The organism is Enterobacter cloacae complex sp. IR53041 (assembly GCF_049238285.1).
Taxonomy (GTDB): Bacteria; Pseudomonadota; Gammaproteobacteria; order Enterobacterales; family Enterobacteriaceae; genus Enterobacter; species Enterobacter roggenkampii.
This window is the reverse complement of the sequence record NZ_JBMKHB010000002.1, coordinates 110,730-166,567: the sequence shown is the minus strand read 5'-3', so window position 1 is coordinate 166,567 and position 55,838 is coordinate 110,730. Positions and strand designations below refer to the sequence as shown.

The 55,838-nt window shown below is 57.3% G+C and carries 56 protein-coding genes and 1 pseudogene (2 of these 57 cut by a window edge); 28 read left to right on the top strand and 29 right to left on the bottom strand.

Annotated elements, in window-relative coordinates; all coding sequences use genetic code 11:
- A protein-coding gene (locus ACOTXF_RS02280) for a DUF481 domain-containing protein (protein ID WP_021241081.1) crosses the window boundary here: on the bottom strand, positions 1–661 show its 5' portion. Its footprint begins 98 nt before the window's first position; the window shows 661 of its 759 coding nt (coding positions 1–661); its start codon is at positions 659–661; the stop codon falls past the left edge of the window.
- Between the two features lie 295 nt (positions 662–956).
- Here ACOTXF_RS02280 and pfkB point away from each other — a divergent pair, with 295 nt between their 5' ends.
- The 3 genes from pfkB (at position 957) to ACOTXF_RS02265 (ending at position 3,252) form a co-directional block, all read left to right on the top strand.
- Positions 957–1,889 (top strand): 6-phosphofructokinase II, encoded by a 933-nt coding sequence (gene pfkB, locus ACOTXF_RS02275; RefSeq protein WP_008500660.1) that lies wholly within the window; start codon positions 957–959, stop codon positions 1,887–1,889.
- A gap of 106 nt (positions 1,890–1,995) precedes the next feature.
- Positions 1,996–2,286 (top strand): type V toxin-antitoxin system endoribonuclease antitoxin GhoS, encoded by a 291-nt coding sequence (gene ghoS / locus ACOTXF_RS02270; RefSeq protein WP_008500661.1) that lies wholly within the window; start codon positions 1,996–1,998, stop codon positions 2,284–2,286.
- Between the two features lie 105 nt (positions 2,287–2,391).
- Positions 2,392–3,252 (top strand): fructosamine kinase family protein, encoded by an 861-nt coding sequence (locus ACOTXF_RS02265; protein WP_008500662.1) that lies wholly within the window; start codon positions 2,392–2,394, stop codon positions 3,250–3,252.
- A gap of 36 nt (positions 3,253–3,288) precedes the next feature.
- Here the strand turns inward: ACOTXF_RS02265 and ACOTXF_RS02260 are convergent, their stop codons facing one another.
- The gene (locus tag ACOTXF_RS02260) at positions 3,289–3,825 is read right to left on the bottom strand and encodes a YniB family protein (protein ID WP_008500663.1); all 537 of its coding nucleotides are present in this window, start codon (positions 3,823–3,825) and stop codon (positions 3,289–3,291) included.
- Positions 3,826–3,973: 148 nt separating this feature from the next.
- On the opposite strand from ACOTXF_RS02260, the gene hxpB reads away from it, so the two are divergent.
- From hxpB to ACOTXF_RS02245, 3 genes are all read left to right on the top strand, one after another.
- Positions 3,974–4,645 carry a hexitol phosphatase HxpB gene (gene hxpB, locus ACOTXF_RS02255; protein WP_048963058.1) on the top strand — a complete coding sequence of 224 codons (672 nt, stop codon included), beginning with the start codon at positions 3,974–3,976 and terminating at the stop codon, positions 4,643–4,645.
- Positions 4,646–4,746: 101 nt separating this feature from the next.
- Entirely contained in the window at positions 4,747–5,337 is a 591-nt protein-coding gene (locus ACOTXF_RS02250) for a metal-dependent hydrolase (RefSeq protein ID WP_014883483.1), read from the top strand.
- Positions 5,338–5,464: 127 nt separating this feature from the next.
- On the top strand, positions 5,465–6,856 hold the full coding sequence (locus ACOTXF_RS02245; RefSeq protein ID WP_232926546.1) for an L-cystine transporter: 1,392 nt from the start codon (positions 5,465–5,467) through the stop codon (positions 6,854–6,856).
- Between the two features lie 48 nt (positions 6,857–6,904).
- On the opposite strand, the gene cedA is transcribed toward ACOTXF_RS02245, so the two are convergent.
- Positions 6,905–7,180, bottom strand: coding sequence for a cell division activator CedA (gene cedA, locus ACOTXF_RS02240; RefSeq protein WP_263312679.1), 276 nt, complete (start codon positions 7,178–7,180; stop codon positions 6,905–6,907).
- Positions 7,181–7,347: 167 nt separating this feature from the next.
- On the opposite strand from cedA, the gene katE reads away from it, so the two are divergent.
- Entirely contained in the window at positions 7,348–9,597 is a 2,250-nt protein-coding gene (katE, locus tag ACOTXF_RS02235) for a catalase HPII (RefSeq protein ID WP_047745191.1), read from the top strand.
- A gap of 93 nt (positions 9,598–9,690) precedes the next feature.
- Here the strand turns inward: katE and chbG are convergent, their stop codons facing one another.
- The 7 genes and pseudogenes from chbG to osmE form a co-directional block, all read right to left on the bottom strand.
- Positions 9,691–10,440 carry a chitin disaccharide deacetylase gene (gene chbG / locus ACOTXF_RS02230; protein WP_047745192.1) on the bottom strand — a complete coding sequence of 250 codons (750 nt, stop codon included), beginning with the start codon at positions 10,438–10,440 and terminating at the stop codon, positions 9,691–9,693.
- Between the two features lie 11 nt (positions 10,441–10,451).
- Positions 10,452–11,807 carry a 6-phospho-beta-glucosidase gene (locus ACOTXF_RS02225; protein WP_023292678.1) on the bottom strand — a complete coding sequence of 452 codons (1,356 nt, stop codon included), beginning with the start codon at positions 11,805–11,807 and terminating at the stop codon, positions 10,452–10,454.
- A gap of 109 nt (positions 11,808–11,916) precedes the next feature.
- A pseudogene (gene chbR, locus ACOTXF_RS02220) lies at positions 11,917–12,753 on the bottom strand (transcriptional regulator ChbR); the annotation flags it as partial.
- Positions 12,754–12,764: 11 nt separating this feature from the next.
- Positions 12,765–13,112: a PTS N,N'-diacetylchitobiose transporter subunit IIA gene (chbA, locus tag ACOTXF_RS02215; RefSeq protein WP_021241072.1), complete on the bottom strand. Its 348-nt coding sequence runs from the start codon at positions 13,110–13,112 to the stop codon at positions 12,765–12,767.
- Between the two features lie 46 nt (positions 13,113–13,158).
- Entirely contained in the window at positions 13,159–14,517 is a 1,359-nt protein-coding gene (chbC, locus tag ACOTXF_RS02210; RefSeq protein ID WP_008500675.1) for a PTS N,N'-diacetylchitobiose transporter subunit IIC, read from the bottom strand.
- 79 nt (positions 14,518–14,596) lie between these two features.
- Positions 14,597–14,914 (bottom strand): PTS N,N'-diacetylchitobiose transporter subunit IIB, encoded by a 318-nt coding sequence (gene chbB / locus ACOTXF_RS02205; RefSeq protein WP_008500676.1) that lies wholly within the window; start codon positions 14,912–14,914, stop codon positions 14,597–14,599.
- 284 nt (positions 14,915–15,198) lie between these two features.
- Positions 15,199–15,540, bottom strand: a complete 342-nt coding sequence (gene osmE, locus ACOTXF_RS02200) for an osmotically-inducible lipoprotein OsmE (RefSeq protein WP_008500677.1) — start codon at positions 15,538–15,540, stop codon at positions 15,199–15,201.
- Between the two features lie 221 nt (positions 15,541–15,761).
- Between osmE and nadE the strand changes: the two genes are divergently transcribed.
- Together nadE and cho are read left to right on the top strand one after the other, a co-directional pair.
- Positions 15,762–16,586: an ammonia-dependent NAD(+) synthetase gene (gene nadE, locus ACOTXF_RS02195; RefSeq protein ID WP_045415113.1), complete on the top strand. Its 825-nt coding sequence runs from the start codon at positions 15,762–15,764 to the stop codon at positions 16,584–16,586.
- A gap of 115 nt (positions 16,587–16,701) precedes the next feature.
- A complete protein-coding gene (cho, locus tag ACOTXF_RS02190; RefSeq protein ID WP_025911692.1) occupies positions 16,702–17,580 on the top strand; it encodes an excinuclease Cho in 879 nt (292 codons plus the stop codon).
- Here the strand turns inward: cho and ves are convergent.
- From ves to astC, 7 genes are all read right to left on the bottom strand, one after another.
- Positions 17,558–18,115: an environmental stress-induced protein Ves gene (gene ves / locus ACOTXF_RS02185; protein WP_021241069.1), complete on the bottom strand. Its 558-nt coding sequence runs from the start codon at positions 18,113–18,115 to the stop codon at positions 17,558–17,560. The genes cho and ves overlap by 23 nt on opposite strands.
- 296 nt (positions 18,116–18,411) lie before the next feature.
- A complete protein-coding gene (gene spy, locus ACOTXF_RS02180; protein WP_008500682.1) occupies positions 18,412–18,906 on the bottom strand; it encodes an ATP-independent periplasmic protein-refolding chaperone Spy in 495 nt (164 codons plus the stop codon).
- 338 nt (positions 18,907–19,244) lie between these two features.
- On the bottom strand, positions 19,245–20,210 hold the full coding sequence (astE, locus tag ACOTXF_RS02175) for a succinylglutamate desuccinylase (RefSeq protein WP_045415115.1): 966 nt from the start codon (positions 20,208–20,210) through the stop codon (positions 19,245–19,247).
- 10 nt (positions 20,211–20,220) lie between these two features.
- Positions 20,221–21,546 (bottom strand): N-succinylarginine dihydrolase, encoded by a 1,326-nt coding sequence (astB, locus tag ACOTXF_RS02170; protein ID WP_047745196.1) that lies wholly within the window; start codon positions 21,544–21,546, stop codon positions 20,221–20,223.
- Positions 21,533–23,020, bottom strand: a complete 1,488-nt coding sequence (gene astD, locus ACOTXF_RS02165) for a succinylglutamate-semialdehyde dehydrogenase (RefSeq protein WP_047745197.1) — start codon at positions 23,018–23,020, stop codon at positions 21,533–21,535. The genes astB and astD overlap by 14 nt, the downstream gene beginning before the upstream one ends.
- A complete protein-coding gene (gene astA, locus ACOTXF_RS02160) occupies positions 23,017–24,051 on the bottom strand; it encodes an arginine N-succinyltransferase (RefSeq protein WP_032674582.1) in 1,035 nt (344 codons plus the stop codon). Before astA ends, astD begins: the two co-directional genes overlap by 4 nt.
- Positions 24,048–25,268, bottom strand: coding sequence for a succinylornithine/acetylornithine transaminase (astC, locus tag ACOTXF_RS02155; RefSeq protein ID WP_045415119.1), 1,221 nt, complete (start codon positions 25,266–25,268; stop codon positions 24,048–24,050). Before astC ends, astA begins: the two co-directional genes overlap by 4 nt.
- 433 nt (positions 25,269–25,701) lie before the next feature.
- On the opposite strand from astC, the gene xthA reads away from it, so the two are divergent.
- From xthA to ACOTXF_RS02125, 6 genes are all read left to right on the top strand, one after another.
- A complete protein-coding gene (gene xthA / locus ACOTXF_RS02150) occupies positions 25,702–26,508 on the top strand; it encodes an exodeoxyribonuclease III (RefSeq protein ID WP_232926544.1) in 807 nt (268 codons plus the stop codon).
- Positions 26,509–26,514: 6 nt separating this feature from the next.
- Positions 26,515–27,198: a TVP38/TMEM64 family protein gene (locus ACOTXF_RS02145; protein ID WP_045415123.1), complete on the top strand. Its 684-nt coding sequence runs from the start codon at positions 26,515–26,517 to the stop codon at positions 27,196–27,198.
- A gap of 15 nt (positions 27,199–27,213) precedes the next feature.
- Entirely contained in the window at positions 27,214–28,374 is a 1,161-nt protein-coding gene (locus ACOTXF_RS02140) for an ABC transporter substrate-binding protein (protein WP_048961994.1), read from the top strand.
- Positions 28,347–29,876 carry a thiamine ABC transporter permease gene (locus ACOTXF_RS02135; RefSeq protein ID WP_196343453.1) on the top strand — a complete coding sequence of 510 codons (1,530 nt, stop codon included), beginning with the start codon at positions 28,347–28,349 and terminating at the stop codon, positions 29,874–29,876. The genes ACOTXF_RS02140 and ACOTXF_RS02135 overlap by 28 nt, the downstream gene beginning before the upstream one ends.
- On the top strand, positions 29,876–30,496 hold the full coding sequence (locus ACOTXF_RS02130) for an ATP-binding cassette domain-containing protein (protein WP_008500693.1): 621 nt from the start codon (positions 29,876–29,878) through the stop codon (positions 30,494–30,496). Before ACOTXF_RS02135 ends, ACOTXF_RS02130 begins: the two co-directional genes overlap by 1 nt.
- A gap of 73 nt (positions 30,497–30,569) precedes the next feature.
- Entirely contained in the window at positions 30,570–31,877 is a 1,308-nt protein-coding gene (locus tag ACOTXF_RS02125; RefSeq protein ID WP_421635252.1) for a sulfurtransferase, read from the top strand.
- On the opposite strand, the gene ACOTXF_RS02120 is transcribed toward ACOTXF_RS02125, so the two are convergent.
- Both ACOTXF_RS02120 and ACOTXF_RS02115 read right to left on the bottom strand, forming a co-directional pair.
- On the bottom strand, positions 31,874–32,491 hold the full coding sequence (locus ACOTXF_RS02120; protein WP_045415130.1) for a CDP-alcohol phosphatidyltransferase family protein: 618 nt from the start codon (positions 32,489–32,491) through the stop codon (positions 31,874–31,876). The genes ACOTXF_RS02125 and ACOTXF_RS02120 overlap by 4 nt on opposite strands.
- The gene (locus ACOTXF_RS02115) at positions 32,484–33,053 is read right to left on the bottom strand and encodes a carboxymuconolactone decarboxylase family protein (protein WP_045415131.1); all 570 of its coding nucleotides are present in this window, start codon (positions 33,051–33,053) and stop codon (positions 32,484–32,486) included. Before ACOTXF_RS02115 ends, ACOTXF_RS02120 begins: the two co-directional genes overlap by 8 nt.
- 75 nt (positions 33,054–33,128) lie before the next feature.
- Here ACOTXF_RS02115 and ACOTXF_RS02110 point away from each other — a divergent pair, with 75 nt between their 5' ends.
- Complete coding sequence (locus ACOTXF_RS02110; protein ID WP_028015711.1) at positions 33,129–33,545, top strand: pyrimidine (deoxy)nucleoside triphosphate diphosphatase; 417 nt, start codon at positions 33,129–33,131, stop codon at positions 33,543–33,545.
- Here ACOTXF_RS02110 and ACOTXF_RS02105 read toward each other — a convergent pair.
- Entirely contained in the window at positions 33,505–33,777 is a 273-nt protein-coding gene (locus ACOTXF_RS02105; RefSeq protein WP_045415133.1) for a YnjH family protein, read from the bottom strand. The two genes, ACOTXF_RS02110 and ACOTXF_RS02105, sit on opposite strands and share 41 nt — an antisense overlap.
- 229 nt (positions 33,778–34,006) lie before the next feature.
- Between ACOTXF_RS02105 and gdhA the strand changes: the two genes are divergently transcribed.
- The gene (gene gdhA / locus ACOTXF_RS02100) at positions 34,007–35,350 is read left to right on the top strand and encodes an NADP-specific glutamate dehydrogenase (RefSeq protein WP_008500700.1); all 1,344 of its coding nucleotides are present in this window, start codon (positions 34,007–34,009) and stop codon (positions 35,348–35,350) included.
- A gap of 114 nt (positions 35,351–35,464) precedes the next feature.
- Here the strand turns inward: gdhA and ACOTXF_RS02095 are convergent, their stop codons facing one another.
- The 3 genes from ACOTXF_RS02095 to ACOTXF_RS02085 all read right to left on the bottom strand — a co-directional run bounded on the left by ACOTXF_RS02095 (position 35,465) and on the right by ACOTXF_RS02085 (position 39,094).
- Positions 35,465–37,378 carry a DNA topoisomerase III gene (locus tag ACOTXF_RS02095; protein WP_048961989.1) on the bottom strand — a complete coding sequence of 638 codons (1,914 nt, stop codon included), beginning with the start codon at positions 37,376–37,378 and terminating at the stop codon, positions 35,465–35,467.
- 4 nt (positions 37,379–37,382) lie between these two features.
- Complete coding sequence (selD, locus tag ACOTXF_RS02090) at positions 37,383–38,426, bottom strand: selenide, water dikinase SelD (protein ID WP_023292697.1); 1,044 nt, start codon at positions 38,424–38,426, stop codon at positions 37,383–37,385.
- A gap of 116 nt (positions 38,427–38,542) precedes the next feature.
- A complete protein-coding gene (locus tag ACOTXF_RS02085) occupies positions 38,543–39,094 on the bottom strand; it encodes an NAD(P)H nitroreductase (RefSeq protein WP_048961990.1) in 552 nt (183 codons plus the stop codon).
- Positions 39,095–39,261: 167 nt separating this feature from the next.
- On the opposite strand from ACOTXF_RS02085, the gene sppA reads away from it, so the two are divergent.
- From sppA to ACOTXF_RS02065, 4 genes are all read left to right on the top strand, one after another.
- Positions 39,262–41,118, top strand: coding sequence for a signal peptide peptidase SppA (gene sppA / locus ACOTXF_RS02080; protein ID WP_032674570.1), 1,857 nt, complete (start codon positions 39,262–39,264; stop codon positions 41,116–41,118).
- A 63-nt stretch (positions 41,119–41,181) separates the two neighbouring features.
- The gene (ansA, locus tag ACOTXF_RS02075; protein ID WP_008500705.1) at positions 41,182–42,198 is read left to right on the top strand and encodes an asparaginase; all 1,017 of its coding nucleotides are present in this window, start codon (positions 41,182–41,184) and stop codon (positions 42,196–42,198) included.
- 9 nt (positions 42,199–42,207) lie between these two features.
- Positions 42,208–42,849, top strand: coding sequence for a bifunctional nicotinamidase/pyrazinamidase (pncA, locus tag ACOTXF_RS02070; protein WP_021241052.1), 642 nt, complete (start codon positions 42,208–42,210; stop codon positions 42,847–42,849).
- A 222-nt stretch (positions 42,850–43,071) separates the two neighbouring features.
- Positions 43,072–44,325, top strand: a complete 1,254-nt coding sequence (locus ACOTXF_RS02065; protein ID WP_047745202.1) for a glycoside hydrolase family 18 protein — start codon at positions 43,072–43,074, stop codon at positions 44,323–44,325.
- 50 nt (positions 44,326–44,375) lie between these two features.
- Here ACOTXF_RS02065 and ACOTXF_RS02060 read toward each other — a convergent pair whose 3' ends face one another.
- Together ACOTXF_RS02060 and msrB are read right to left on the bottom strand one after the other, a co-directional pair.
- A complete protein-coding gene (locus tag ACOTXF_RS02060; protein ID WP_023327144.1) occupies positions 44,376–44,648 on the bottom strand; it encodes a YeaC family protein in 273 nt (90 codons plus the stop codon).
- A 41-nt stretch (positions 44,649–44,689) separates the two neighbouring features.
- Positions 44,690–45,103 (bottom strand): peptide-methionine (R)-S-oxide reductase MsrB, encoded by a 414-nt coding sequence (msrB, locus tag ACOTXF_RS02055; RefSeq protein WP_008500710.1) that lies wholly within the window; start codon positions 45,101–45,103, stop codon positions 44,690–44,692.
- Between the two features lie 341 nt (positions 45,104–45,444).
- Between msrB and gapA the strand changes: the two genes are divergently transcribed.
- A complete protein-coding gene (gene gapA, locus ACOTXF_RS02050; RefSeq protein WP_006809136.1) occupies positions 45,445–46,440 on the top strand; it encodes a glyceraldehyde-3-phosphate dehydrogenase in 996 nt (331 codons plus the stop codon).
- A 72-nt stretch (positions 46,441–46,512) separates the two neighbouring features.
- Positions 46,513–47,397: a D-hexose-6-phosphate mutarotase gene (locus ACOTXF_RS02045; protein WP_023327142.1), complete on the top strand. Its 885-nt coding sequence runs from the start codon at positions 46,513–46,515 to the stop codon at positions 47,395–47,397.
- 78 nt (positions 47,398–47,475) lie between these two features.
- Here ACOTXF_RS02045 and ACOTXF_RS02040 read toward each other — a convergent pair whose 3' ends face one another.
- Positions 47,476–48,222 (bottom strand): MipA/OmpV family protein, encoded by a 747-nt coding sequence (locus tag ACOTXF_RS02040; RefSeq protein WP_021241048.1) that lies wholly within the window; start codon positions 48,220–48,222, stop codon positions 47,476–47,478.
- 430 nt (positions 48,223–48,652) lie between these two features.
- Between ACOTXF_RS02040 and yeaG the strand changes: the two genes are divergently transcribed.
- The 3 genes from yeaG to ACOTXF_RS02025 all read left to right on the top strand — a co-directional run bounded on the left by yeaG (position 48,653) and on the right by ACOTXF_RS02025 (position 52,545).
- Positions 48,653–50,587, top strand: a complete 1,935-nt coding sequence (gene yeaG, locus ACOTXF_RS02035; protein ID WP_008500713.1) for a protein kinase YeaG — start codon at positions 48,653–48,655, stop codon at positions 50,585–50,587.
- Positions 50,588–50,661: 74 nt separating this feature from the next.
- Positions 50,662–51,945, top strand: coding sequence for a YeaH/YhbH family protein (locus tag ACOTXF_RS02030; protein ID WP_181518866.1), 1,284 nt, complete (start codon positions 50,662–50,664; stop codon positions 51,943–51,945).
- A 99-nt stretch (positions 51,946–52,044) separates the two neighbouring features.
- On the top strand, positions 52,045–52,545 hold the full coding sequence (locus ACOTXF_RS02025) for a YbaK/prolyl-tRNA synthetase associated domain-containing protein (RefSeq protein WP_047744939.1): 501 nt from the start codon (positions 52,045–52,047) through the stop codon (positions 52,543–52,545).
- 20 nt (positions 52,546–52,565) lie between these two features.
- Here the strand turns inward: ACOTXF_RS02025 and yoaI are convergent, their stop codons facing one another.
- Positions 52,566–52,670: a small membrane protein YoaI gene (gene yoaI / locus ACOTXF_RS02020; protein ID WP_010430055.1), complete on the bottom strand. Its 105-nt coding sequence runs from the start codon at positions 52,668–52,670 to the stop codon at positions 52,566–52,568.
- A gap of 145 nt (positions 52,671–52,815) precedes the next feature.
- Between yoaI and ACOTXF_RS02015 the strand changes: the two genes are divergently transcribed.
- Positions 52,816–53,262 (top strand): DUF441 domain-containing protein, encoded by a 447-nt coding sequence (locus ACOTXF_RS02015; protein WP_008500737.1) that lies wholly within the window; start codon positions 52,816–52,818, stop codon positions 53,260–53,262.
- Here the strand turns inward: ACOTXF_RS02015 and ACOTXF_RS02010 are convergent.
- The gene (locus ACOTXF_RS02010; RefSeq protein ID WP_045418205.1) at positions 53,246–54,037 is read right to left on the bottom strand and encodes an AraC family transcriptional regulator; all 792 of its coding nucleotides are present in this window, start codon (positions 54,035–54,037) and stop codon (positions 53,246–53,248) included. The two genes, ACOTXF_RS02015 and ACOTXF_RS02010, sit on opposite strands and share 17 nt — an antisense overlap.
- 99 nt (positions 54,038–54,136) lie before the next feature.
- On the opposite strand from ACOTXF_RS02010, the gene ACOTXF_RS02005 reads away from it, so the two are divergent.
- On the top strand, positions 54,137–55,324 hold the full coding sequence (locus ACOTXF_RS02005; RefSeq protein WP_021241045.1) for a CynX/NimT family MFS transporter: 1,188 nt from the start codon (positions 54,137–54,139) through the stop codon (positions 55,322–55,324).
- Positions 55,325–55,355: 31 nt separating this feature from the next.
- Here the strand turns inward: ACOTXF_RS02005 and ACOTXF_RS02000 are convergent, their stop codons facing one another.
- On the bottom strand, positions 55,356–55,838 hold the 3' portion of the coding sequence (locus tag ACOTXF_RS02000; protein ID WP_023292704.1) for a CTP synthase C-terminal region-related (seleno)protein. Its footprint extends 225 nt past the window's final position; only the last 483 of its 708 coding nucleotides appear in the window; its start codon lies beyond the right edge, outside the window; it ends in the stop codon at positions 55,356–55,358.

Sequence of the window (55,838 nt, the reverse complement as noted above, 5' to 3'; positions counted from 1 at the left end):
TCAGACCAAAGTGTTCGTTGATGGCCACGTTGAGCGCCGTCTCAGAGTTCAGCGTCGTGTCGTCGGCACCAAATACAGAAACACCCTGTGTAAATTTGGTGTTATCAGTCATCTGCCAGGCATAGGTACCAGAAGCGTAACCGAGCGGTTGGGTTTTGGTATCGCCATTGGTGTACTCGTCATAACGCACACCTGGACCGAATTCAAAACGGAGGCTGTGTACCGGACCGTTCAGGAACTGACGACCATAACCCGCCGTGAACACGTCACGCTGGCGATAACCGTTGTAACGGTCGGTTAACCAGCTTGCCTGACCAAACAGGTAGTCATAGTCGGTCATGTTGTAACGGCTACGTCCGCCTACCGCATATTTCTCGGAAGAGCGTTCGTCATTAGCGGACGTATTGCTGGCATTACCCCACAGAGACCAGGCGGTGGTATTACCGTACCAGGTAAGCGTACTGTCCGCCGTCAGAGAAGAGCTTTTGGTGTTACCGGATTGTGCCAGGTACCCCGCGTTCAGGTTACCTTCAAACGGTTTTTTCGCGGTGGAGGGATCGTCCATGACAGTAAAAACGGAATCATCGGCGGTCGCGTTCATAGCCGCAAACACGCCACCCGCCAGCATCAGTGCAGCGGGCACTGTCTTTAAAAGCTTCATTTTATTAAGGAGTCCGTACAACAAAAAAAGAGACCACACGGTCCCGGAATCTTTCTTGAGGATCAATGACAAGGCGTCCAGAGAAAGGTAACAAATTATAAAAAGCCGCAAATAACATAGCAATGTTTTCTTATTTCATTTTTTGAATAAGAACGATCCCAAAAAGCGTTTTATTTTATATGTCTCCGGCCTCACTTTTATTCACTATTCATATTTAAAATCATACTGTTATTTACATTGCCTTCCTGACAAATGGTGCCAGACTAAAAGGAACCCATGCTAAAAGGAGGTAATGATGGTTCCTATCTACACCCTGACGCTCTCCCCTTCCCTTGATTCCGCCACCCTGACGCCGCAGATTTATCCGGAAGGTAAATTGCGCTGTAGCGCCCCGGTCTTTGAGCCCGGCGGTGGCGGTATCAACGTGGCGCGCGCCATTACCCACCTCGGCGGCAAAGCCACGGCCATTTTCCCCGCAGGCGGTGCTACCGGTGAACACCTGGTCTCCCTGCTGGCAGATGAACAGGTGGCCGTAGAGACCGTCGAGGCGAAAGACTGGACGCGGCAAAACCTGCATGTCCACGTGGAATCCAGCGGCGAGCAGTACCGGTTTGTCATGCCGGGCGCGAAACTCACCGATGACGAGTTTCGTCAGCTTGAAGAGAAAGTGCTGACGATAGAAAGCGGCGCGCTGCTGGTGGTCAGCGGCAGCCTGCCGCCCGGCGTAAGTACGGAAAAATTAACCGCGCTGATTCAGGCGGCGCAGCAACGCGGTATTCGCTGCATCGTCGACAGCAGCGGCGAGGCCCTGCAAGCGGCCTTAGTGCCGGGCAATCTTGAGCTGGTCAAACCCAACCAGAAAGAGTTAAGCGCGCTGGTCAACCGAGACTTGACGCAGCCTGACGATGTGCGCACCGCCGCGCAGGAGCTGGTACGCAGCGGCAAAGCGCGACGCGTGGTGGTTTCCCTCGGTCCGCAGGGGGCACTGGCCGTCGATGAAACGTCGTCCGTTCAGGTTGTTCCACCGCCGATGAAGAGCCAGAGCACGGTTGGCGCGGGTGACAGCATGGTGGGTGCGATGACGCTTAAACTTGCGCAGGGTGCGTCACTGCTGGAGATGACGCGCTACGGCGTGGCGGCGGGTAGCGCCGCCACCATCAACCAGGGCACGCGCCTCTGTTCGCTGGCCGATACGCAAAAAATCGTCGATTACCTGTCCCGAAATTAACGTCTGTTCCCCTTCATCTGCATGAAGGGGAACGTCATCCCCGAGTCGCCAAACGCAAACTATCGACTATGCTAAGAAAACTTCCATGATAACAATGAGGTGAATTATGAGCAGTGGTGACATCACTCGTTATGTCGTAACCGTCAACCTTCATGAGGCATCGCTTACCGAGCTAAATGAGCTCAACAATGCCTTTACCCGGGCTAATTTTCTCCTCACCCTGACGGATGACGAAGGCAATATTCATGATTTAGGCACCCTGGCATTTGGTCTGATCGGTGCCCTGAATAAAGAAGAGGTCCATGCGCTGGCCGCCAGCCTGGTGGAAAGTGTGACCGACAAGCCAGCCGAAATTGACGTCGACACCTGGGAAAGCTGGCAGAAAAAAGAACAATAAGTGCCCTGTATGAAATTAAACCGCTCAGGTGTGCGTTAGTTCGTATTTTTTTACCGCAATAATGCGCTAACTTTATGATCTGGCAGACAACATGGGAGAGTCAACATGTGGCAGGCTATCAGTCATCTTTTAAGTGAGCAGCTGGGTGAAGGTGAAATTGAACTGCGTAACGAACTGCCAGGCGGAGAGATCCACGCCGCGTGGCATTTACGCTACGCAGGGCGCGATCTCTTCGTAAAATGCGATGAACGCGAGCTGCTTCCGATATTTACCGCCGAAGCCGATCAGCTGGAGCTGTTGTCGCGCAGTAAAACGGTGACGGTCCCGCAGGTTCTGGCCGTCGGTAGCGACCGCGATTACAGTTTTCTGGTCATGGAATATCTCCCCGCCCGTCCGCTGGATGCCCATAACGCTTTCATTCTTGGCCAGCAGCTAGCGCGCCTCCATCAGTGGAGCGACCAGCCGCAGTTTGGCCTTGATTTTGACAACGATCTCTCCACCACGCCACAGCCCAATGCCTGGCAGCGCCGCTGGTCGACGTTTTTTGCCGAGCAGCGCATTGGCTGGCAGTTAGAGCTTGCCGCCGAGAAAGGGCTGGAATTTGGCAATATTGATGCCATCGTCGAACACGTGCAGCAGCGTCTGGCCTCCCACCAGCCTCAGGCGTCTCTGCTCCACGGTGATTTGTGGTCCGATAACTGCGCGCTGGGGCCCAACGGCCCCTATATCTTCGACCCGGCCTGCTACTGGGGCGACCGTGAGTGCGATCTTGCCATGCTGCCGCTGCATCCTGAACAACCGCCGCAAATATACGACGGATATCAGTCGGTTTCTCCCCTGCCGCCCGGCTTCCTCGATCGTCAACCGGTGTATCAGCTTTATACGCTGATGAACCGCGCCATACTTTTTGGTGGGGAACACCTGGTTAACGCCCAGCGGGCGCTTGAGCGCATGCTTGCCGCCTGAGACGCGGACGGGTGGCTTTGCCGCCACCCGTATCGGTTACAGAAAACCGAGCAGTGAGAAGAAGAAGTATCCTGCCACAATGATAATCACGGGAAGGATATAGAGCGGGAAAATTTGCAGGAAAATGGTGTGGCGCGGCACAACAATGCGGGATTCAATCTGCTCCCGGCTCATGCCTTCCGGGCCTTTGGCCTGCTCCAGAATGAGCTGGTCCTCGACGCCCTCGCGTAAGAAGCGCGTCTGACGGCTCATTCGCGCGCCAGAGGCCTGCAGCGCCAGCGCAACAAAGATCAGGGCGTAGATCACCCAAAAGCCGATATTCAGCTGATGCTGAAAATCCGGGGTCGGTGAGTTAAACCAGAAGACATTCAAGAATGGCGTATTAAAACGCATCATCTCAATCATCACATGCGCAAAATCAAGCATAACCGCATTGATACCCGGCTGTTTTTCGCTGTGATCGTACATAAATTTGAGTACAGAAATCAGCGTAGAAATGACGGCAGGAATAAAAATCACCCAGCCAGCAATACGTTTTAAGACCGCAATGCGTCCAGCTTGTTGATACGTCATCAGTTCCTCTTCATAAAGACGCGTTATTTGTGCCTAAGTCTACCTGCTGGTCATCAATTTCGCCCGCTCTTTAAAAGCAATATGCTAAATTGCAGAGTGTGCTTAGCACTTATCGTCTGTCGAACACCCTGGATAAGGAGACGTTGTGATGTCGACACCGCGCCAAATTCTTGCCGCAATTTTTGACATGGATGGATTACTGATCGATTCCGAACCGTTGTGGGATCGCGCCGAACTGGAGGTCATGGCCAGCCTGGGCGTGGACATCAGCCGCCGTAATGAACTTCCCGATACGCTGGGCCTGCGCATCGATATGGTGGTTGACCTGTGGTTTGCCCAACAGCCGTGGGCTGGACCGGGTCGTGATGAAGTGACCGCGCGCATTATCAGCCGCGCCATTTCGCTGGTAGAAGAGAGCAAGCCGCTGCTGCCCGGCGTACGTGAGGCCGTCGCGCTGTGTAAAGCCCAGGGACTGAAGGTCGGCCTGGCCTCGGCGTCACCGCTGCATATGCTGGAAAAAGTGCTCATCATGTTTGAACTGCGCGACAGTTTCGACGCGCTGGCGTCCGCTGAGAAATTGCCTTACAGCAAGCCGCACCCGCAGGTCTATCTCGACTGTGCCGCTAAGCTCGGCGCGGATCCCCTCAACTGCGTTGCGCTGGAAGATTCCGTTAACGGCATGATAGCGTCTAAAGCCGCGCGGATGCGCTCCATTGTGGTGCCTGCGGAAGAAGGCCGCCACGATCCCCGGTTTGCCCTTGCCGATGTGAAGCTGATTTCACTGGCAGAACTCACGGCGCATCACCTCCGGGGCGGTTAAGACCCTCCTGCAGTTTGTGACAAACAGTTACACCGTCACCTCTTCCGCCTACTGTATAAAAACCCTATACTGTATGAATTGACAGTTTTATGGGTTTTATCATGACGGCGGAAGGCCACCTGCTTTTTTCTATCGCGTGCGCAGTATTTGCCAAAAACGCTGAACTCACCCCCGTGCTGGCGCAGGGGGACTGGTGGCATATCGTCCCTTCCGCCGTATTGACCTGTCTGCTGCCCGACATTGACCATCCCAAGTCCTTCCTCGGTCAGCGCCTGAAGTGGGTGTCAAAACCCATCGCCCGCGCGTTCGGCCACCGGGGGTTTACGCACAGCCTGCTGGCCGTGTTTGGCCTGCTGACGCTTTTCTATTTAAAAGTGCCCGAAAGCTGGATCGTCCCCGCCGATGCCATTCAGGGGATGGTGCTGGGCTATCTGAGCCATATTCTGGCCGATATGCTGACGCCTGCGGGCGTACCGCTGCTGTGGCCCTGCCGCTGGCGCTTCCGTTTTCCTATCCTGGCACCGCAGAAAGGGAACCAGCTTGAGCGCGTCTTGTGCATGGCGCTGTTTGCTTACGCCGTCTGGATGCCGCAAACGTTGCCCGAAAACAGTGCAGTCCGCTGGTCTTCCCAGATGATTAATTCGCTACAATTTCAGTTCAATCGCTTTATTCATCACCAGATTGAACAGTAAACCAACAAAACTATCCCATTTGTCATAACCCATTCCATTTGGATATAAGCGCGACATCACACTTCTGCTAACCTTCCGCCAACAGGATCGGTAAAAACCGACCCGATAATAAATCAGGAGAACGGGGATGAATTTTCCACTCATCGCGAACGTCGTTGTGTTCGTTGTATTGCTATTGCTTCTCGCGCAGGCGCGCCATAAACAGTGGAGCCTGGCGAAAAAGGTGCTGGTTGGTCTGGCCATGGGTGTCGTATTTGGTCTGGCATTACAGGCTATTTATGGCTCCGATAATCCAGTACTGAAAGATTCCATTCAGTGGTTCAACATTGTCGGTAACGGCTATGTTCAGCTGCTGCAGATGATCGTTATGCCGCTGGTATTCGCCTCTATTCTGAGCGCCGTTGCCCGCCTGCATAACGCGACCCAGTTGGGAAAAATCAGTTTCCTGACCATTGGTACGCTACTGTTCACCACGATGATTGCCGCGCTGGTGGGTGTGCTGGTCACTAACCTGTTTGGCCTGACCGCAGAAGGTCTGGTTCAGGGGACCGCTGAAACGGCACGTCTGACCGCAATTCAGACCAACTATGTGGGTAAAGTAGCTGACCTGACCGTGCCGCAGATGGTGCTCTCCTTCATTCCGAAGAACCCGTTTGCTGACCTGACCGGTGCGAGCCCAACCTCCATCATCAGCGTGGTTATTTTCGCCGCGTTCCTGGGCGTGGCGGCGCTGAAGCTGCTGAAAGACGATGCGCCAAAAGGCGAACGCGTGCTGACCGCGATTGATACCCTGCAAAGCTGGGTGATGAAGCTGGTTCGTCTGGTCATGCAGCTCACCCCTTACGGCGTGCTGGCGCTGATGACCAAAGTGGTTGCCGGCTCTAACCTGCAGGACATCATTAAGCTGGGCAGCTTCGTTGTCGCCTCTTACCTGGGCCTTGGCATTATGTTCGTGGTACACGGCATCCTGCTGGGCGTGAACGGCGTCAGCCCGCTGAAATACTTCCGTAAGGTCTGGCCGGTACTGACCTTTGCCTTCACCAGCCGTTCCAGCGCCGCGTCTATTCCGCTGAACGTTGAAGCTCAGACTCGTCGTCTGGGCGTGCCTGAATCCATCGCCAGCTTCTCTGCCTCCTTTGGTGCCACCATTGGTCAGAACGGCTGTGCGGGTCTGTACCCGGCGATGCTGGCGGTAATGGTTGCTCCTACACTCGGCATCAACCCGCTGGATCCAGTCTGGATCGCCACGCTGGTCGGGATTGTCACCGTAAGCTCCGCAGGCGTTGCGGGCGTTGGCGGCGGTGCAACCTTCGCCGCGCTGATTGTGCTGCCTGCGCTGGGCCTGCCCGTGACGCTGGTTGCCCTGCTGATCTCCGTTGAGCCGCTGATCGACATGGGCCGTACCGCGCTGAACGTCAGCGGCTCCATGACCGCCGGTACGCTGACCAGCCAGTGGCTGAAGCAGACCGACAAAGCGATTCTGGAAAGTGAAGACGACGCCGAACTGGCGCATCGTTAATCGCTGTAGATATAAAAAAACCGCCAACAGGCGGTTTTTTTATGGCTGTTATTCTTCAACCTCTTCATCCTGGCGGATCTGTATCGCCCACCGCTGTGCGGACTCCGGCACCGTAAAGGTGGGAGAGCGACGGAAATGTTCGCCGATCAGCACAAAGGCCACGTATTTCCCCCGTAACTGCCACACATCGCGAAAACCCTCCACTTTCAGGGCATGGTCTGGCGGCGCGGGCTCAACGCGGGGCACATAGCTAATAACCTGGCGGTTTTGTTGACGAAGAGGTTTCATAAGCAACGGATTCACTAAAGCAAATTCTTGAAGCAGGAAAATTCTATGATAGCCGATCCTGCTGCCTTCCGTCGCGCTCCGAGTGGGTGAGATGGCTCCTTTCGTTAATGATGGCATGTGAAAACTCTTAGTTCGCGAGCCATCTCACGACATTGTTCTATCCTTAATAGGGTTTTTAGCAATGGATAAAGGAGAAGCGTGCAATGTCGAACAAAGATAAAACACATCAATCACCGATTCATGGCACTGAAGAATCTCAACCGGGCATGGACTCTCTCGCCCCTGCAGACGGCTCTCACCGCCCCTCCCCGGGCCCTTCCGCACCAGGCGAACAGCCTACCGCACCGGGAAGCATGAAATCCCCGGATACGGGAAACGATAAGCTGAAATCGCTTGAGCCACACCGTAAAGGCGGCGAAGGTTTTGCGCTCACCACCAATCAGGGCGTGCGCATTGCTGACGATCAGAACTCACTTCGCGCAGGCTCGCGCGGGCCAACCCTGCTGGAAGACTTCATTCTGCGGGAAAAAATCACCCATTTTGACCACGAGCGGATACCGGAACGCATCGTCCACGCACGCGGTTCCGCTGCGCACGGCTACTTTCAGCCCTACAAGAGCCTGAAGGCGATCACCAAAGCGGACTTCCTCTCCGACCCGGATAAAATTACCCCGGTATTTGTGCGTTTCTCCACCGTGCAGGGCGGCGCAGGTTCGGCAGACACCGTCCGGGATATCCGAGGCTTTGCCACCAAGTTTTATACCGAAGAGGGGATTTTCGATCTGGTCGGCAATAACACGCCGGTGTTTTTCATTCAGGACGCGCATAAATTTCCTGACTTTGTCCATGCGGTAAAACCGGAGCCCCACTGGGCCATACCGCAGGGACAAAGTGCGCACGACACCTTCTGGGACTATGTTTCCCTGCAGCCTGAAACCTTACACAACGTGATGTGGGCGATGTCAGACCGCGGCATTCCGCGCAGCTACCGCACCATGGAAGGGTTTGGTATCCATACCTTCCGTCTGATCAATGCCGAGGGGAAAGCCACGTTTGTCCGCTTCCACTGGAAGCCTGTCGCGGGTAAAGCCTCGCTGGTGTGGGACGAGGCGCAGAAGCTGACCGGGCGCGATCCGGACTTCCATCGCCGCGAGCTGTGGGAATCTATTGAAGCGGGCGACTTCCCGGAATACGAACTTGGCCTGCAGCTCATACCGGAAGAGGACGAATTTAAGTTCGATTTCGACCTTCTGGACCCGACGAAGCTGATCCCGGAAGAGCTGGTGCCGGTGCAGCTGGTGGGTAAAATGGTGCTCAACCGCAACCCGGATAACTTCTTTGCCGAAAACGAGCAGGCCGCGTTCCACCCGGGGCATATCGTGCCGGGGCTGGACTTCACCAACGATCCGCTCCTGCAGGGACGCCTGTTCTCCTATACCGATACGCAGATCAGCCGTCTTGGCGGGCCGAACTTCCACGAAATTCCGATTAACCGCCCAACCTGCCCGTACCACAACTTCCAGCGCGACGGGATGCACCGTCAGGATATTGATACCAACCCGGCGAACTATGAGCCGAACTCCATCAACGATAACTGGCCGCGTGAAACGCCTCCCGGACCGAAACGCGGTGGATTTGAATCCTATCAGGAGCGTATCGATGGCAATAAAATTCGCGAGCGCAGCCCCTCGTTCGGCGAGTATTACGCCCACCCTCGCCTGTTCTGGAACAGCCAGACGCCGATTGAGCAACAGCACATCATCGGCGGCTTCAGCTTTGAGCTGAGTAAAGTGGTGCGCACCTACATCCGCGAGCGCGTGGTCGATCAGCTGGCGCATATTGATGTTCAGCTTGCCCAGAGCGTCGCGGACAACCTGGGCATTACGCTGACCGACGAGCAGCGTAACCTCGCTCCGCCGAAAGAGGTTAACGGCGTGAAGAAAGATCCGTCGCTGAGCCTGTATGCGGTGCCGGGCGGCTCGATTAAAGGCCGCGTGGTTGCCATTCTGCTGAACGACAAAACTCGCGCCAGCGACGTGCTGGGGATCATGCAGGCGCTAAAAACCCAGGGCGTGCATGCCAAACTGCTCTATTCCCGCATGGGTGAAGTGACGGCCGACGATGGTTCTGTGCTGCCGGTCGCGGCGACCTTTGCCGGTGCGCCATCGCTCACCGTCGATGCGGTGATTGTGCCGGGCGGAGATCTTGCCAGTCTGCTGACCAACGGCGACGCCGTCTATTATCTGCTGGAAGCCTATAAGCACCTGAAACCGATCGCGCTGTCCGGCGATGCGCGACAGTTTAAAGCGCAGCTGAAGGTGGCCGATCAGGGTGAGGACGGCATTGTCGAGGGAGATAACGTTGACGATGCCTTCATGACGAAGCTGTTTGATTTGCTCGCCGCGCACCGCGTCTGGTCGCGAAGCAGCAAGGTCGATCAGATTCCGGCGTAAAAAAAGCCCGGTGGCGGCTTCGCCTTACCGGGCCTACAAGAGTTAGCAGGTCGTTCGTAGGCCGGGTAAGGCGAAGCCGCCACCCGGCAACTCTTACAGCTCCCTGAACGTCCCCAACCGGTACCCGCGCTCGGCAATCGCGTATTTCAGCGAGGCCGACGTCAGCACGTCCAGCTCCGCCAGCCGCGGCCAACAGTAGGCACTTTTACGCACGGTGTTATCGACAAAGGCAGGATGCGCCATCACTTCCACCGAGGTTTCACCGCGGGCAGCGGAATCATCCAGCACCTTCAGGAACAGCGCTTCGCTGATCTCTTCTCCGTAAAACGCGCTGCTGAACCCCTCAGTGGATGTAACAGCGCAGTCCGGCAATCCGTGCACCTCACGATCCACGCGCATCGCCACGCCTTTGCGCTGTGCAAACCCGGCGACAAGCGGGAAAATCGCCGGGATCATATGCACGTGGTGATGGCTGTCGATGTGCGTCGGCGCCTGACCAAACACATCAACGAAGCGGTTGAACTGGCACTCCAGCTCGCGGGCAATCTCTTCGAGCGGCAGAGCACCCTGCTCCGCCCGTTCCCAAATCCATTTACCCAGCTGGCCGTCGCGCGTCAGGCCCGGCATTGGCGAAAGCGGCATCCCGAGCGTCAGCACAAAATGCATGCCGACGCCCAGCTCTGGCACCTCGCGGCTCAGCTGCGCCGCGTGTTCAACCGCCTCAGCGTTAACCAGGGCCGTTGTAGAGGTCACAACCCCCCGGCGACAGGCTTCAATAATGCCGTAGTTCTGACCTTTCGAGAGACCAAAATCATCAGCATTAACGATCAGCAGGTTTTCCATTGTGCGTCCTCTTATTGCTGTTTGAACTTCAGCTTCTCGATCGTGGCGGCAAAGTTCGGCAGCCATTTTTCATGCGCCAGGATCATCTCGCTGGCCAGCTGCTCCGCGTCGCGGTCAGAATGCACCAGCGGGCTGAGGTTCAGGGCCAGCAGCACGTCATTGAGTTCCCCGCTCAGCGCCGCGTTGCTTGCCGCCACTTCAAAGCCTTTGATGGTATGAATCAGCCCCATGACCTTGTCATCGAAGTGGGTGATACGGGGATGCGGTTTAGCCCCCTCGCGCCCCAGGATGCAGGTCATTTCGACGGCCCAGTCAGCCGGAATATTGTCGACATGGCCGTGATGCGGGACGTTAACATAGTGCTCAGCCTGCTTGTCGTTGTAGATGGCGTTGATCACTTCGCACGCCGCATCGGAGTAGTAGGCCCCGCCGCGCTGCTCCAGCTCTTTCGGTTTGACGTTCAGGTTCGGGTCTTTATACAAATCGAACAGTTGCTTCTCAACCTTCTGAACGATCTGCGCACGCGCGCCGCCCTTATAATACTCGCCCATTTCGATGGCCAGCATCTCTTTCTGCTTGAAGTAGTAAAGCAGGTACGAGCAAGGCAGCAGATTCAGCGAGCGGATCAGCCCTTCGCTGAACGGCAGGTCAAAGATGTTTTTCACCGATGCCGCCGTCAGACGACCGGAGGCCACGCCGTCGAGAAGCTCGGCAAAGCGCGATTCTCCGTTCACGATGACATCTTTAATAAACACCATGTGGTTCAGGCCGAACAGATCGATGGAGAGATCGTCGTTGTCGGTCAGCGCCAGCACGTCGCGGATGAACATCTTCATGCCGATCGGAATATTACAGACGCCGATAAAGCGCTTGAAGTTCGTATGACGATAGACCGCCTCGGTCACCATACCGGCCGGGTTGGTGAAGTTAATGACCCACGCGTTCGGGCAGATCTCCTGCACGTCTTTGACGATGTCGAAAATGACCGGGATGGTGCGCAGGCCTTTAAACAGGCCGCCCGCGCCGTTGGTCTCCTGCCCCAGATACCCGTGGCTCAGGGGAATACGCTCGTCCAGCTCACGCGCCTTCAGCTGGCCGACGCGCAGCTGGGTGGTGACAAAATCCGCATCTTTCAGCGCCAGACGACGATCGAGGGTTTTATGCACGGTCAGAGGCACGCCCGCTTTTTCCACCATGCGCTTGCACAGGTCGAAAATAATATTCAGCTTCTCCTGACCTTCCTCAACGTCTACCAGCCATAATTCGCTGACCGGTAATTCATGATAACGTTTCAGGAAACCTTCGAGTAATTCCGGGGTATAGCTGCTGCCGCCACCAATGGTTACGACTTTTAATTTCTTCTGCATAATATCTCCCTTAGCGTATCAGGTTAATCGCCTGCAAGGTATAGCGTGCTCTTCCCGCTATTTGGGCAAGCCATTAAAGCAATATTCGTGGCGGGTAATCCGCCGACAGTTAATTAATTACCGTCAAATTTTTCCGGTAACTGTTCGGTGTGAATGACGTCAATTTCTTAAAGGTTTTAATAAACAGGCTGGGGCTGCTGTATCCTGACTCGTATGCAATATCGGTAACAGAATAGTTGGTAATTTCCAGCTGTTTTTTAGCAAAATTAATGCGGATTTCATTAATAATTTGCACGGGCGTTTTACGGTAATAACGCTGCGTCGCGCGGGTCAGATATTCCTGGGATTTGCCCGACAGGGAGACCATATTTTCCAGCGCATTTTCGCTGAACTGGCTTTTATCGTGCATCAGCTCAACGGTGCTGCGCAGCCATTGCGGAATATCATCCGTCACCTGCTGCTCTTCACGATGATGGCGCAGCCGGTTCATCACGTAGAAGGTCACCGTTTCAATAAACTCATCAAATTCATTGTCGCGGAAGTTAAGCGAGGCGATAACCGTTTCAATCCAGGTCATGAACTCGTTTTTGACGCGATAAACCTGGGAGGCCACAAAGCAGAACGGCACCAGCGGCAGATAGTGCTTCTCGAAGAAACGTCTGCTGACGCCCACATTCAGAATGCGGGTGGCACCAAATTCGTAAAAGCTCTGGTGATAAGACCCCATCGGCAGGAAGACAAAATCCCCTCGTTCAAGCAGAACGCGCTTACCGTTGATCTCCTGGTAGTAGCGGCCGGTCAGAACAATCGTGAACTCGTAGTAGTCATGCTGATGCAGACCACTGGCGCTCTCCGTCTTGTTGTAGATAACCACGTGAAAATTTTTGCCATTAAACAGCTGCTGTTCAAGTGCGGTTTTAATTTCCATCGTGCTGACCTCCTGCTGCTCAGTCTGACTTACTGCATCTTCTCGTGAAGCTCAATAAGCTCCGCCACCAGCTCGCGTGCCAGCATCGAGGTCATCAGGTGATCCTGCGCGTGGACCAGCACCAGGCTGACCTTCATCTTCCCTTCGCCCTGATCGCTTTCAATCAGCTTTGTCTGCACCAGGTGCGCTTCGTTCAGCGCCGTGCGGGACTGTTCCATCATGGTTTTCGCGGCGGCGAAATCCCCCTGCTTGGCCTGCTTCAGCGCGGCGTAGGCCAGGCTGCGGGCCTGCCCGGAGTTGATGATAAGCCCCATCACCACTTCTTCGAGATCGTTCTCGACGGCTTCGTCTGCGACAATATTATCCAAATCTAACATCTTTAAGCTCCTTGTGGCTGGCGCGGGTTTCCCCGCGCCGTCAATCTTAGAATTTCAGTGAGAGGGCGATATCCTCTTCGCTCTCTTCTTCATCAATGATGGTGGCGGCTTTGTTCGCAATCGCCACGAACGGCATGTACAGCAGGGTGGCAATCCCGAGGTTAAATATCGCCAGCAGGAAGGCTGCGACGCTGCCGTTGGTGTTGAAGAAGGCACCCAGACCCGCTGGCATGGTCCACGGTGCAATGTTGGTGACCGGAGGAATGATGCCCATGTAATACGCCGTCAGGGTGATAGCGGCCAGCAGCGGCTGAACCAGGATGAACGGAATGAACATGACCGGGTTCATGATGATTGGCAGACCGAACAGAATCGGTTCGTTAATCTGGAAGATGCCTGATGGCAGCGCCAGCTTCGCGACCTGACGGTAGTCTGCGCGACGAGAGACAATAAAGACCGCGATGATCAGACCCAAGGTTGCCCCGGTACCGCCCAGGAAGATATAGGAGTCAAGCATCGGCTTCGCCCACACATGGAAAGTTTTACCCGCTGCCAGCGCCGCGTCAACGGAGCCGTACTGCTGATACAGTGCAACGTTTTCCAGTGCCCACGGGGTCATAATTCCGCTGTCCAGCGCGGCCAGTGCCAGTGAACCATGCACGCCAAAGAACCACAGCAGAGAGGTGAAAATCACGTACGCCCAACCGACCACGCCCCCCATAGACGCCAGCGGCGTAGAGATAGAGTCCATGATGATCTGGTGGAAGTTCGTGCCCCAGTGAGAGAGCGCCCAGGCGATAATCCCCATAATAGAGAGAATAATGAAGCCTGGAATCAACGCGGAAAATGAACGGGAAACGGAGGCCGGTACGCTATCCGGCAGGCGGATCACCCAGTTGCGACGGATAATAAAGGTGAACATCTCTGCCACCACCAGGCCGATAACAATACCGGAGATGATGTTAGCCCCACCCAGCCAGTTGGCGCCCACAGCATAGGCTTCACCGACGCTGTACGGGGTCACTGTCATAAAGGCGGCGACGGATAATAACCCGGCGGCCAGTGGGTCCACCTTACGCTCTTCTGCCAGCGCCATCCCAATAAAGAAAGGCGCCATCAGCGACATAATCCCCAACGTACCGTTATAGACGTTGCCGCCGATGGCTTTAAAACCATTAAGGGTTTCAATTGTGGAAGCGTCTAACCGAATTCCTAATGAATAAAAGAAGGAACCTTCACCAAAGCTCAGAAAAACGTTGTTAATTAAAACGAACATGGCCCCGGCCAGCGTCAACGGCATTAATTTAATAAAGCCGTTTTTGATGGCATTAACGTGAGGCTGCTTTCCTATTTTAACAGCAAAAGGAAGGAGTACCTTTTCAAGTGAAGCGATGACTTTACTCATAGGAAAATACCCTTAAATGCCGTAACGCATGTTACGGCGTATTGTGTGTGAAATAACTCTTTGACGGGAAAAATAAAAATTAATTAGCAGCTTTTTTAATCGCTGCCACAGCAGCTTTAAGAACACCTAAACCATCAATCTTGCCGTACAGCCCCGAGTCGATCACTTCGACCGGTTTATTAGGTAACAGTCGTTGAATTTCGGGCAACATATAGGCAATTTGCGGTCCCAGTAAAACAACATCGGCTGTCTGACCTTTTTCGCCCGCCAGCGTTTCCGGGAACGCTTCGATCACCACAGGGACTTCATACTTTTCAGCCTGCGCACGCATCTTTGACACCAGAAGCGAGGTTGACATGCCCGCTGAGCAGAACAGGTAGATATGTTTCTTTTCCATCGTAATTTCCCTCTTGTATGACTACCTGCCGTCGCGTTCTCACTCGACTCGCTGTCCCGGCAGACAGGTAGTTTGCGTACTGTTGTTTATCGTTGGAGTGAGTATACGCAATGGTACAGACAGGGGATAATTCTGAACAGACTCAAATTGTCTCTCATTGACCTGGCTTGTTGACTACCCTCACATTTCGGGCAAATAATTCGCGAAAAGAAATAAGATTTTCCGATGCATAAAAAAACCGGCCTCAGGGCCGGTTTGTTAACATCCTCAGGCAAGCAGGGTGACTACGCCTTAGGTGCCTGCGGGTCAGTATCGTATTCAGCACAGGTCTGATAGCCGGAGTTGATCACATGACCGGTATCATCCAGGGCGACAAAGTAGGTTTCTGCCTTACCATCACGTTGACCCAGGATGTAGGTCTGGCAGGTGCCTTTCGCATGAATCATGGTGACTTCGGAAGAAGGTTTACCGGCAATCGCAGCGACCTGCGAACGGGTCATCCCTTTTTTGACATCTTTTACTACGGGCTGCGTAAACTGATCCTTGGTGCGATCGTAAGCCGTACACCCTGCCAGCATAGTCAGTACCGCCGCTGCGCTAAGAATTCCTGCTACGTTCTTGTTCATATTCCGTCCTCTTGTTTATCAGCGTGTTATCTAAGCATGGGATAAAAAGTACTATTGTTCAACTTTGTGCGTTACGCCAGACGAATTTCGGAAAATTCTAATAAAACAACGATAACCTGCTAAAACGGCGTAAATTAGCGCACTCGAAACTGTGATCCTTGTCGTTTTACGTCCAAAGGGTTAGTTTTAACAGTTAACACATTCTGTTTATGGAGAGCGTGATGACTCTGCAACAAGAGATTATCCAGGCGCTGGGCGCGAAGCCTGCGGTAGATGCAAATGAAGAGATCCGCCGCAGCGTGGATTTTTTAAAAGCGTATTTAAAGAAGAACTCTTTCCTGAAATCTCTGGTGCTGGGCATCAGCGGCGGCCAGGATTCAACGCTGACCGGTAAGCTCTGCCAGATGGCAATTTCAGAGCTGCGCCAGGAGACGGGAGATGAAACCCTGCAATTTATCGCCGTGCGTCTTCCATATGGCGTACAGGCGGACGAGCAGGATTGCCAGGATGCAATCGCCTTCATTCAGCCTGACCGCGTGCTGACCGTCAATATTAAAGGCTCCGTGCTGGCAAGCGAGCAGGCGCTTCGCGAAGCGGGCATTGAGTTAAGCGATTTTGTTCGCGGCAACGAGAAAGCCCGCGAGCGCATGAAAGCGCAGTACAGCATTGCCGGGATGACCAAAGGCGTCGTGGTCGGCACCGACCATGCGGCAGAAGCGATCACCGGTTTCTTCACCAAGTACGGCGACGGCGGCACCGACATCAACCCGATCTTCCGCCTGAACAAGCGTCAGGGCAAGCAGCTGCTTGCCGCGCTGGGCTGTCCTGAGCATCTGTATAAGAAAGCGCCGACGGCCGATCTGGAGGACGATCGCCCTTCCCTGCCGGATGAAGCGGCTCTTGGCGTCACCTACGACAACATTGATGATTATCTGGAAGGCAAAAAGCTGGATGAGGGTACCGCGAAGATCATCGAAGGCTGGTATCTGAAAACCGAGCACAAGCGTCGCCCACCGATAACGGTGTTTGACGACTTCTGGAAATAAACGCAAAACGGTAACCCCGTTTTGTAGGCCGGGTAAGGCGTCGCCGCCACCCGGCTCTTTTTTAACCTAACCCTCTCTGCTACACTGTATGCCTGAACAGTATATGGAGCAGTATGTGAGCAGGCGTCAATCCGCCCCGCGTCTTGAGTTTGAAGCGGCGGCTATCTACGAATATCCCGAGCACCTTCGCCCCTGGCTTGAGGCACTGCCTAAACAGCCGGGCGTATATATCTTTCACGGTGAAAGCGACACGCTGCCGCTTTACATCGGCAAGAGCGTTAACATTCGCAGTCGGGTGTTATCCCATCTGCGTACTCCGGATGAGGCCGCCATGCTGCGCCAGTCGCGACGCATTACCTGGTTCCAGACGGCGGGAGAAATGGGTGCGCTGTTGCTGGAGGCGCGTTTGATTAAAGAGCAGCAGCCGCTGTTCAACAAGCGCCTGCGCCGCAACCGTCAGCTCTGCTCCCTGCAGATCAACGAAGGCAAGCCGCAGGTCGTCTACGCGCGGGACGTCGATTTTTCTCATGCCCCGAATCTCTATGGACTGTTCGCCAATAAACGTGCGGCACTTCAGGCGCTGCAGACGCTGGCGGACGAACTCCAGCTTTGCTACAGCCTTTTGGGCCTTGAGGCGACCACGCGCGGACGCGCCTGTTTTCGATCCGCGCTGAAGCGCTGTGCCGGTGCCTGCTGTGGGAAAGAGAGCGTTGAGGCGCACCACGCCCGGCTCCTCGCCGGTCTGGCGGCCATCAGCGTGAAGTGCTGGCCCTGGGAAAGCGCCGTTGCGCTCAAAGAAGTGGGTGACGCGATGACCCAGTACCACATCGTCAATAACTGGCTCTGGCTGGGCGCTGTCGACGATATCAACGACGCGGCAACCCTGCTGCGCACGCCCGCCGGATTTGACCACGATGGCTACAAAATTCTCTGTAAACCTGTCCTGGCCGGTAAGTTTGAAATCATTGAGCTCAATGGCCTGGCAGCCACGTGATTTCGCTGAACAATAAGGTACCCTGAGCCTCCAGCAGACGCAGCGTATGGGTACCCTCCTCCCAGCTGGCGCCCTGATCGGCCGTCAGCAATTTATCACCCAGCTGCCACGCCCCGCTTAACACAAACACCACGCCCCCGCGTGTGCCAAAGGTGGTAAAGGTACGGTCAGCCACGCGCACCTTCGCCCGGCAGCAGTCGCGACGGGTCATGATGTTGAAGTCCATCGCCATCCGCCCATCGGACAGCAGCGCTTTCACCGGCAGGTCGCCGGCAAAGCTGTAGGGCTGATGGTGCTTCAGGGTATGGAAGAACGCCTGACCGGCATCCAGCGTCACCTCCCCGCCTTCCAGCAAGGTAATTACCCGATCGACGCCGGGAAAAGAGGAAAATTCGCCGTTGCTGGCGATAGTTGCGATACTGGCGCGCCAGTGAAAATCGCGCGTTGCGGGAGGGAAACAACAAATCTCACGCGTTTCACCCGCACCATTGCGCCAGAGGCTGACCGGCATCTTACGGATATCAAAGAACTCCATCACCACTCCTGAATGGCACAACCCGTGCCAGGGCAAGGATATTTCTATCGTTGCTGTCTTGTTTGTTATCGTTAGGTATTCACAACACAGTATCGGCAGCAGAGCGGGCAGGCCTTAGCGGAACGTTAATAAAAATTCTAACGCCATGACTCTACAAACATTCTCTGATGCGACTACAGGAGCATACCGCGCTGGCGGCGGCAGACAAGAGGGCAGGAAAGAAAAACCGCCGGTCCTGTCCACAGCGTTTTCGCTTTTGTGGACAGGATCCCGGCGGTCTTAAGAGAGTGAACCGATTATTCGGTTGGTGCTGGCATTTTACCTTCCATCGCCGGACGTTCTGTCAGACGCTTCTCAAAATTCGCATTAAATTGTTTTTTCTGTTCCGGGGTCAGAATGTTGTAGATCTTGTTCTGGGTTTCCAGGTGAGCCAGCATGCGGGCTTTGTGCTGCTCGGCCATTTTGTCGATCTGCGCTTCGGCTTTCGCCTTGTCGAAGCTGTCGCTGGCGATGATGTCATGCATGGCACGACGCTCTTCCAGCGGCGGACGTTTCATCTGGTCGCGTTCGCTTTTCCGGATATCGCGGATCTGCTGTTTCTGTGCATCCGTCAGGTTGAGATCCTTAAACATCATCATCTCGTTGTGCATACCCGGGCCTTTATGATGCATCATCATTTTGCCTTCAGCAGGCGCGGCAGCGGTGGTGGTCGCAGTATCTGCGGCGAACGCCATGCTGGTAGCGCCCAGAGCCAGGGTAGAAGCAACAAACAGTGCAGTAAACTTACGCATAATTTATTTCCTTTCTTTCAGTTATTCTTCGGCGCTATGCCGTGTTGACGAGATTAACTTTACGGGGTTTATCGTCAATTAGTCAGAGCAACGGTAAAACAATGAAAGTGTAAAAAACAAATTTTCGCCAAATGTGGAGGAAATAAGGATAAAGCGTGGAGAGTTGCAACCAAAAATATTGAATACGATGATTTTAAAGCGATTTATCAAAAGTATAACGGAGTGAAGGTGAATAATAAAGCAATTCACCAGGAATATTCTGCAAAACACGTTCACGCGCTTTAATTGCTAAGAAAAGGTATTTAACTTCCCCTCCCGGATGATGAGAGGGGAAAGGTTCAGGATATTTTTTCCAGCATCAGCCCGGCACGCAGGCCAAACGCGACGGTTGGGTTAGGGAATAAAACATACTCGGTGGTTTTCTGCACCTCGTAACGTTCCTCGCCATCCTCGGCCAGCAGCGCCCCTTTGCGGAACGGGGTGAAGTTGAGGGTGTGTGCGGCCATGTGGAGCAGGAAGGCGTCGCTGCGGCGCGTGATCTGCTGTACGACCCGGTACCGCTCAACGGTCTGATGCGTAGACTCGGGAGCCGACCCGCCCAGCAGCGCCCGCAGGGCGAGATGCGTTGGCGCAAAGCGGGTGAGATCGTTTTCCCCAAACGGCAGCGCTTTCCCCAGCTCCAGCGTACAGGACAACGCACCAAAGTGCTCACAGGTGAAGTGCGTAAAGGTTCCGCCCGGCGACTGGTGAAACACCAGCGCCTCCAGCCCGGCATCTCCCAGCCAGCTCAGGAAATCTTCCTCCCACGGCTGATTGCGCTGCGGCAGAACGCCGAAGCGGACATGGTAGGACGCGCGGATGGCCGTATGCAGATCCAGATGCCAGCGCACGGGACCCGCAGCGGCAAAGAACGCGGTCACCACGTTCTCCAGCCACGCTGCCCGCGCCGTTTCGTCACTCTGCGGAAACTGCGACCAGCGCCCGCCGAACATGCGGTTAATGTCGCTCACCAGATACCGTTTGTTTTGCGCCAGCGCAGGGGGATTGCCGAGCACCACCAGCACGCGGCACTTCAGGGCAATTTCATTGCGATACAGCGCGCGCAGCAGCAGATCGACAATCTCAACGGGCGCCGTTTCATTCCCGTGAATGCCCGTTGAAAGCAGCAGCGAGAGATCGCTCTTTGCGGTCGGCGTCAGCTCAAGCACCCCGCGCCCCAGCCACCGCCAGCGAAATGAGGGGCCATCCCCCTCTTTCTGTTCCGGCGTTTCATCGGCCAGGGTCAGCGCCAGTAAATTTTCCATACCCACTCCTTTAGCGCTGGAACGGATAAACCGATCCCAGCTGCAGGATTGTCGACAACGCGTCCAGCGCCTCGCGACCTTCGCGCAGAAGCTGCGGGTCAACCAGATCGGCCTGCGTTAGACGGTCGCGATAGTAGCGATCGACCCAGTCATTCAGGCGCGTAAAGAGCGTATCGTTCATCATGACCGCCGGATTAACCGCCTGCATTTCGTCCTGAGTCAAGACCACGCGCAGACGTAAACAGGCTGGACCACCGCCGTTGGCCATGCTTTCACGCAGGTCAAACACGCGCAGTTCGTCAATCGGGTTATCCGCCTTCACCAGCTCGGTCAGGTAGCGCCATACGCCCTGATGATCCCGGGACTCCTGCGGCAGGACCAGCATCATGCTGCCGTCAACGCGGCTGAGCAGCTGGCTATTGAACAGATACGTTTCAACCGCGTCCTGCACGCTCACCGCCTCCGTTGGCACCTGGACAGGCGTGAAGCCGCGCACGCGCTCATGCAGCGTGGCGAGCAACTTTTCCTGATGGGCAAACGCCTGCTCGTGGCAGAACAGCACCTGGCGGTTAGAAACGGCAATCACGTCGTTGTGGAACACGCCCTGGTCGATCACATGCGGGTTCTGCTGGGCAAAAATCACCTGGGAAGGATTCACCTGGTTCAGGCGGGCAACCGCCTGGCTGGCCGCCAGCGTCTGACGGGCAGGATAACGGGTTGGCGCGACGTGGCCCCCCTCTTCTCGCCCGTAAATAAACAGCTGCACACCCGGCTCGCCATAATCGCCCCCCAGGCGGTTATGGTTGGCCGCGCCTTCGTCGCCAAACATCGCCACCTGCGGCAGGGCCTGATGCACCGCGAAATGGGCATCCTGGTTGAAAATGGCGCGCAGCACGCGCTCGGTGGTTTCCGCTTCGGTGGCGCGGTGAAACTTGTTATTCAGGTTCGCCACCGTCAGGTGGACTTTGCCATCCAGCGTATCGGCTGACGGCGCGACGGTTGCCGCGTTGGCGACCCACATCGAAGAGGCGGAGCTTGCCGCCGAGAGCAGGTGCGGCGTCTGCGTCCCCGCTTTTTCGACCACCTGCTCATCGGTACCGCTAAAGCCGAGCTGACGCAGCACCGCCACGTTCGGACGCTCCTGCGGCGGGATCACCGCCTGCGGGAAACCGGCATCCGCCAGCGCTTTCATCTTAAGCAGCCCCTGCTTCGCCGCCAGCTTCGGGTTGGAAACCTGAAAACGGTGCTTCGTGGAGGCTTCATTACCAAAAGAGAGACCGGCGTAGTGGTGCGTCAGCCCCACCAGCCCGTCAAAGTTGACTTCACGCGCTTTCATGACGGTCCCCTCCGGTAAAGTCCAGCCCCGGATTAAGCGTTTCCGGCAGCGTCAGCGCCGGGGTTTCCAGGCTCGCCATCGGCCAGGCACAGTAATCGGCGGCATACCACGCGCTGGCGCGATGGTTCCCCGACGCGCCCACGCCGCCGAACGGCGCGGTGCTCGCGGCCCCGGTGAGCGGTTTATTCCAGTTCACAATCCCGGCGCGCGCTTCCAGCAGCAGTTGGTCAAACTTCTCGCGATGCGGCGAAATCAGCCCGCTCGACAGACCGTAGCGGGTGTTATTGGCCATTGCGATGGCGTCGTCAAAATCGTCATAGCGCCAGACGCACAGCAGCGGGCCAAAGACCTCTTCATCCGGCACGTTGCTCGCGCCGCTCATCTCAACGATGCCCGGCGTCAGCAGCGAGGCACCCGGCTGAACCTGCTTCGGCTCGAGCAGGGTTTTCGCGCCGCGCGCGACGTGGTCCTGCCAGGCCTTCAGCACGTTCAGCGCGGCCTGATCGGAAATCAGCCCGCCGATAAACGGCTGCGGATCGGCATCCCACGCGGCTGGCACCAGACGCGCGCTCACCTCAACCAGACGTTTGAGGAACGCATCCCCCTGCGCGCCCCGTTTCACCAGCAGACGGCGGGCACAGGTGCAACGCTGTCCGGCGGTAATAAAGGCGGACTGAATCGTCAGGTGCACCGCGGCGTCGATATCGTCAGGGTCTTCCACAATCAGCGGGTTGTTGCCCCCCATCTCGAGAGCAAGGATTTTTTCCGGCTGCCCCGCCAGCTGGCGATGCAGCTGATAGCCCGTCCCGGCGCTGCCGGTAAACAGCAGGCCGTCGATATCGCTCAGCGCGCTCAGCGCCTGGCCGGTTTCGCGTCCGCCCTGCACCAGGTTCAGCACGCCCGGCGGCAGGCCAGCCTGTTCCCACAGCTTAACCACCGCCTCGCCGGTTAATGGGGTGAGCTCGCTCGGCTTGAAAATCACGGTATTGCCTGCCAGCAGCGCGGGCACAATGTGGCCATTCGGCAGATGCCCCGGGAAGTTGTACGGACCAAACACCGCCAGCACGCCGTGCGGACGGTGGCGCAGCGTGGCCGCGCCGTCCGGCATCTCGGTGTGCTGTTCGCCGGTGCGGGTGTGGTACGCCTTCACCGAAATGGCGACTTTGTTGATCATCGCTGTCACTTCGGTTGCCGCTTCCCAGCGCGGTTTACTGGTTTCAGACGCGATGATGCGCGTCAGTTCGGCCTTATTTGCCTCCAGCAGCCCGGCAAACTTTTCAACAAGCGCCTGGCGCACGGCGAAAGGCTGTTTTGCCCACGCCGGGAACGCGCGGCGAGCGGCATGGCAGGCTTGTTCCACCTGCGCGGCGCTGGCGTCGTTCCCCTTCCAGAGCATCTCTTTTCCTACCGGATTGGTCTTTACGCGCTGTTCGCCTTCGCCCGTGACCCAGTCACCGTTAATCCATAATGTCATGCTGTTTTCTCCTCAGGGCAGAGACGCACCAGGCGAACCGTATCGCCGGCGTTACATTTCAGGGCATCCAGTTCTGCAGCCGTCAGCACCAGACGTTCACATTTCGGGTTGGTCCGCACCAGCATCGCACGGAAGTTGGCGTAATTTTCGTTCGCCACCAGGCATGCCGGCCAGTCGCCCGGCGCGGGCTGGCCTTCAGAGACCTCAACCAGCCGGCTCTTACGGATCGCGCGTACGCGGTCGATATCGCACTCAAGCGTAGGCCCGCCGTCAAAGATGTCGACATAGTTACGGTAGCGGAAGCCCTCTTTCTCCAGCACCGCGCGGGCAGGCGCGGTTTGCGGATGCACTTCGCCGATCACCGCCTGCGCTTCCGGGCTAAGGAAATGGGTATAGATAGGATGCTTCGGCATCAGTTCGGCAATAAAGGCTTTCTGACCCGTGCCGCAGAGATAGTCCGCCCGACTGAACTCCATCGAGAAGAAGCGCTCGCCCAGGCTCTCCCAGAACGGTGAATAGCCGGTGTCGTCGATCACGCCGCGCATCTCCGCAACCACCTTTTCGTTAAAGCGATCGCGGAAGGCGGCCATAAACATAAAGCGCGATTTGGAGAGCAGATAGCCGTTGCCCTCCTTGCGCCACGCCGGGTCGAGGAACAGCGTGCAAAGCTCGCTGGCGCCCGTGTGGTCATTGCAGAGGAACAGCGTCGGCAGCGCGTTATAGACGTTCAGCTCTTTCGAGGCATGAACCATGGTGCCGACGCGGTAGTTGTACCACGGGTCGTTAAGCCCGACGGCCACTTCGATGGCGCAGATCCCGGCCACGGTCCCCGTGTCGGTGTCTTCCAGCACGAACACATACCCCTGTTCGCTTTTTGGCAACGTCCCCTGCCAGGTTTGAAGGGCGCGCTCAATGCGCGCCGACAGCGTTTTTTCATCGGCAGGAAGCGAGGTCAGCCCGCCTCCCGTCTTACCGGCAAGCTGCATGAGCCCGGCGAGATCGCCGCGCTCAACGGGACGGATGACCATCATGATGACACCCCGGATTTCACCTTTTCACACGCCAGCGCAAAGCGGTCCAGACCGGTTTGCACCTCTTCCTCGCTGACGATCAGCGCGGGAGCAAAACGCACGACGTTGGCACCGGCAATCAGCACCATCACGCCGACTTTTGCCGCTTCCTGTGAAATAAGTTTAGCTTTTCCGGCAAACTCAGCGGTGAGCTCGCAGCCGATTAACAGCCCCAGGCCACGAATTTCTTTAAACAGGCCAACCTTGCCGTTGATGGCATTCAGGCGCTCAACAAACCAGTCGTGGCGCTGCTTAACGCCCTTCAGCACCTCAGGGGTATTAATGATCTCGAGCACCTGTCCGGCGACGGCGGTGGCCAGCGGGTTGCCGCCGTAGGTGGTGCCGTGGGTGCCGACGGTCATCACGCTGGCAAATTTATCGGTGGTCAGCGTTGCGCCAATCGGGAAGCCGCCGCCCAGCGCTTTGGCGGTCGACAGCACGTCCGGCGTGACGCCGTAGTGCATATAGGCATACAGCTCGCCGGTGCGACCCACGCCGGTCTGCACTTCGTCGAAAATCAGCACCGCGTTATGACGATCGCACAGCTCGCGCAGCCCCTGCAGGAATTCCTTTTGCGCCGGAAGCACGCCACCCTCACCCTGCATCGGCTCGACGATCACCGCACAGGTGGTGTCGTTAATCAGCTCGCTGGCAGACTGCAGATCGTTATAAATACCGTGACGGATATCCGGCGGCAGCGGTGCGAAATCCTGCGAGTAGGAAGGCTGGCCACCCGCGCTGACGGTAAAGAGCGTCCGTCCGTGGAAGGCATTTTTAAACGCCACGATACCGCTCTTGTGGGTTCCAAACTTATCGTGCGCATATTTGCGCGCCAGCTTCAGCGCCGCTTCGTTGGCTTCCGCCCCCGAGTTACAGAAAAAGACTTTTTCGGCAAACGTCGCGTCGATCAGTTTTTTGGCCAGGCGCAGCGCAGGCTCGTTGGTAAAGCCGTTGCCGGTATGCCAAAACTTCGCTGCCTGGTCATTGAGCGCCTGACGCAGCGCCGGGTGCGCATGCCCCAGCGCGTTCACCGCAATCCCACCGGCAAAGTCGATATACTCTTTACCCTGCTGATCCCACAGGCGCGAGCCTTCCCCACGAACCGGAATAAAAGCCGCCGGCGCGTAAACCGGCATCATCCATTCATCGAAATTTTCACGCGTAATTGACAGAGACATAGCGACCTCATCCGGTAAATAAAAGGTTATTTGAATGTTAAATAATTGAGTGTTTGCACTGTGAATGTAGATTGCAGCCTTCGTGCCAGCCAGCGATAAAAATGCATAAACGGGTTGAGAGAACAGAATATCAATAAGTTACAACATGGAGTTATTCACTATTAGTGCATAAAAAGTGAATATTTTTACGACAGGCGGCGCTTTGCCGCATGAAAATCAGAAAGAGTATGCACAGGCCAAATATAATTCTGGAATTGTGATCGCTCGCGAAATTTATCGGCCATTTACGCCCTCTTTGGGGGCGAAGCGCGTCAGAATGGTGCAAATATTGCACCACCGGCATTATCTGTTGCAGTTATTGGTCGAAGCCGGTAACAGTTGACGCAAATTCTGCTACCATCCTTGCACTATTCACCTTGCACTGGCAGCGACTATGAAATTTGTCTCTTTTAATATCAACGGCCTGCGTGCCCGCCCTCATCAGCTTGAAGCTATCGTTGAGCAACATCAGCCAGATGTGATCGGCCTGCAGGAGACAAAGGTTCACGACGACATGTTCCCCCTCGAAGAGGTGGCGAAACTCGGCTACAACGTCTTTTATCACGGCCAGAAAGGTCACTATGGCGTCGCGCTGCTGACCAAAGCGCCGCCGGTTTCCGTGCGTCGCGGCTTCCCGGGCGACGGTGAAGAAGCACAGCGTCGCATTATCATGGCGGAAGTCCCTTCTGCGATCGGCAATATCACGGTCATCAACGGCTATTTCCCGCAGGGTGAGAGCCGTGACCATGAGATCAAATTCCCGGCTAAAGCGAAGTTTTATCAGGATCTGCAGGACTACCTGACCACCGAACTCAAAAAAGAGAATCCGGTGCTGATCATGGGCGACATGAATATCAGCCCGACGGATCTCGATATCGGTATTGGCGAACAGAACCGCAAACGCTGGCTGCGCACCGGCAAATGCTCCTTCCTGCCGGAAGAGCGTGAGTGGATGGAGCGCCTGCTGGGCTGGGGCCTGGTGGATACGTTCCGCAATGCCAACCCGGAAACGCAGGATCGCTTCTCCTGGTTTGATTACCGCTCCAAAGGCTTTGACGACAACCGCGGCCTGCGTATCGATCTGCTGCTGGCCAGTTCGCCGCTGGCCGAACGCTGCATCGAAACCGGGATCGACTACGACATCCGCAGCATGGAAAAACCGTCTGACCACGCGCCGGTGTGGGCTAAATTCAAGCTGTAATGACGCGTGAACCTTTCAAAAACACTCTTCCTGTGCGCCCTTCTGGGCGCCTTTATTCTGGCGTTTATCATGCTTCCGCCGGGAACCCTCTCCCTGGAAGGGATTAAAACGCACCAGCAGGCATTACTCTCCTATGTCGACCACGCGCCGCTACGCAGCGCGCTGATCTTCTTTGCGGTCTATGTGGCGGTCTCCGCCCTCTCGATCCCCGGCGCGGCGATCCTGACCCTGCTGGGCGGGACGTTGTTTAGCCTGTGGGAAGGCACTGTGCTGGTCTCGTTTGCCTCCACGCTTGGGGCCACGCTGGCGATGCTCGCCAGCCGCTATCTTTTGCGCGACTGGGTGCAACGGCGGTTTGCCCGGCAGATGAGTACGGTGAATACCGGCATGGCGCGCGACGGCGCGAACTTTCTTTTTGCCCTGCGCCTGATGCCGCTGTTCCCGTTTTTCCTGGTGAATTTGCTGATGGGGCTGACCCGCATGGGAGTATTTCGCTACTGGTGGGTCAGCCAGCTCGCCATGCTGCCCGCGACGGTGGTCTTTCTCAACGCCGGGCGCGCGCTGGGAAAAGTGACCTCGCTGCGCGATATTTTGTCGCCGGGCATGCTATTCGCCTTTACACTACTGGGGTTATTGCCGTTGGTCACCCGCCGGCTGTTTTCCCGTTATCTCCCGTCTGCTAAAAAGTGAGGCATTATGCGCCGTGTGCGTTTTTGCGCGTTTCTGACCGGGCTGCTGCTGGCGGCCCCTCTGTATGCCGCCGACGGCTGGCAGGCTATTCAGCAACAGGCCAAAGGCCAGACCGTCTGGTTTAACGCCTGGGGCGGCGATCCGGCGGTCAACCGCTATCTGGAGTGGGTCAGCGGCGAGATGCAAACGCACTATGCCATTACCCTTAAAATTGTCCCGCTGGCGGATGCTGCCGACGCGGTAAAACGTATTCAGACCGAAGCCGCCGCGGGGCGTAAGACCAACGGCTCCGTTGACCTGCTGTGGGTTAACGGCGAGAACTTCCGCACGCTGAAAGAGGCAAACCTGCTGGAGACCGGATGGGCGCAGACGTTGCCCAACTGGCGCTATGTCGATACCCGCAAACCGGTTACGGAAGATTTTGCCGTCCAAACCGACGGGGCGGAATCGCCGTGGGGCGGCGCGCAGCTGACCTTTATCGCCCGCAAAGCCAGCATGCCGACGCCGCCTGTGGATCCTCAGGCACTGCTGGCTTACGCGCAGCAGCAACCGGGCAAGATCAGCTATCCTCGCCCGCCCGATTTTACCGGCACGGCATTTCTTGAGCAGCTGCTGATGACGCTAACCGCTCACCCGGAGGCGCTGCAAAAGGCCCCCGATAGCACCTTTGCCGAGGTCACGGCCCCGCTCTGGGATTATCTGGACACGCTCCACCCGCTGCTGTGGCGCGAAGGGAAAGATTTTCCCCCTTCTCCTGCACGGATGGATGCCCTGCTTGCCAGCGGCAGCCTGTACCTGTCCCTGACTTTTAACCCGGCCCATGCGCAGCAGAAAGTGGCGAGCGGCGAACTGCCCGCCGACAGCTACAGCTTTGGTTTTCAGGGCGGGATGCTCGGCAACGTCCATTTTGTGGCGATTCCGGCCAACGCCAGCGCGAGCGCGGGGGCGAAAATGGTCGCCAATTTCCTGCTGTCGCCGCAGGCGCAGATCCGCAAAGCTGACCCGGCCATCTGGGGCGATCCGAGCGTGCTGGATGCGAAAACGCTGCCCGAAGAAGAAGCCAGACAGCTGCTGGCCCACACGACTCAGGGGCTGCCGAAGGTGCTTGCCGAGCCGCAGTCCGCCTGGGTGAACGCGCTGGAGCAGGAATGGCTGCGTCGTTACGGCACCCGCTGAGCGGGCTCGTCTGGCTGGCGATGGCGGTGATTTATCTGCCGATCCTGCCCGCCGGCGCCATGCTGCTTGCCCCGGCGTTTTCGCTGACAAACTGGCAGCGGCTGCTGAACGATCCGCAGCTCCCGCAGGCGGCCGTCGCCACGCTGGTCTCAACGCTCATCGCCACGCTGGGGGCGTTGTTCATTGCTCTTCTTCTCGTCAGCCTTCTCTGGCCCGGTAAACGCTGGCGACGTCTCACAACCCGCCTGCCGTGGCTGCTGGCGATCCCCCATGTGGCGTTCGCCACCGGCGCGTTGCTGCTGTTTGCCGAGGGCGGATTGTTTTATCAGGTCTGCACCGTCTGTTCGCCGCCGTTTGACCGCTACGGCGTCGGGCTGGGGCTGACGCTCGCGGTCAAAGAGAGCGCGTTTGTCCTGTGGGCGATTTATGCCGTACTGCCGGAAAAACGGCTCGCGCAGCAGAAGATCGTCCTGCAGACGCTCGGCTACGGGCGTTTTCAGACGCTGAGCTGGCTGATTCTGCCAGCTATCGCGCCCGTCCTCGGGGCAGTCATGCTGGCGGTGCTGGCATGGTCGCTGTCGGTCGTGGACGTGGCGATCGTTCTCGGGCCCGGCAACCCGCCTACCCTGGCCGTGCTGGCCTGGCAGTGGTTAAGCCAGGGCGACGCACAGCAGCAGGCAAAAGGGACGCTGCTGTGCCTGCTTCTCCTTCTGCTGCTGGCCGCGCTTGCCGCCCTGGGATACGGCATCTGGAAGGCACGGGTTCGCACACTAGCGGACCTCACCGGAACGCGTCCCCGGTCGCAGCGCGTCCTGCCTGAGCGGGCACTGAGCGGGTTTCTGCCCGCCTGCGGCGTCCTGTGCGCCGCGGTACTGCTGATGCTGGCGCAACGGGATGACGTTGGCCCGGTGGGGAGCAGCCTCTCCTTCGGTCTGCTTTCAAGCCTGACCGGCCTGGTCGTCGGGTTACTCTGGCTGGAGTGGGGCCCGCAGCGCGGCGCACTGTGGGTGTGGTTACCGCTCGCCCTTCCGGCCCTCCCGCTTGTTACCGGCCAGTATGCGATTGCGTTGCACCTGGGCATCGACGGGCACTACGCCGCCGTGCTCTGGAGCCACCTTCTGTGGGTATTGCCGTGGATGCTGCTGGTGCTGCAACCCGCCTGGCGCCGGATCGATCCCCGGCTTATTCTCACCGCCAGAACCCTCGGCTGGCGACGGACAAAAATCTTTTTACTGCTGAAATGCCCGCTGCTGGTGCGCCCTGCGCTACTGGCCTTTGCCACCGGCTTTTCCGTCAGCATGGCGCAATACATGCCGACGCTGTGGCTGGGCGCGGGGCGTTTCGCCACGCTGACCACCGAAACCGTCGCGCTCAGCAGCGGGGGCAGCATCCCGATTCTCGCTAACCGGGCGCTGGGATTACTGCTGGTCACGGGCACGATGTTTGGTCTTGCCGCCCTGCTATCCCGGCTCGTGGGCCGCTACCGACAAGGGTTACGTTAATGCTGAAGGTAAAAAATCTCACCATCGAACCGCTTTTCCGCGAGGTCAGTTTTTGCGTGCCCCGCGGGGAGATCGTCACCCTGATGGGGCCGTCCGGCAGCGGAAAGTCGACCCTTTTTGCCTGGATGGTCGGCGCGCTGTCAGACGATTTCCAGGCGCGGGGCGAACTGTGGCTCGACGCGCGTCGCTGCGACGCGCTTCCCGTGGAGTCCCGCGGGCTGGGTATTCTCTTTCAGGATGCGCTGCTGTTCGACCAGTTCAGCGTCGGGCAAAATTTGCTGCTGGCGCTGCCCGAGCGCATCGCCGGGCGCGCGCGTCGGGAGGCGGTCGCGCAGGCGCTGGATTCCGCCGGGCTGAGCGGCCATTACGCCAGCGATCCGGCCACCCTCTCCGGCGGGGAGCGTGCCCGGGTCAGCCTGCTGCGGGCCCTGCTCGCGGAGCCGCAGGCGCTGCTGCTGGATGAACCGTTCAGCCGCCTCGATAAAGCGTTACGGGCCACGTTTCGGGCATGGGTATTTGACGCCGTCCGCGCGCGCAATATTCCGGCGGTGCTGGTCACGCACGATGAGGACGATATTCCACCCGGCGGCGAGCTGATTGAGATTTCTCGCTGGCAATAATGTGCTAACGCAATGTTTTCCGATTCGGGAGAGACGACAATGCCCCCCTCTTTTACTGACGTCAGGTTATTCGATGAAACGTGTTTCTCAACTGACCGCGCTGGCCCTGCTCTGCGGCCTCGCTTCTTTTTCCTCGCTGGCGGCTGATATGCCCAACGCCATCACGCTGTCTCAGCTTCAGGCACAGCACGGCACGCCTGTCGACACACGCGCCAGCGCCTTCTATAACGGCTGGCCGCAGACGCTTAGCGGCCCCTCCGGGCATGAACCCGCCGCGCTCAACCTTGCTGCCGCCTGGCTCAGCGCCATGAGCGACGAGCAGATTGCGCTGTGGGCAAAACAGCATCAGCTTACCCCTGCGACGACCATCGCCCTGTACGGCGACGAGAACGATAACCAGGCGGTGAAAGCCCGCCTGGAGAAAGCCGGGTACCGCCACGTTTCGCTGCTCAGCGATGCTCTGCAGACGCCCGAGCGCCTTCAGCGCCTGCCTCACTTTGAACAGCTGGTTTACCCGCAGTGGATCCACCGGCTCCAGCAGGGTAAACCCGTGGCTGCCGCACCGGCGGGCGACTGGAAAGTGATTGAGGCCGCCTGGGGTGCACCGAAGTTTTACCTGCTGAACCACATTCCCGGCGCGGGCTATATCGACACCAACGAGGTGGAAAGCGAACCGCTGTGGAATAAAGTCTCCGACGACAAGCTGAGAGCGATGCTGGCGAAGCACGGGATCCGTCACGATACCACCGTCATTTTGTATGGCCGCGACGTCTACGCCGCCGCGCGCGTGGCGCAGATTATGCTGTATGCGGGCGTGAAGGATGTGCGTATTCTCGACGGCGGCTGGAAGGCGTGGTCGGATGCAGGCCTGCCGGTTGAGCGCGGTACGCCCGGTAAAGTGACGCCGGCCCCCGATTTCGGCGCGCCGATCCCCGGTCAGCCGCAGCTGATGGTGGATATGGAACAGGCGCGCGGCATGCTGCACCGTCAGGATGCCTCTCTGGTCAGCATACGCTCGTGGCCGGAGTTCATCGGCGAAACCAGCGGCTACAGCTACATCAAGCCAAAAGGTGAAATTGCCGGTGCCCGCTGGGGTCACGCGGGCAGCGATGCCACCCACATGGAGGATTTCCATAACCCGGATGGCACCATGCGCAGCGCTGACGACATCGCCGCCCAGTGGAAGCGCTGGAATATTCTGCCGGAACAGCACGTCGCGTTTTACTGCGGCACCAGCTGGCGGGCGTCTGAAACCTTGATGTACGCCCGGGCGATGGGCTGGAAGAATATCGCCGTCTATGACGGCGGCTGGTACGAATGGAGCAGTCACCCGCAGAACCCGGTGATGACCGGTGAGCGCGGGCCTGAAAGCGCGCGCTAAGGGTTAAGTGACTTCAGCGTCACGTAGCCGCTCCAGATGCGCGTTGTGGTGGTCAGCCAGCACAGCGCGCCGAATACCCACGCGAAGAGCGTAAAGTGCGCCGGAAAGAGGCAGCACAGCGCGAACAGCGAGATGGTCTCCGTCCCTTCCGTTAACCCGCCGATGTAATAAAACGACTTGTGCGCATAGCCGGGGTTGTCGATGTCGTGCTTCGCGGCCAGGGCCGCGAACGCCAGAAAACTGCTGCCGGTCCCGATAAACGCGAACAGCAGCCAGGCGGCTGCCAGCGCATTTTCCGCCGGTGCTGCCAGCGCAAAGCCAAACGGCACCAGGGCGTAGAACAGAAAGTCGAGCGCGATATCGAGAAATCCCCCCGCATCGGTCAGGCCTCTGCGGCGCGCCAGCGCCCCGTCCAGACCGTCCAGCAGGCGGTTAAGCACGATGGCGACCAGCGCCGCCGGATACCAGCCAAGGACCAGAAACGGCAGCGCCAGCACGCCGATGGCAAACCCGGCCAGGGTTAATCCGTCGGGCGTGATGCCCGGCCTGTCCAGCACGGAGACCAGACGATTCAGCGCCGGTTTTATCCGCGGGTGAAGATGGCGATCAAGCATGGGGCGTCTCGTTAAAGGTGGCGCATAGCCCCTGCGCCGGAATATCCAGCGCGGCGTTAAAGCGGGCAGAGAGATTCTGAAAGGCAATGAGCGCCGTCATCTCGGTGATGGCGTCTTCCGTAAAGTGGCGCTTCAGCGCCGTTCTGATGGCCTCATCCGCCCGGGGCGGCGTGGCGGTCACCGCCTCGGCGTAGGCCAGCGCCGCGCGCTCCTGCTCCGTGAACAAGGCGGATGCCTGCCAGTCGCTAACAGCCTGCACCTTTTCCAGTGCACCGCAGCGCTCGGCCAGCCGCAGGCTGTTGGCATCAATACAGAAAGCGCAGTGGCAGAGCTGGGACACCCGCGTCATGAGCAGCGAACGCAGCACGGGTGACAGGCGCGCGTGACGACGCTCCAGAAAACCGACGAACAGCGCGACCAGCCAGAACAGACGCGGCATGCGCCCCCACCAGCGCGTGGGATTCAGCACGGCGCCAAAATGCTTTTTCTGCATCACGGCAATGGGTTTAAGGCTGGCGGGAAGGGATTCGATAGGGGCAACCCAGGCGGTGGTCTCTTTCACCTGATTCTCCTGATTACTGGACTCTGAGAAAGGGCACGATAATATGTCTTTTTTCGCTATCAATTATTGACGACCATGCTGAAAACACTCGATGTCGTTGCCGCCATCATCGAAAAAGACGACAAAATTTTACTGGCACAGCGCCCTGCCCACGCCGACCAGCCTGGCATGTGGGAATTTGCAGGCGGCAAAGTCGAGGCGGGTGAAACCCAGCCCGAGGCGCTTATCCGCGAGCTGCGCGAAGAGTTGGGTATTGAAGCGCGGCCTGCGCAATACGTGGCAAGCCACCAGCGCGAGGTCTCGCAGCGCTTAATCAACCTGCACGCCTGGCACGTTCCTGCGTTTAGCGGTGCGCTCACGGCGCACTACCACAGCGCGCTGGCATGGTGTACGCCGGAAGAGGCGTTTGGCTACGCCTTAGCCCCCGCGGATATTCCCCTGCTGGAGGCGTTTATTGTTTTACGCGACGCCAGACCAGCGGGTTCGTGCTGATGGCGCGCTCGTCGCGCTGGCACTGCAGCAGCACGCCCTCCGCCTTCACGACGGCCCCTTCAGAATAGTTTTGATCCTGATAAATACAGCACTGGTTACACGGCTGCGCACGCTGGCCGCTGGAGCTAAACACTTCTGGCGGCACATTCACTTCCACGTCCGGGCGAATGCGGTCAGCCTGCGCGCCTGCGGTAAAGATCAAACATAACGCGGTAAGTACATAACGGTTCATAGACACATCTTCCTGTTGTTCCCTTGATAATGACTATAACGGTAATCCCGCGCGGAACCTTTAATTTATCTCGTCATCGCTTTTGGTTATGACGCAGCACCTGTCATTAATTTCCCTTTCGTCCTGAATTTCTGCTTGCCACACAAAGCGGTACGGGTGGTATAGTCAAAAAAACAACACAAAACGCATAAGTCATATACAAACATTATTATAAGAGGTTCTTATATCTATGGATCAGACACGCTCTCTGGAAAGTTTCCTTGCCCATGTTCAGCAGCGCGACCCGCACCAAAGCGAGTTCGCCCAGGCCGTGCGTGAAGTGATGACCACCCTGTGGCCCTTCCTTGAACAAAACCCGCGCTATCGCCAGATGTCGTTGCTCGAACGCCTAGTCGAGCCAGAGCGCGTGATCCAGTTCCGCGTGACCTGGGTGGACGATCGCAATCAGGTGCAGGTTAACCGCGCGTGGCGCGTCCAGTTTAACTCCGCCATCGGCCCGTTTAAGGGCGGCATGCGTTTCCATCCGTCCGTGAACCTGTCGATTCTGAAATTCCTCGGCTTCGAGCAGACCTTTAAAAACGCACTGACCACGCTGCCCATGGGCGGCGGAAAAGGCGGCAGCGATTTCGACCCGAAAGGCAAAAGCGAAGGTGAAGTGATGCGTTTCTGCCAGGCGCTGATGACCGAACTCTACCGTCACCTCGGCCCGGACACCGACGTGCCTGCCGGTGATATCGGCGTGGGCGGACGTGAAGTGGGCTTTATGGCCGGGATGATGAAAAAGCTTTCCAACAACAGCGCCTGCGTCTTTACCGGCAAAGGGCTGTCGTTTGGCGGGAGCCTGATCCGCCCGGAAGCGACCGGGTACGGCCTGGTTTACTTCACAGAGGCCATGCTCAAGCGTCACGGCTTAGGCTTCGAAGGCATGCGCGTAGCCGTTTCCGGCTCCGGTAACGTGGCGCAGTACGCGATTGAGAAAGCGATGCAGTTTGGCGCTCGCGTGGTGACCGCCTCTGACTCCAGCGGAACGGTGGTGGATGAAGCGGGCTTCACGGCAGAGAAGCTGGCGCGCCTGTGTGAAATCAAAGCCAGCCGCGATGGACGCGTAGCGGATTACGCCCGGGAGTTTGGCCTGACCTACCTCGAAGGTAAACAGCCGTGGGGCGTGCCGGTGGATATCGCCCTGCCGTGCGCCACGCAGAACGAGCTGGATGCTGAAGCCGCGCGCACGTTAATTAGCAACGGTGTAAAAGCGGTCGCCGAAGGGGCAAACATGCCGACCACCATCGACGCGACGGATCTGTTCCTGGAGGCAGGCGTGCTGTTTGCACCGGGCAAGGCCGCCAACGCGGGCGGCGTGGCAACCTCCGGCCTCGAGATGGCGCAAAACGCCGCGCGTCTCGGCTGGAAGGCGGAGAAAGTGGATGCGCGCCTGCACCATATCATGCTGGATATTCACCACGCCTGCGTGGAGTACGGCGGTGAAGCATCGCAAACCAACTACGTGCGCGGGGCGAATATCGCCGGGTTCGTGAAGGTAGCGGATGCGATGATTGGGCAGGGTGTGATTTAAGTTTCGCGGCGTTCTCGCCCTGTAGGCCCGGTAAGCGTTAGCGCCACCGGGCTTTTTTCAGGCCGCAGAGCTGTCTTTCGCCGGGTGGCGGCTTCGCCTGACCCGGCCTACGGGTTAAGAAGCGGCCGCGCTCTTTTTCTTTTTAAACGGTTTCTTCGCGCCACCACCGGGTGCAACCATCCCTCTGAACGTTTTCACGGGCGTGCTGCGCGCCTGATCGATCAGCTGGTAAAGCGTCCCCACCAGCGGCTGCATAAAGTCCTGATAGCGGCACTGCTTCTCGCTGATCTGCGTCAGCACCGATTCCCAGTGCGCGGTCATGTCCGGCCTGGCGGCCAGCTCCGGCAGGGAGTGAATCAGCGCGCGGCCCGGCTCGGTCGAATGGATATAGCGCCCCTTTTTCTCAAGAAAACCGCGCTTAAAGAGCAGCTCGATGATCCCCGCGCGGGTTGCCTCCGTACCCAGACCGTCGGTGGCGCGCAGGATCTTCTTCAGATCTTTATCCTGCACGAACCGGGCGATGCCGGTCATCGCGGAAAGCAGTGTCGCATCGGTAAAATGGCGCGGCGGCTGGGTCTGGCGTTCCACCACTTCCCCTTTCTCGCAAAGCAGCTCATCGTCTTTGGCGACCACGGGCAGCGGCGTGCCGTCGTTCTCTTCGTCACGCTCTTTGTTGCCGAGCAGCGTGCGCCAGCCTGCTTCCGCGAGGAAACGGGCTTTGGCGATAAACTTCCCTTTTGCGATTTCCAGCTCGATCACGCATTTGCGGAACACCGCGTCCGGGCAGAACTGCATCAGGTACTGACGAGCGATCAGGTTGTAGACCTTCGCTTCGTTATCCGTCAGGTTGACGCTGCTGGCGCGCGCCGTCGGGCTAATCGCGTGGTGGGCGTCCACCTTTTTGTCGTCCCAGCAGCGGTTATGGGTATCTGGGTTCACCACCGGCTGCGGCAGCAGATCCGGCGCGTGCACGCTAATGGCGTTCATCACCGAATGACGACCGGCAAAATGCTCTTCCGGCAGGTAGCGGCTATCCGAACGCGGATAGGTGATCAGCTTATGGGTTTCATAGAGCTTCTGGCAGATATCCAGCACGTTCTGCGCGCTGAGGCCAAAGCGCTTTGCGGCCTCGATCTGCAGGGCCGACAGCGAGAACGGCAGCGGCGCGGGTTCTGATTCCCGTTTATCGTTATAGCTGGTGACGATAGCGGGCTGTCCGGTAATGCGGTTAACCACATGATCCGCCAGCGGACGGTGCAGCAAACGCCCCTCTTCATCCTGATATGACTCGCAGGCATCGCTCGGCTGCCAGACGGCGGTAAAGCGCTCGTCTTTAGGCGTGACGATATGCGCTTTCACTTCAAAGAAATCTTTGGCGACGAAGTTCTCAATCTCTTCATCACGACGCACGACCAGCCCCAGCACCGGCGTCTGCACGCGCCCCACGGAGAGCACGCCCTGATAGCCCGCGTTGCGCCCGAGGATGGTGTAGGCGCGGGTCATGTTGATACCGTACAGCCAGTCGGCGCGCGCGCGGGCCAGCGCGGATACGCACAGCGGGATAAATTCGCTGTTGGCGCGCAGGCGCGAGATCGCACGCTCCACCGCCTGTGGGTTGAGGTCGTTGATCAGGCAGCGCTGCACCTGCTGACGCTTTTCCGGCGCCAGTTCAAGATAGTCCAGCACCTCATCCACCAGCAGCTGTCCTTCCCTGTCCGGGTCACCCGCGTGCACGATTTCATCGGCTTCATGCAGGAAGCGCTTGATCACGTTGAGCTGTTTGGTCACCGAAGGTCGGGGCTGCAGGCGCCATTTTTCCGGCACGATGGGCAGATCGTTCAAATTCCAGCGGGCGTAGCGGCTGTCATAGACATCCGGCTGCGCCTGCTCAAGCAGGTGGCCGATACACCAGGTGACCACCTGCCCGTTACCGCATTCGATAAAGCCGTCGCCTTTGCGATGCGGCTTGGGCAGCACATCAGCAATGGCACGGGCCAGGCTCGGCTTTTCGGCAATAAACAACCGCATCGAATTAACGGATCTCAATCATCGGTCGGCCACCGCGCGCGGTCACCAGCTCGCCGATCGCCGTCAGGGTAATGCCGAACTCGGCGGCCGTGGCCTGAACCTCGGCTTCGGATTCCGGCGTGACCGCCAGCAGCAGGCCGCCGGAGGTTTGCGGATCGCACAGCAGGTTGCGCCATTCTTCTGGCATTTCGCCCATCAGGTGACCGTAGCTGGCGAAGTTACGCTGGGTACCGCCCGGGACCGCGCCCTGAGCAATGTACTCTTCCACGCCCGGCAGCTTCGGCACGTCCTGATACCAGACCTGCGCCTGCACGCCCGCGCCCTGACACACTTCGGAGAGGTGCCCCAGCAGACCAAAACCGGTCACGTCGGTCATCGCCTTCACGCCGTCGATATTGGCGAACGCCGCACCCGCGAGGTTCATCTGGCACATGACTTCGGTTGCCAGCCCTATGTGCTCCGGTTTGAGCAGGGATTTTTTCTCGGCGGTGGTCAGCACGCCAATGCCCAACGGCTTGGTGAGGAACAGCTTGCAGCCCGCCTGCGCGGTACTGTTGCGCTTCACGCGCTCGGTCGGGACCACGCCGGTCACGGCCAGGCCGAAGATAGGCTCCGGCGCATCGATAGAGTGACCACCGGCCAGCGCAATCCCCGCCTGCTGGCAGGCGAAACGGCCGCCATCAATCACTTCACGGGCTACTTCCGGCGGGATGGTGTTGATCGGCCAGCCCAGAATAGCGATCGCCATAATCGGTTTGCCGCCCATGGCGAAGATATCGCTGATGGCGTTAGTGGCCGCAATACGCCCGAAATCGAACGGGTTGTCGACAATCGGCATAAAGAAGTCGGTGGTGCTGATAATGCTGGTGCCGTTACCCAGGTCATAAACCGCTGCATCGTCACGCGTTTCGTTGCCGACAAGCAGGTTCGGGTCGACAAACTTCGCCTGTTCGCTGTGCAGGATGGTCTCCAGCACTTTCGGGGAAATTTTACAACCGCAACCGGCTCCGTGGCTGTACTGCGTTAAACGAATGGTTTGCTCGCTCATGGACGTCTCCTGTCATCTCAATCGCGCTATGGTAGCGCTCATTCCATAAAGAGGTAAGTATGACTGTCTGAATTCTGCGGCAGATGCTCAGAATCCAGACAGTTTAGCGCGCGCTATCAGAAACGGCTGACGAAAGGCGTGGTGTCCGGCACGCTGATGGTGCTGGAGGCTTTAAGCTGCGGAGTACCGAGATAGAGGAAACCGACAATTTTGTCATGCTTACCGCAGCCAAAACCGTCCCGGACCACCGGGCTTTCGGTCAGCGGACCGGTGCGCCAGATGCCGTTAAAGCCTTGCGCGACGGCGGCCATCTGCATCGCCATCACCGCACAGCCCGCAGACATTTCCTGTTCCCAGACCGGGACTTTATGATCCGCCTGGCATTTTGCCACGACAGTGATGATCATCGGGGCGCGGAACGGGGCATTACGCGCCTTATCGATTCCTTTCTCATCCTGCCCTGCGGCCACCGCCCCCTGCTCCAGCAGTTTACTGAAACGATCGCGGCCTTCGCCTTCAATCACAAAGAAGTGCCACGGCTGCAGCGTGCCATGATCGGGGGCACGCATGCCGGCACGCAGAATGTTCTCCAGCTGCTCGCCTGCCGGGGCAGGTTCGGCCAGACGGGAAGCGCTACGGCGGTTAACAAGCAGTTCGAGTGCGTCCATTGGTTAACTCCTTTCTTGAAATTTACTCACAAAATTAACACGACGGCAGATTTTGTTACAGCCTGGCAGGCGATTCCTGCTGACAAGTGGCGGTTGGGTCATTACGATAACCCAACATTACCGTCCAGTGGCGACGGAAACAGTCATTTTCTGGTTAGGGAGAATACATGCGAACCCTTTGGCGAATTATTGCCGGTTTCTTTAAATGGACGTGGCGACTGCTCAACTTCGTCCGCAACCTGGTGATGAACATCTTCTTCATCTTCCTGGTTCTGGTTTGCGCGGGCATCTGGATGCACATCAGCAACGCAAATCAGGCGCAGCATTCGACTCGCGGGGCCCTGTTACTCGATATCACCGGCGTCATCGTTGATAAACCGTCAGCCAGCAACCGTCTGGGTGTGATCAGCCGTCAGCTGTTTGGCGCCACGTCTGACCGCCTGCAGGAAAACTCCCTGTTCGATATCGTCGATGCCATCCGTCAGGCCAAAGATGACCGCAACATCACCGGCATCGTGCTGGATCTGAAAGATTTTGCCGGCGGCGATCAGCCGTCTATGCAGTACATCGGTAAAGCGCTGCGCGAATTCCGCGACAGCGGCAAGCCGGTCATTGCCGTGGGCGACAGCTACAGCCAGGGACAATATTATCTGGCGAGCTTCGCCAATAAGATCTGGCTCTCCCCACAGGGTACGGTCGATCTGCACGGCTTTGCCACCAACGGCCTGTACTACAAATCGCTGCTCGACAAGCTGAAGGTTACCACCCACGTCTTCCGCGTCGGCACGTACAAATCCGCCGTGGAGCCGTTTATCCGCGACGATATGTCACCTGCCGCCCGCGAAGCGGACAGCCGCTGGATTGGCGAGCTGTGGCAGAACTATCTCGGCACCGTTGCCGCGAACCGTCAGATTACGCCTGAGCAGGTGTTCCCTGGCGCGCAGGGCGTGCTCGAAGGCCTGCGTAAGGTTGACGGCGATACCGCGAAATACGCGCTCGATAACAAACTGGTTGATGCCCTGGGCACCAGCGCCGAGATTGAAAAATCCCTGAGCAAACAGTTTGGCTGGAGCAAAGAGGACAAAAATTACAGCGCCATCAGCATGTATGATTACTCGACGAAGAAACCGGATGAGAACGGGGACAGCGTCGCGGTGGTCTTTGCCAACGGTGCGATCATGGACGGTCAGGAGACCCCGGGGAACGTGGGCGGCGACACCACCGCGTCACAAATCCGCGATGCGCGCCTCGATCCGAAAGTGAAGGCGATTGTCCTGCGGGTCAACAGCCCTGGCGGTAGCGTCAGCGCCTCCGAAGTGATCCGCGCTGAGCTGGCCGCGGCCCGCGCCGCCGGTAAGCCGGTCGTCGTCTCAATGGGCGGAATGGCCGCCTCCGGGGGTTACTGGATCTCCACGCCAGCCAACTACATCGTGGCGAACCCAAGCACGCTCACCGGCTCGATTGGCATCTTCGGGGTGATCAACACCGTAGAAAACAGCCTGGATTCGCTGGGCGTGCATACTGACGGCGTAGCGACTTCTCCGCTCGCGGATGTCGCGGTGACCAAATCCCTGCCGCCGGAAGTCTCTGAGATGATGCAGCTCAGCATTGAGAACGGCTATAAACGCTTTATCACCCTGGTCGCCGACTCGCGCAAAAAGACGCCTGAGCAGATCGACCAGATTGCGCAGGGCCACGTCTGGACCGGTCAGGATGCGAAGAGCAACGGACTGGTGGACAGCCTGGGCGACTTCGATGACGCGGTGAAGAAAGCCGCCGAACTGGCGAAGCTGAAGCAGTGGCATATCGAGTATTACCAGGACGAACCGTCGTTCTTCGATATGGTCATGGACAGCATGTCCGGCTCGGTACGCGCCATGCTGCCGGAGGCGCTGCAGGCTTACCTGCCTGCGCCGGTCGCCACGGCGGCAAAAGCGATGAAGGCAGAAAGCGATAAGCTTGCGGCCTTTAACGATCCACAGAGTCGTTACGCGTTTTGCCTGACCTGCGCGAACGTCCGTTAAAAACCGTCCCCTCTTCCTACGAAGAGGGGATTTTTTTCTTTTGAAGAACAAGAACTCACTACCATGCAGAAGAAATCGATTTATGTAGCCTACACTGGCGGTACCATCGGTATGCAGCGCTCTGAAAACGGCTATATCCCCGTCTCCGGCCACCTGCAGCGTCAGCTTGCGCTGATGCCCGAATTCCACCGTCCGGAAATGCCTGACTTCACCATCCACGAATACGAGCCGCTGATGGACTCCTCCGACATGACGCCGGAAGACTGGCAGCACATCGCGGATGATATTAAAGCCCATTACGACCAGTACGACGGCTTCGTGATCCTGCACGGTACCGACACCATGGCATTTACCGCCTCGGCGCTCTCCTTCATGCTGGAGAACCTGAGCAAGCCGGTTATCGTCACCGGATCGCAAATTCCGCTGGCGGAGCTGCGCTCTGACGGGCAGATCAACCTGCTGAACTCCCTGTACGTGGCGGCGAATTACCCGATTAACGAAGTGTCGTTGTTCTTTAACAACCGTCTGTATCGCGGGAACCGCACCACCAAAGCCCACGCTGACGGCTTTGACGCCTTTGCCTCACCCAACCTGCAGCCGCTGCTGGAGGCCGGGATTCATATCCGTCGTCTGGGAACCCCTCCTGCGCCGAACACCGCGGGCGAGCTGATTGTGCATCCGATTACTCCGCAACCGATTGGCGTGGTGACCATTTATCCGGGTATCTCTGCGGACGTGGTGCGTAACTTCCTGCGCCAGCCGGTGAAAGCGCTTATCCTGCGCTCCTATGGCGTGGGCAATGCGCCGCAAAACGGCGAGTTTCTGAAAGAGCTTCAGGAAGCCAGCGAGCGCGGAATTGTGGTGGTGAACCTGACCCAGTGTATGTCCGGTAAAGTGAATATGGGCGGCTATGCCACCGGCAACGCGCTGGCGCATGCGGGCGTGATCAGCGGTTTCGATATGACCGTTGAGGCAACGCTGACTAAACTTCACTATTTACTGAGTCAGGATCTGGACATTCAGTCCATTCGCAGCGCGATGATGCAAAACCTGCGCGGCGAACTGACGCCTGACGAATAAGGAGGTCTCATGAAGCAACGCGCCCTGCTCCTGGTCGATTTGCAAAATGATTTCTGCGCGGGCGGTGCGCTGGCCGTCGCCGAAGGTGACAGCACCGTTGACGTGGCCAACACGCTGATTGACTGGTGCAAAGCCCGTGGTGAAGCAGTTGTCGCAAGCCAGGACTGGCACCCGGCAAATCACGGCAGCTTTGCCAGCCAGCACAATGTCGAGCCCTTCACCCAGGGTGAACTCGACGGGCTGGCGCAAACTTTCTGGCCGGATCACTGCGTACAGCAAACGGAAGGCGCGGAGTTACATCCGCTCCTGAACCAGAAAGCCATCGACGCGGTGTTCCATAAAGGTGAAAACCCGGCTATCGACAGCTATAGCGCGTTTTTTGATAACGGGCATCGCCAGAAAACGGCGCTGGACGCCTGGTTACGTCACCATGAAATCACCGAGCTGATTGTGCTGGGGCTGGCAACGGACTACTGCGTGAAGTTCACCGTGCTGGATGCGCTTCAGCTTGGCTACACCGTCAGCGTCATCACCGACGGCTGCCGCGGGGTGAACATTCACCCGCAGGACAGCGCTCAGGCGTTTATGGATATGGCTGCGGAAGGCGCGACGCTGTATACGCTCGAAGACTGGCTGGAAACCCAGGCTTAGGCCTTTTAAGCCGGGTGGCGGCTGCGCCTTACCCGGCCGACTTCTTTGGTTTTGTAGGCCGGGTAAGCGTCAGCGCCACCCTGCAAAACTCCCCCTCCGATCCCCATAAAGTGAACTCCCTCGCAACCTCAGCGAAGCGGCAATGCTATTCTCTTCAGGCTGTTTTTTCGCCACGCCTTTTCCGTGGCGTGGTTAATTTTATTAAGTCAAAGAGGAACTTGTATGAAACGTTTGCCCTTGCTGGCAGCACTACCCTTGCTTTGCGCGTCAGTTGCCTCCGCCAGTTCCCTGATGTCCGTGGGCTACTTTAACGGGGGTGGCGACGTCACCGCCGGACCGGGTGGCGATATCAATAAACTGGACGTTCGCCAGATCACCCACCTGAACTACTCGTTTGGTCTGGTCTATAACGACGAAAAAGACGAAACCAACGCCGCGCTGAAAGATCCGGCGAAGCTGCATCAAATCTGGCTATCGCCAAAAGTGGCGTCCGACCTGGCCTTGATCCCCACCCTGCGTAAGCAAAACCCAAACCTTAAGGTCCTGCTCTCCGTCGGCGGCTGGGGCGCGCGTGGTTTCTCTGGCGCAGCGGCAACCCAAGAGAGTCGCGCGGTGTTCATCCGCTCCGCGCAGGAGATTGTTGAAAAATATGGTCTGGACGGGATCGACCTCGACTGGGAGTATCCGGTCAACGGCGCCTGGGGCCTGGTGGCAAGCCAGCCTGCCGACCGGGATAACTTTACCGCCCTGCTGAAGGAGATGCGCGACGCGTTCGGGCATAAAAAGCTGGTGACCATTGCGGTAGGCGCGAATGCGGAAAGTCCGAAAAGCTGGGTGGATGTGAAAGCCATTGCGCCCCTGCTCGACTACATCAACCTGATGACCTACGACATGGCGTACGGCACGCAGTATTTCAACGCCAACCTGTACGACTCCAGCGCCTGGCCGACGGTGGCCGCCGCGGACAAATACAGCGTCGATTTTGTGGTGAACAACTATCTGGCCGCCGGGCTGAAGCCTCAGCAGATGAACCTCGGGATTGGTTTCTATGGCCGCGTGCCGAAACGCGCCGTGGAGCCGGGCATTGACTGGACGAAACCCGACGCGCAAAAAAATCCAGCGACTCAGCCCTACTTCGGGCCGCAGGAGATCGGGTTGTTCAAGTCGCTCGGCTACGACCTGACCAAAGATACCTACGTGAAGTACAACGATATCGTCAAAAAGCTGCTGAACGATCCGCAAAAACGCTTTACCGAGCACTGGGACGACCAGGCGAAAGTGCCGTGGCTTTCGGTGAAGGGTGCCGATGGCAGCGCGCTGTTTGCGATTTCGTATGAGAACCCGCGATCCGTGGCGATCAAAGCGGACTACATCAAAGAGAAAGGTCTCGCCGGGGCGATGTTCTGGGAGTACGGCGCGGATGACGAAAACCAGTTAGCGAAGCAGCTGGCGGCGTCGCTCGGGATCCCGCACTAAAGTGTAGCGTGCCGGGTGGCGCTAGCGCTTACCCGGCCTACATGAGAGCATTATTTGAAAGTCGCAATCGGTTTCGGGGTGATACCGAAGTCCTCTTTCAGCTCACGCTTGCTCTTCATCACCATCTGGCCACGGGTGTCGATCGTCATGTGCTGCGCGTCGGTGTTGTTGCGCGCCTGCCACAGCATCACCAGCTGCAGGCTGTTCTCTTTCTGCTCCGGGGTCAGCGCGACGCCATCGGGCCATTTTCCCAGCTCTACGGCGGTGACCAGACGCTGATAAATCTCCGGCGTCATACCGCTAATCATGTCTTCAATATTCACAATCCCGCCCTTTTAAAGGAATAATTTGCTGAATCGTTTTTTCAACCCTTGATCTGGTCGCCGTTTTCGTCGTCAGTGAAGCTCATTGAGGCGGAATTCACGCAGAAACGCTCGCCCGTTGGCTGAGGGCCATCCGGGAAGACGTGTCCAAGGTGCGCATCACAGTTGCCGCAGCGAATTTCGGTGCGCACCATACCGTGGGACGAGTCGGTCAGATAGCGGATAGCCTCATCGCTCACCGGCTCGTAAAAGCTCGGCCAGCCGCAGCCCGAATCAAATTTCGTTTGGGAATTGAACAGCGGAGCATCACAGACCAGGCAGTGGTAGACGCCGTCTCGCTTGTTGTGCAGTAAACGCCCGGTGAACGGCGGTTCCGTCCCGTGGTTTTGCGTCACGTAAAACTGCATTTCTGTGAGGTTTTTTTTCAAATCGTCGGGGTTACGTTGGTTCGACATATGCTTACATCTCGCTGTAGAAACAGACATCTTTTACCCCGCATTCTAACAAAACATTAACACCCTTGCGTGCACTTTTGATCTAAACTTATGTGTCGCGAAAAGGCGGTCAGGCAATTGTGATCATATTCACATTTTTATCCTGCGAGGACTTTAAAATTCCGGGCGCAGCCCCCATGTGGTTGCAAGCTCAAAGGGAAAGTGAGGCGAGTCAGTCGCACAAACGTTAGTCACAGGATTGATTTGTCGCAATGATTGACACGATTCCGCTTGACGCTGCGTAAGGTTTTTGTAATTTTACAGGCAACCTTTTATTCACTAACAAATAGCTGGTGGAATATATGACTATCAAAGTAGGTATCAACGGTTTTGGCCGTATCGGCCGTATTGTTTTCCGTGCTGCTCAGAAACGTTCTGACATCGAAATCGTTGGTATCAACGATCTCCTGGACGCTGAATACATGGCGTACATGCTGAAGTACGACTCAACTCACGGTCGTTTCGACGGCACCGTTGAAGTGAAAGACGGCCACCTGGTTGTAAATGGCAAAACCATCCGCGTTACTGCTGAGAAAGACCCAGCTAACCTGAAATGGAACGAAATTGGTGTTGACGTTGTTGCTGAAGCAACCGGTATCTTCCTGACCGACGAAACTGCACGTAAACACATCACTGCGGGTGCGAAGAAAGTTGTTCTGACGGGTCCTTCCAAAGACAACACTCCAATGTTCGTTCGTGGTGCAAACTTCGAAACTTACGCTGGCCAGGACATCGTTTCCAACGCATCCTGCACCACCAACTGCCTGGCACCGCTGGCTAAAGTTATCAACGACAACTTCGGCATCATCGAAGGTCTGATGACTACCGTTCACGCAACCACCGCTACTCAGAAAACCGTTGATGGCCCGTCTCACAAAGACTGGCGCGGCGGCCGTGGCGCGGCTCAGAACATCATCCCATCCTCTACCGGTGCGGCTAAAGCTGTAGGTAAAGTACTGCCAGAACTGAATGGCAAACTGACTGGTATGGCGTTCCGCGTTCCAACTCCTAACGTATCCGTTGTTGACCTGACCGTTCGTCTGGAAAAAGCTGCTTCTTATGAAGAAATTAAGAAAGCAATTAAAGCTGCTTCCGAAGGCCCAATGAAAGGCGTTCTGGGTTACACCGAAGACGACGTTGTATCTACCGATTTCAACGGCGAAGTGTGCACTTCCGTGTTCGATGCTAAAGCAGGTATCGCACTGAACGACAACTTCGTTAAACTGGTATCCTGGTACGACAACGAAACCGGCTACTCTAACAAAGTACTGGACCTGATCGCTCACATCTCCAAATAAGTTGAGATGAGTGTTTGATCCAAAAAGGCGACTTCGGTCGCCTTTTTTATTTATAAGACAGAGGATTGCTTAATGATTAATAAAATTTTTGCACTTCCGGTAGTCGAACAACTTACCCCTGTGCTCTCCCGCCGCCAGATTGACGGTGCTGACGTTATCGTCGTTGACCATCCGCGCGTTAAGGCCTCCGTGGCGCTGAACGGCGCCCACCTGCTCTCCTGGAAGCCGGAGGGTGAAGTTGAGGGATTGTGGCTCAGTGATGCGACCTCCTTCAAAAAAGGGGCTGCAATCCGTGGTGGCGTACCGATCTGCTGGCCGTGGTTCGGCCCGTCCGCACAGCCGGGTTTGCCTTCTCACGGTTTTGCCCGTAACCAGCAGTGGACCCTGAAAGCGCATAACGAAGACGACAGCGGCGCCGTGCTGACCTTTGAGCTGCAGGCTAATGACGAAACCCGCGCCCTGTGGCCGCACGATTTCACCCTGTACGCCCGCTTTAAGCTGGGTAAAACCTGTGAAATCGAACTGGAAGCCCACGGCGAGTTCGAAACCACCTCCGCCCTGCACACCTATTTCAACGTGGGTGACATCAGCGCTGTGAAGGTGAGTGGCCTTGGCGATACCTTTATCGATAAAGTCGACAACGCGAAAGAAGGCAAACTCAGCGACGGCGTTCAGGCGTTTCCTGACCGTACCGACCGCGTCTATCTGCATCCGGAAGCATGCAGCATGATCCACGACGGTGCCCTGAACCGCGGCATTGAGGTAGTACATCACCATCACAGCAACGTGGTGGGCTGGAACCCGGGTCCTGCACTGTCTGTCAGCATGGCCGACGTGCCTGACGACGGTTATAAAACGTTTGTCTGCGTGGAAACGGCCTGCGTGACTGCCCCGCAGAAAGCGAGTGAAGAAAAGCCATCTCGTTTAGGTCAGACGATCCGCATTATTAAGCGATAATCTCGCTGCACCTCACTAAAGCAAACGGGGCGCAAGCGCCCCGTTTTGATGCACCAATTGCACAATATAAGTGCACAATCAGAACTTGTAGGTCACACCGACAGAAAAGATGCCTGCCCAGGACTTATCGACCATCGGGCTGTCTTTCACTTCATCGCTCAGACGCTCATAACGGCCAGTACCGTACACGCTCCAGTCGCCAAGGAAGTTATAGCTCGCGGTCAGCTCCAGGTACGGATCCCAGCCGTCATCTGCGCTGTAGCTCTTCAGACCGCTACGACGGGACTCGTTTTTAGAGACGCCATAATAGTAGTCATTGTAGTTCTCGCTGTTGTACTGCACACCAATACCCGGCGTCAGGGTCAGACCACCGTTGGTGTAACGGTACAGCCACGCCAGATCCCAGATAAAGCCGTTGCTGTTATCCAGCGTATCGCCTGCCAGGGCCGTACGCAGGAAGCCATACTGGGTGTTATGCACATAAGAGAGGCCGGCCATCATCGAGCTTTTACGCTTGTCGAGCTGGCGAAGCGCGTGGCTGTCGCTGTCACCCGGCTTGAAGTGCGTAGGATCGTAGTACGCCATGATGGAAAGCTTATCGGCCGTATCGTTCCACAGATAGTAGCCGCCGCCGAGCCCACGGAACCAGACGTTATCGCCTTCATAGGTGATAACCGGGACAGGATAAACATCACGGTCATACTGTTTGTACGGGCTGTTAATGACGCCAACACCCGCGCCAACCGTCCACTGACTTTCCGCCTGTGCGGTGCTTACTGCGGTCGCGGCAAGGATGCCTAATGCCAGAAGTTTGAGTTTGGTCACAATCCATTCTTTCCTGTAGTCAAATAATCAGCGGGTGAAGTGTAACCGCCATTCCCGTACATCCCAAAATTTTTTGCCTGCTAATCAGTCCGATTAACCCATTATTTTTAACTTATCAGATGACAACCTGCTTTCATTTACATGACCGCTGAATGAAAAACGTGCTTTTGACTTATTACCAGAGTGGAAATTTTTGGATGAGTTATTGATATGTCATTGAAAGTAGATTTTATGGGCATGCAAGTTTTGCAAATGCCATCTACGCTTTAATTTAAGAAGAGTTTTCCTGAACACCTGCGGTTCTTAGCCTCTGACCTGGCACACAGGTTGCTGCTCTGGCAGTGAGGTGCGAGAGATTCTCTTCCGGGAGCCTCCACTACTCATACGAACGGCTCTTATCCTGTGCTAAAAAACGAAAGGACGGCATGCCATGAATATATTCGATCACTATCGCCAGCGCTATGAAGCTGCCAAGGACGAAGAGTTCACACTGCAGGAGTTTCTTACCATCTGTCGGCAAGATCGCAGTGCCTATGCCAATGCGGCAGAACGGCTATTAATGGCTATTGGTGAGCCAAACATGGTTGACACTGCCCTGGAACCCCGGCTTTCCCGTCTCTTTTCGAATCGGGTGGTCGCCCGATACCCGGCGTTTGAAGAGTTCTATGGTATGGAAGATGCCATCGAACAGATTGTCTCCTACCTGAAGCATGCCGCTCAGGGTCTGGAAGAGAAGAAACAGATCCTTTATTTACTCGGCCCCGTGGGCGGCGGTAAATCCTCGCTGGCGGAACGCCTGAAGTCGCTGATGCAGCGCGTGCCTATCTATGTGCTGAGCGCCAACGGCGAGCGCAGCCCGGTGAATGACCATCCGCTGTGCTTGTTCAATCCGCAGGAAGATGCGCAGATTCTGGATAAAGAGTACGGCATCCCGCGTCGCTACCTCGGCACCATCATGTCCCCGTGGGCGGCCAAGCGCCTGCATGAGTTTGGTGGCGACATCACCAAATTCCGCGTGGTGAAAGTCTGGCCGTCGATCCTGGAACAGATCGCCATCGCCAAAACGGAACCCGGTGATGAGAACAACCAGGATATTTCGGCGCTGGTCGGTAAGGTCGACATCCGCAAGCTGGAAAACTTCGCGCAAAACGACCCGGATGCCTACGGTTACTCTGGCGCGCTGTGCCGGGCTAACCAGGGGATTATGGAATTCGTCGAGATGTTTAAAGCGCCCATCAAGGTGCTGCATCCGCTGCTGACGGCCACTCAGGAAGGAAACTACAACGGGACGGAAGGTATCTCCGCCCTGCCGTTTAACGGGATCATTCTTGCCCACTCGAACGAATCTGAATGGGTAACCTTCCGTAACAACAAAAACAACGAGGCCTTCCTTGACCGCGTGTACATCGTCAAGGTGCCTTACTGCCTGCGGATCTCCGAAGAGATCAAAATTTACGAGAAACTGCTTAACCACAGTGAGCTGGTGCATGCGCCGTGCGCGCCGGGCACGCTGGAAACGCTGTCTCGCTTCTCCATCCTGTCGCGCCTGAAAGAGCCGGAAAACTCCAGCATCTACTCGAAAATGCGCGTCTATGACGGTGAGAGCCTGAAGGATACCGATCCGAAAGCGAAGTCGTATCAGGAGTATCGCGACTACGCCGGGGTTGATGAAGGGATGAACGGTCTGTCCACGCGCTTCGCGTTTAAGATCCTCTCCCGCGTCTTTAACTTCGACCATGCGGAAGTGGCGGCCAACCCGGTGCATCTGTTCTACGTGCTGGAGCAGCAAATCGAGCGCGAGCAGTTCCCGCAGGAGCAGGCTGAACGCTACCTTGAGTTCCTGAAAGGTTATCTGATCCCGAAATACGCCGAGTTCATTGGCAAAGAGATCCAGACGGCCTACCTGGAATCCTATTCAGAATACGGGCAGAACATTTTTGACCGTTATGTCACCTACGCTGACTTCTGGATCCAGGATCAGGAGTACCGCGACCCGGATACCGGCCAGCTGTTTGACCGTGAATCCCTGAACGCGGAGCTGGAAAAAATCGAGAAGCCTGCCGGGATCAGCAACCCGAAAGACTTCCGTAATGAGATTGTGAACTTCGTCCTGCGCGCCAGAGCGCATAACAACGGGCGCAATCCGAACTGGACCAGCTACGAGAAGCTGCGCACGGTCATTGAGAAGAAAATGTTCTCCAATACCGAAGAGCTGCTGCCGGTGATCTCGTTTAACGCCAAAACCTCAACCGATGAACAGAAAAAACACGACGATTTTGTCGACCGTATGATGGAAAAAGGCTACACCCGCAAACAGGTCCGCCTGCTCTGCGAATGGTACCTGCGCGTGCGTAAATCGTCTTAAAACAAGTGCCCGGCGGCGGTTAGCGCCTGCCGGGCCTACAAAATGCAAGTTGGCAAATGCAGTACGGGGGGTATATGACCTGGTTTATTGACCGGCGTCTTAACGGCAAAAACAAGAGCACGGTGAACCGCCAGCGCTTCTTGCGTCGTTATAAAGCGCAAATTAAACAGTCTATCTCCGAGGCCATCAACAAACGCTCGGTGACCGACGTCGACAGCGGCGAGTCTGTCTCCATCCCCACCGATGACATCAGCGAACCGATGTTTCATCAGGGGCGAGGCGGCCTGCGCCATCGCGTACACCCAGGTAATGACCACTTCGTTCAGAACGACAGAATTGAGCGCCCTCAGGGCGGCGGCGGTGGTTCAGGAAGCGGTCAGGGACAGGCCAGCCAGGACGGTGAAGGTCAGGACGAATTTGTCTTCCAGATCTCAAAAGATGAATATCTCGACCTGCTTTTCGAAGACCTGGCGCTGCCGAATCTGAAAAAGAATCAGCATCGTCAGCTTAATGAATATAAAACCCACCGCGCGGGCTATACCGCCAACGGCGTGCCCGCCAACATCAGCGTCGTGCGTTCGTTGCAGAACTCGCTGGCGCGACGCACGGCCATGACGGCAGGCAAACGTCGCGAACTGCGCGAGCTGGAGAGCAGCCTGAAGGTGGTGGAAAATACGGAACCGGCGCAACTGCTGGAAGAGGAGCGCCTGCGTAAAGAGATTGCAGATCTGAGGGCGAAGATCGAACGGGTCCCGTTTATCGACACCTTCGACCTGCGCTACAAGAACTACGAAAAACGCCCTGAGCCCTCCAGCCAGGCGGTGATGTTCTGTCTGATGGACGTGTCCGGCTCGATGGACCAGGCCACCAAGGATATGGCAAAGCGCTTCTATATTCTGCTCTATCTGTTCCTGAGCAGAACCTATAAGAACGTCGAGGTGGTCTATATCCGCCACCATACCCAGGCAAAAGAAGTGGATGAACATGAGTTCTTCTACTCGCAGGAAACCGGGGGCACCATCGTCTCGAGCGCGCTGAAGCTGATGGATGAAGTGGTCAAAGAGCGCTACGACCCGGCACAGTGGAACATTTATGCCGCGCAGGCGTCGGATGGCGATAACTGGGCCGACGACTCGCCGCTGTGTCACGAGATTCTGGCGAAGAAAATTCTGCCGGTCGTGCGTTACTACAGCTATATCGAAATCACCCGTCGTGCTCACCAGACCCTGTGGCGGGAGTATGAGCATCTGCAGTCGATGTTCGATAATTTTGCCATGCAGCATATCCGTGACCAGGATGACATTTATCCGGTGTTCAGGGAGCTGTTCCACAAGCAGTCTGCTACCAGCAACGCATAATCCCACAGCCAGCGAACCCGCTGGCTGTTTTCTTTCGACCCCGTTCATCCCGTGCTAATGTAGAACGCTGCATTCTGGATTATCACCGGGAAAATCGTTATGACTGACGACGTTATTGGAACAGGAACCCACCAGCAGCTCATTACCTTACTCACCGCGCAGGGCGCGCGTTTTCGCGTCATGGAGCACGAAGCGGTCGGGAAATGTGAAGCGGTAAGTGAAATTCGCGGAACCGATCTGCGGCAAGGCGCCAAGGCCCTGGTCTGCAAGGTGAAGGGAAACGGCGTGAAAAAACACGTTCTGGCGATTCTGGCCGCCGACCTGCAGGCTGACCTGAGCCAGCTTGCCAGCCATTTTGGCGGGCTAAAGGCCTCCCTCGCCAGCCCGGCCGAAGTCGATGCCCTGACCGCCTGCGTTTTCGGCGCTATCCCGCCCTTTAGCTTTCATCCTGACCTGGCACTGGTTGCCGACCCGCTGCTGTTCGAGCGCTTTGACGAAATCGCGTTTAACGCCGGCCTGCTGGAAAAATCCGTGATTATGGATACCCAGGATTACCTGCGCATCGCCCGTCCTGAGCTGGTCACCTTCCATAAAGCGTAACTGCGATGGCTGACGCCCTGTCAGCCTTTTCGTTCCAGAAACAGCACGGAGGCAACGAGAATAACGGCAATAGCGAAAAACGATGAGGAGATAATCAGCGTTTCCACAAACATGTGATCGTTCATGATGGCGACCCCTTTTGCGATATCTGCTTTCGTTTTAATCCGCGTAAATGACAAGGTTATGACAACGACAAAATCTTTTTAACACTGTTCTCTGCCGCGTTTGCGCGTACAGTAAACAGAACAATTTTTCTGGCAAGGATTCCCTATGTTTGACCCTACTCTGCTCATTCTTCTGGCACTCGCCGCGCTCGGCTTTATCAGCCATAACACTACCGTCGCCATCTCGATTCTGGTGCTGATTATTGTGCGCGTGACCCCGTTAAATACCTTTTTCCCGTGGATAGAAAAACAAGGCCTCACCATCGGGATCATCATCTTAACCATCGGGGTAATGGCGCCCATCGCCAGCGGCACGCTTCCCGCCTCAACGCTGCTGCATTCGTTTGTAAACTGGAAATCGCTGGTGGCGATCGCGGTGGGGATTTTTGTGTCATGGCTGGGCGGACGCGGCGTCACGCTGATGAGCAGCCAGCCCTCGCTGGTGGCGGGCCTGCTGGTGGGCACCGTGCTGGGCGTGGCGCTCTTTCGCGGTGTGCCGGTCGGCCCGCTGATTGCGGCAGGCCTTGTCTCGCTGTTTATTGGGAAGTCGTAGTCAGGCTGGCCATATAACGCGCCGGCGTCTGGCCCAGTCCCTTCCTGAACATGGTGATAAACGCGGTGGTCGAGTCATAGCCAAGTGACTGGGCCACATGCTGCACCGATTTGCCGCTTATTAAATGCTGTAACGCCATAATCAGCTGCAGCTGGTGACGCCAGCGGCGGAAGCTCAGACCGGTCTCCTTCACTACCAGCCGCGCCAGGTTGCGCTCGCTCATGGCGAAGTGGCTCGCCCACTGCGCCAGCGTCTGCCAGGCGGCGGGCTCTTCCGCCATCTTCTCGCTCATCAGCCGGATTTTGGGATGGGGCGACACGGGCAGCTGCAGATGCTCCTGTCGCTGGAGCGGCAGCTCGTCAAACAGGACGTCCACCAGACGCGAGGTGGCCGCGAGCTGCAGCTGTTCACGAGATTTTTCCGCGAGCGATAAAATCAGCTCACGCACCAGGGGGGAGATTTTCAGAGTACAGCAGCGCTCGGGCAGGCTGGCAGCCCCCGGCTCAATAAACAAAAAGCAGAGCTGCGCGCCCGGCGTGGCCCTGTTACTGTGCGGCATCTGGCCGGGGATCCAGACGGCATACTGGGGCGGCACCATCAGCATGGCATTTTCCACTTCACAGGTGATTGCGCCGCCGAGGGCCAGAATCAGCTGCCCCTTACGGTGATGATGAAGCGGAATATATTGTTCCTCCGCCACTACCTGAATGCGAAATGCGACGGCCGCATCGTACTGGCTATCTGGATCGTAGCCTTCCAGTCCCAGACCAATCATCAGTTTGTCCGATATGAGCGATAAACTGTCATTTTAGCCTGATTTCAACCGCTGAGAAAATCGGTATTGTGTGCGCTCGCTTGAACGTATGAGAACATAATGACTACTGCTATTCGCACCTCAGGAAAACACGGCGCGCTGTTGATTGCAGGCATCCTGATGATTGCCACCACGCTTCGCGTCACCTTTACTGGCGCAGCGCCGCTGCTCGATACCATTCGTCTTGATTATGGCTTAAGCACGGCGCAAACCGGTCTGCTGACCACCCTGCCCCTGCTGGCTTTCGCCCTTGTCTCGCCGCTCGCCGCAGGCGTTGCCCGGCGTATCGGCATGGAGCGCAGCCTGTTTATCGCCCTGCTGCTCATTTGCGCCGGGATTGCCGTTCGCTCGCTGCCTTCCGCCGCTTTGCTTTTCATCGGAACGGCGATCGTCGGCTGCGGTATTGCGCTCGGGAACGTGCTGTTACCGGGATTAATTAAGCGTGATTTTCCGGGCCAGGTGGCGAAGCTCACCGGCGCCTATTCCCTGACGATGGGCGTCTCGGCGGCGTTTGGCTCAGCAATGATCGTTCCCCTTGCACAGGGGAGCGCGGGCTGGCATGGCGCGCTGCTGATGCTGATGGCGTTTCCGCTGGTCGCACTGCTGCTCTGGCTGCCGCAGTGGCGTCAGAAACACGTCGCAACGGTAACGGGCGCAGGCGCGCTGCAAAACCGCGCGCTCTGGCGCTCGGCCCTCGCCTGGCAGGTGACGCTCTTTTTAGGAATTAACTCGCTGATCTACTACGTCATCATCGGCTGGCTGCCGGCGATATTGCTGAGCCATGGCTACAGCGAAGCGCAGGCCGGTTCGGTGCACGGTCTGTTGCAGCTGGCCACGGCCGTGCCGGGACTCGCCGTTCCGCTGATCCTCCACCGCCTGAAAGATCAGCGAGCGATCGCAGGCTTAGTGGCCCTGATGTGCGCGATAAGCGCGGCAGGATTATGGTTTATGCCCGGAATGGCGGTGATGTGGACGCTGATGTTTGGCTTTGGCACAGGGGCAACAATGATCCTCGGCCTGACGTTCATCGGCCTGCGCGCCAGCTCTGCGCACCAGGCGGCGGCGCTCTCCGGAATGGCACAGTCGATTGGCTACCTGCTTGCCGCCTGCGGCCCGCCGCTGATGGGGAAAATTCACGATACCGCAGGAGACTGGCAAATCCCGCTTCTGGGCTGTGCGCTGGCCGCTGTGATAATGGCTATCTGCGGTGTGTTAGCCGGGCGAGACCGGGAGATCGCGCCCCGTTAAATCCTCAGGCAGACCACCGGGTCTGCCTTTTTTACCCGCGCGCTGCGCGCAGCATCGCCTGCACCAGCACGACCGGGCGTCCTTCCAGCGCGGCACGTTCATGCTGGAATAAGGTGATCACGAAGAACGGGTGCGTCACCAGCTCCGCGGCACGGATTTCACCCCGATCGTCCCAGCCCGTCACATGCATATCACCGCTTTCCAGCGCCTGCGCAAACGCCGGCGACACGCCATAGTTACAGTGATACCCCTCTTCAATTTCGGGCTTGCCGTACGCTTTGGCGATCAGCGTATTATTGCGCAGCTCAATGGCATCCGTTTTTTCCACCAGCGAGCAGGTCAGCGGCGCAATCACCATGGTGCCTTCGGTATCCGTCTCAGCGTGTGCCGCATCAGCCCAGCCCAGCACGTTTCGGGCATACTCAATCAGCGCATGCTGGAACCCGCCGCAGGTGCCCAGGAACGGGATGCCGTTCTCACGGGCGTAGCGCGCGGCAATAAAAGCGGCCGCCGT

Bases quoted from the DNA above. Each gene is read 5' to 3' on its own strand.
- astB (WP_047745196.1), bottom strand. From the start codon at position 21,546: ATGAAAGCGCGTGAAGTCAACTTTGACGGGCTGGTGGGGCTGACGCAC.
- hxpB (WP_048963058.1), top strand. From the start codon at position 3,974: ATGTCGACACCGCGCCAAATTCTTGCCGCAATTTTTGACATGGATGGA.
- ACOTXF_RS02085 (WP_048961990.1), bottom strand. From the start codon at position 39,094: ATGGACGCACTCGAACTGCTTGTTAACCGCCGTAGCGCTTCCCGTCTG.
- spy (WP_008500682.1), bottom strand. From the start codon at position 18,906: ATGCGTAAGTTTACTGCACTGTTTGTTGCTTCTACCCTGGCTCTGGGC.
- ACOTXF_RS02025 (WP_047744939.1), top strand. From the start codon at position 52,045: ATGACTGACGACGTTATTGGAACAGGAACCCACCAGCAGCTCATTACC.
- ACOTXF_RS02110 (WP_028015711.1), top strand. From the start codon at position 33,129: ATGCTGAAAACACTCGATGTCGTTGCCGCCATCATCGAAAAAGACGAC.
- yoaI (WP_010430055.1), bottom strand. From the start codon at position 52,670: ATGAACGATCACATGTTTGTGGAAACGCTGATTATCTCCTCATCGTTT.
- msrB (WP_008500710.1), bottom strand. From the start codon at position 45,103: ATGTCGAACCAACGTAACCCCGACGATTTGAAAAAAAACCTCACAGAA.
- chbC (WP_008500675.1), bottom strand. From the start codon at position 14,517: ATGAGTAAAGTCATCGCTTCACTTGAAAAGGTACTCCTTCCTTTTGCT.
- gapA (WP_006809136.1), top strand. From the start codon at position 45,445: ATGACTATCAAAGTAGGTATCAACGGTTTTGGCCGTATCGGCCGTATT.
- astC (WP_045415119.1), bottom strand. From the start codon at position 25,268: ATGTCTCTGTCAATTACGCGTGAAAATTTCGATGAATGGATGATGCCG.
- sppA (WP_032674570.1), top strand. From the start codon at position 39,262: ATGCGAACCCTTTGGCGAATTATTGCCGGTTTCTTTAAATGGACGTGG.
- ACOTXF_RS02015 (WP_008500737.1), top strand. From the start codon at position 52,816: ATGTTTGACCCTACTCTGCTCATTCTTCTGGCACTCGCCGCGCTCGGC.
- pncA (WP_021241052.1), top strand. From the start codon at position 42,208: ATGAAGCAACGCGCCCTGCTCCTGGTCGATTTGCAAAATGATTTCTGC.
- chbB (WP_008500676.1), bottom strand. From the start codon at position 14,914: ATGGAAAAGAAACATATCTACCTGTTCTGCTCAGCGGGCATGTCAACC.
- ansA (WP_008500705.1), top strand. From the start codon at position 41,182: ATGCAGAAGAAATCGATTTATGTAGCCTACACTGGCGGTACCATCGGT.
- ves (WP_021241069.1), bottom strand. From the start codon at position 18,115: ATGGAGTTCTTTGATATCCGTAAGATGCCGGTCAGCCTCTGGCGCAAT.
- ACOTXF_RS02265 (WP_008500662.1), top strand. From the start codon at position 2,392: ATGTGGCAGGCTATCAGTCATCTTTTAAGTGAGCAGCTGGGTGAAGGT.
- yeaG (WP_008500713.1), top strand. From the start codon at position 48,653: ATGAATATATTCGATCACTATCGCCAGCGCTATGAAGCTGCCAAGGAC.
- ACOTXF_RS02245 (WP_232926546.1), top strand. From the start codon at position 5,465: ATGAATTTTCCACTCATCGCGAACGTCGTTGTGTTCGTTGTATTGCTA.
- astD (WP_047745197.1), bottom strand. From the start codon at position 23,020: ATGACATTATGGATTAACGGTGACTGGGTCACGGGCGAAGGCGAACAG.
- ACOTXF_RS02250 (WP_014883483.1), top strand. From the start codon at position 4,747: ATGACGGCGGAAGGCCACCTGCTTTTTTCTATCGCGTGCGCAGTATTT.
- ACOTXF_RS02030 (WP_181518866.1), top strand. From the start codon at position 50,662: ATGACCTGGTTTATTGACCGGCGTCTTAACGGCAAAAACAAGAGCACG.
- selD (WP_023292697.1), bottom strand. From the start codon at position 38,426: ATGAGCGAGCAAACCATTCGTTTAACGCAGTACAGCCACGGAGCCGGT.
- ACOTXF_RS02120 (WP_045415130.1), bottom strand. From the start codon at position 32,491: ATGCTTGATCGCCATCTTCACCCGCGGATAAAACCGGCGCTGAATCGT.
- nadE (WP_045415113.1), top strand. From the start codon at position 15,762: ATGACTCTGCAACAAGAGATTATCCAGGCGCTGGGCGCGAAGCCTGCG.
- astA (WP_032674582.1), bottom strand. From the start codon at position 24,051: ATGATGGTCATCCGTCCCGTTGAGCGCGGCGATCTCGCCGGGCTCATG.
- ACOTXF_RS02005 (WP_021241045.1), top strand. From the start codon at position 54,137: ATGACTACTGCTATTCGCACCTCAGGAAAACACGGCGCGCTGTTGATT.
- ACOTXF_RS02065 (WP_047745202.1), top strand. From the start codon at position 43,072: ATGAAACGTTTGCCCTTGCTGGCAGCACTACCCTTGCTTTGCGCGTCA.
- ACOTXF_RS02260 (WP_008500663.1), bottom strand. From the start codon at position 3,825: ATGACGTATCAACAAGCTGGACGCATTGCGGTCTTAAAACGTATTGCT.
- osmE (WP_008500677.1), bottom strand. From the start codon at position 15,540: ATGAACAAGAACGTAGCAGGAATTCTTAGCGCAGCGGCGGTACTGACT.
- ACOTXF_RS02095 (WP_048961989.1), bottom strand. From the start codon at position 37,378: ATGCGGTTGTTTATTGCCGAAAAGCCGAGCCTGGCCCGTGCCATTGCT.
- xthA (WP_232926544.1), top strand. From the start codon at position 25,702: ATGAAATTTGTCTCTTTTAATATCAACGGCCTGCGTGCCCGCCCTCAT.
- katE (WP_047745191.1), top strand. From the start codon at position 7,348: ATGTCGAACAAAGATAAAACACATCAATCACCGATTCATGGCACTGAA.
- ACOTXF_RS02105 (WP_045415133.1), bottom strand. From the start codon at position 33,777: ATGAACCGTTATGTACTTACCGCGTTATGTTTGATCTTTACCGCAGGC.
- astE (WP_045415115.1), bottom strand. From the start codon at position 20,210: ATGGAAAATTTACTGGCGCTGACCCTGGCCGATGAAACGCCGGAACAG.
- ACOTXF_RS02130 (WP_008500693.1), top strand. From the start codon at position 29,876: ATGCTGAAGGTAAAAAATCTCACCATCGAACCGCTTTTCCGCGAGGTC.
- pfkB (WP_008500660.1), top strand. From the start codon at position 957: ATGGTTCCTATCTACACCCTGACGCTCTCCCCTTCCCTTGATTCCGCC.
- ghoS (WP_008500661.1), top strand. From the start codon at position 1,996: ATGAGCAGTGGTGACATCACTCGTTATGTCGTAACCGTCAACCTTCAT.
- ACOTXF_RS02135 (WP_196343453.1), top strand. From the start codon at position 28,347: ATGGCTGCGTCGTTACGGCACCCGCTGAGCGGGCTCGTCTGGCTGGCG.
- ACOTXF_RS02225 (WP_023292678.1), bottom strand. From the start codon at position 11,807: ATGCAGAAGAAATTAAAAGTCGTAACCATTGGTGGCGGCAGCAGCTAT.
- gdhA (WP_008500700.1), top strand. From the start codon at position 34,007: ATGGATCAGACACGCTCTCTGGAAAGTTTCCTTGCCCATGTTCAGCAG.
- ACOTXF_RS02125 (WP_421635252.1), top strand. From the start codon at position 30,570: ATGAAACGTGTTTCTCAACTGACCGCGCTGGCCCTGCTCTGCGGCCTC.
- chbA (WP_021241072.1), bottom strand. From the start codon at position 13,112: ATGTTAGATTTGGATAATATTGTCGCAGACGAAGCCGTCGAGAACGAT.
- ACOTXF_RS02010 (WP_045418205.1), bottom strand. From the start codon at position 54,037: ATGATTGGTCTGGGACTGGAAGGCTACGATCCAGATAGCCAGTACGAT.
- chbG (WP_047745192.1), bottom strand. From the start codon at position 10,440: ATGGAAAACCTGCTGATCGTTAATGCTGATGATTTTGGTCTCTCGAAA.
- ACOTXF_RS02045 (WP_023327142.1), top strand. From the start codon at position 46,513: ATGATTAATAAAATTTTTGCACTTCCGGTAGTCGAACAACTTACCCCT.